At 68.0% G+C, this 46,553-nt stretch carries 45 protein-coding genes and 1 riboswitch; of the genes, 18 read left to right on the forward strand and 27 right to left on the reverse strand.

From position 1 onward, the window contains the following. Together F6Q13_RS05070 and F6Q13_RS05075 are read right to left on the reverse strand one after the other, a co-directional pair. The coding region (locus F6Q13_RS05070) for a hypothetical protein (RefSeq protein WP_293053345.1) at positions 1-79 on the reverse strand (79 nt) is incomplete at its 3' end. Beyond that, positions 79-660: an IS607 family transposase gene (locus F6Q13_RS05075; RefSeq protein ID WP_293053148.1), complete on the reverse strand. Its 582-nt coding sequence runs from the start codon at positions 658-660 to the stop codon at positions 79-81. The genes F6Q13_RS05070 and F6Q13_RS05075, both read right to left, overlap by 1 nt. Positions 661-885: 225 nt before the next feature. Here F6Q13_RS05075 and F6Q13_RS05080 point away from each other — a divergent pair, with 225 nt between their 5' ends. The 3 genes from F6Q13_RS05080 to F6Q13_RS05085 all read left to right on the forward strand — a co-directional run bounded on the left by F6Q13_RS05080 (position 886) and on the right by F6Q13_RS05085 (position 3,665). After that, positions 886-1,557: an SDR family oxidoreductase gene (locus F6Q13_RS05080; RefSeq protein WP_293053151.1), complete on the forward strand. Its 672-nt coding sequence runs from the start codon at positions 886-888 to the stop codon at positions 1,555-1,557. Positions 1,558-1,767: 210 nt separating this feature from the next. After that, complete coding sequence (locus F6Q13_RS20270; RefSeq protein WP_367141107.1) at positions 1,768-2,007, forward strand: hypothetical protein; 240 nt, start codon at positions 1,768-1,770, stop codon at positions 2,005-2,007. Positions 2,008-2,273: 266 nt separating this feature from the next. Next, on the forward strand, positions 2,274-3,665 hold the full coding sequence (locus F6Q13_RS05085; RefSeq protein WP_293053154.1) for an NAD(P)/FAD-dependent oxidoreductase: 1,392 nt from the start codon (positions 2,274-2,276) through the stop codon (positions 3,663-3,665). Here F6Q13_RS05085 and F6Q13_RS05090 read toward each other — a convergent pair. After that, positions 3,662-4,090, reverse strand: coding sequence for a PaaI family thioesterase (locus tag F6Q13_RS05090; RefSeq protein WP_293053157.1), 429 nt, complete (start codon positions 4,088-4,090; stop codon positions 3,662-3,664). The genes F6Q13_RS05085 and F6Q13_RS05090 overlap by 4 nt on opposite strands. 111 nt (positions 4,091-4,201) lie before the next feature. On the opposite strand from F6Q13_RS05090, the gene F6Q13_RS05095 reads away from it, so the two are divergent. The 9 genes from F6Q13_RS05095 to F6Q13_RS05135 all read left to right on the forward strand — a co-directional run bounded on the left by F6Q13_RS05095 (position 4,202) and on the right by F6Q13_RS05135 (position 16,035). Beyond that, positions 4,202-4,618 carry a BlaI/MecI/CopY family transcriptional regulator gene (locus tag F6Q13_RS05095; RefSeq protein WP_293053160.1) on the forward strand — a complete coding sequence of 139 codons (417 nt, stop codon included), beginning with the start codon at positions 4,202-4,204 and terminating at the stop codon, positions 4,616-4,618. 14 nt (positions 4,619-4,632) lie between these two features. Continuing rightward, positions 4,633-5,589: a M56 family metallopeptidase gene (locus F6Q13_RS05100; protein ID WP_293053162.1), complete on the forward strand. Its 957-nt coding sequence runs from the start codon at positions 4,633-4,635 to the stop codon at positions 5,587-5,589. A gap of 99 nt (positions 5,590-5,688) precedes the next feature. Beyond that, positions 5,689-7,149 carry an NADP-dependent phosphogluconate dehydrogenase gene (gene gndA, locus F6Q13_RS05105; RefSeq protein ID WP_293053165.1) on the forward strand — a complete coding sequence of 487 codons (1,461 nt, stop codon included), beginning with the start codon at positions 5,689-5,691 and terminating at the stop codon, positions 7,147-7,149. 30 nt (positions 7,150-7,179) lie between these two features. Continuing rightward, positions 7,180-8,616 (forward strand): GuaB1 family IMP dehydrogenase-related protein, encoded by a 1,437-nt coding sequence (locus tag F6Q13_RS05110; RefSeq protein WP_293053167.1) that lies wholly within the window; start codon positions 7,180-7,182, stop codon positions 8,614-8,616. Between the two features lie 20 nt (positions 8,617-8,636). Further along, complete coding sequence (locus F6Q13_RS05115; protein ID WP_293053170.1) at positions 8,637-9,992, forward strand: hemolysin family protein; 1,356 nt, start codon at positions 8,637-8,639, stop codon at positions 9,990-9,992. Continuing rightward, complete coding sequence (locus F6Q13_RS05120; protein ID WP_293053348.1) at positions 9,992-11,038, forward strand: hemolysin family protein; 1,047 nt, start codon at positions 9,992-9,994, stop codon at positions 11,036-11,038. The genes F6Q13_RS05115 and F6Q13_RS05120 overlap by 1 nt, the downstream gene beginning before the upstream one ends. Further along, positions 11,031-11,909: a 3-methyladenine DNA glycosylase gene (locus F6Q13_RS05125; RefSeq protein ID WP_293053173.1), complete on the forward strand. Its 879-nt coding sequence runs from the start codon at positions 11,031-11,033 to the stop codon at positions 11,907-11,909. Before F6Q13_RS05120 ends, F6Q13_RS05125 begins: the two co-directional genes overlap by 8 nt. A gap of 50 nt (positions 11,910-11,959) precedes the next feature. After that, entirely contained in the window at positions 11,960-14,173 is a 2,214-nt protein-coding gene (locus tag F6Q13_RS05130; RefSeq protein ID WP_293053176.1) for a malate synthase G, read from the forward strand. 62 nt (positions 14,174-14,235) lie between these two features. After that, a complete protein-coding gene (locus tag F6Q13_RS05135) occupies positions 14,236-16,035 on the forward strand; it encodes a hypothetical protein (RefSeq protein WP_293053179.1) in 1,800 nt (599 codons plus the stop codon). Positions 16,036-16,051: 16 nt separating this feature from the next. Here the strand turns inward: F6Q13_RS05135 and gcvP are convergent, their stop codons facing one another. From gcvP to F6Q13_RS05200, 13 genes are all read right to left on the reverse strand, one after another. Then, complete coding sequence (gene gcvP / locus F6Q13_RS05140; protein ID WP_293053182.1) at positions 16,052-18,898, reverse strand: aminomethyl-transferring glycine dehydrogenase; 2,847 nt, start codon at positions 18,896-18,898, stop codon at positions 16,052-16,054. Between the two features lie 163 nt (positions 18,899-19,061). After that, positions 19,062-19,159, reverse strand: a riboswitch (glycine riboswitch). 102 nt (positions 19,160-19,261) lie between these two features. Continuing rightward, entirely contained in the window at positions 19,262-19,906 is a 645-nt protein-coding gene (locus F6Q13_RS05145) for a MerR family transcriptional regulator (protein WP_293053185.1), read from the reverse strand. Between the two features lie 231 nt (positions 19,907-20,137). Further along, positions 20,138-20,632 carry a bifunctional nuclease family protein gene (locus F6Q13_RS05150; protein WP_293053188.1) on the reverse strand — a complete coding sequence of 165 codons (495 nt, stop codon included), beginning with the start codon at positions 20,630-20,632 and terminating at the stop codon, positions 20,138-20,140. Positions 20,633-20,739: 107 nt separating this feature from the next. Further along, entirely contained in the window at positions 20,740-21,483 is a 744-nt protein-coding gene (locus F6Q13_RS05155; protein ID WP_293053191.1) for a MerR family transcriptional regulator, read from the reverse strand. Beyond that, positions 21,483-21,950, reverse strand: a complete 468-nt coding sequence (garA, locus tag F6Q13_RS05160) for a glycogen accumulation regulator GarA (protein WP_293053194.1) — start codon at positions 21,948-21,950, stop codon at positions 21,483-21,485. The genes F6Q13_RS05155 and garA overlap by 1 nt, the downstream gene beginning before the upstream one ends. Before the next feature lie 201 nt (positions 21,951-22,151). Beyond that, a complete protein-coding gene (gene gcvH, locus F6Q13_RS05165; RefSeq protein WP_293053197.1) occupies positions 22,152-22,547 on the reverse strand; it encodes a glycine cleavage system protein GcvH in 396 nt (131 codons plus the stop codon). Positions 22,548-22,597: 50 nt separating this feature from the next. Further along, positions 22,598-23,356, reverse strand: coding sequence for a DUF881 domain-containing protein (locus tag F6Q13_RS05170; RefSeq protein WP_293053351.1), 759 nt, complete (start codon positions 23,354-23,356; stop codon positions 22,598-22,600). Positions 23,357-23,461: 105 nt separating this feature from the next. Beyond that, entirely contained in the window at positions 23,462-23,794 is a 333-nt protein-coding gene (locus F6Q13_RS05175; RefSeq protein ID WP_293053199.1) for a DUF1290 domain-containing protein, read from the reverse strand. A 31-nt stretch (positions 23,795-23,825) separates the two neighbouring features. Continuing rightward, positions 23,826-24,743 (reverse strand): DUF881 domain-containing protein, encoded by a 918-nt coding sequence (locus tag F6Q13_RS05180; RefSeq protein ID WP_293053201.1) that lies wholly within the window; start codon positions 24,741-24,743, stop codon positions 23,826-23,828. Next, a complete protein-coding gene (locus F6Q13_RS05185; RefSeq protein WP_293053203.1) occupies positions 24,736-25,371 on the reverse strand; it encodes a CDP-alcohol phosphatidyltransferase family protein in 636 nt (211 codons plus the stop codon). The genes F6Q13_RS05180 and F6Q13_RS05185 overlap by 8 nt, the downstream gene beginning before the upstream one ends. A gap of 38 nt (positions 25,372-25,409) precedes the next feature. Next, the gene (locus F6Q13_RS05190) at positions 25,410-25,556 is read right to left on the reverse strand and encodes a hypothetical protein (protein WP_293053205.1); all 147 of its coding nucleotides are present in this window, start codon (positions 25,554-25,556) and stop codon (positions 25,410-25,412) included. A gap of 30 nt (positions 25,557-25,586) precedes the next feature. After that, positions 25,587-27,908: an accessory Sec system translocase SecA2 gene (secA2, locus tag F6Q13_RS05195; protein WP_293053208.1), complete on the reverse strand. Its 2,322-nt coding sequence runs from the start codon at positions 27,906-27,908 to the stop codon at positions 25,587-25,589. A gap of 94 nt (positions 27,909-28,002) precedes the next feature. Further along, positions 28,003-29,640, reverse strand: a complete 1,638-nt coding sequence (locus F6Q13_RS05200) for an acetolactate synthase (RefSeq protein WP_293053211.1) — start codon at positions 29,638-29,640, stop codon at positions 28,003-28,005. A gap of 151 nt (positions 29,641-29,791) precedes the next feature. Between F6Q13_RS05200 and F6Q13_RS05205 the strand changes: the two genes are divergently transcribed. Beyond that, the gene (locus F6Q13_RS05205) at positions 29,792-31,714 is read left to right on the forward strand and encodes an ABC transporter ATP-binding protein/permease (protein ID WP_293053214.1); all 1,923 of its coding nucleotides are present in this window, start codon (positions 29,792-29,794) and stop codon (positions 31,712-31,714) included. A gap of 76 nt (positions 31,715-31,790) precedes the next feature. Here the strand turns inward: F6Q13_RS05205 and F6Q13_RS05210 are convergent, their stop codons facing one another. Beyond that, entirely contained in the window at positions 31,791-33,260 is a 1,470-nt protein-coding gene (locus tag F6Q13_RS05210) for an FAD-binding protein (RefSeq protein ID WP_293053354.1), read from the reverse strand. A gap of 163 nt (positions 33,261-33,423) precedes the next feature. Next, a complete protein-coding gene (locus F6Q13_RS05215) occupies positions 33,424-34,101 on the reverse strand; it encodes a TetR/AcrR family transcriptional regulator (protein ID WP_293053217.1) in 678 nt (225 codons plus the stop codon). A 120-nt stretch (positions 34,102-34,221) separates the two neighbouring features. Here F6Q13_RS05215 and F6Q13_RS05220 point away from each other — a divergent pair, with 120 nt between their 5' ends. Continuing rightward, on the forward strand, positions 34,222-34,710 hold the full coding sequence (locus F6Q13_RS05220) for a nitroreductase/quinone reductase family protein (RefSeq protein WP_293053220.1): 489 nt from the start codon (positions 34,222-34,224) through the stop codon (positions 34,708-34,710). On the opposite strand, the gene F6Q13_RS05225 is transcribed toward F6Q13_RS05220, so the two are convergent. From F6Q13_RS05225 to F6Q13_RS05265, 9 genes are all read right to left on the reverse strand, one after another. Next, positions 34,674-35,336, reverse strand: coding sequence for a hypothetical protein (locus F6Q13_RS05225; protein ID WP_293053357.1), 663 nt, complete (start codon positions 35,334-35,336; stop codon positions 34,674-34,676). The genes F6Q13_RS05220 and F6Q13_RS05225 overlap by 37 nt on opposite strands. A gap of 235 nt (positions 35,337-35,571) precedes the next feature. Beyond that, entirely contained in the window at positions 35,572-36,495 is a 924-nt protein-coding gene (locus F6Q13_RS05230) for a sterol desaturase family protein (protein WP_293053223.1), read from the reverse strand. 62 nt (positions 36,496-36,557) lie between these two features. Next, positions 36,558-37,286 carry an MgtC/SapB family protein gene (locus tag F6Q13_RS05235; protein WP_293053226.1) on the reverse strand — a complete coding sequence of 243 codons (729 nt, stop codon included), beginning with the start codon at positions 37,284-37,286 and terminating at the stop codon, positions 36,558-36,560. Between the two features lie 222 nt (positions 37,287-37,508). Next, positions 37,509-37,907 (reverse strand): DUF732 domain-containing protein, encoded by a 399-nt coding sequence (locus F6Q13_RS05240; RefSeq protein ID WP_367141098.1) that lies wholly within the window; start codon positions 37,905-37,907, stop codon positions 37,509-37,511. A 54-nt stretch (positions 37,908-37,961) separates the two neighbouring features. Beyond that, a complete protein-coding gene (locus F6Q13_RS05245; RefSeq protein WP_293053229.1) occupies positions 37,962-39,629 on the reverse strand; it encodes an NRAMP family divalent metal transporter in 1,668 nt (555 codons plus the stop codon). Beyond that, complete coding sequence (locus tag F6Q13_RS05250) at positions 39,626-40,903, reverse strand: CBS domain-containing protein (protein WP_293053232.1); 1,278 nt, start codon at positions 40,901-40,903, stop codon at positions 39,626-39,628. Before F6Q13_RS05250 ends, F6Q13_RS05245 begins: the two co-directional genes overlap by 4 nt. Before the next feature lie 49 nt (positions 40,904-40,952). Next, a complete protein-coding gene (locus F6Q13_RS05255) occupies positions 40,953-41,237 on the reverse strand; it encodes a WXG100 family type VII secretion target (RefSeq protein ID WP_293053238.1) in 285 nt (94 codons plus the stop codon). Between the two features lie 9 nt (positions 41,238-41,246). Beyond that, positions 41,247-41,543, reverse strand: coding sequence for a WXG100 family type VII secretion target (locus F6Q13_RS05260; RefSeq protein ID WP_293053241.1), 297 nt, complete (start codon positions 41,541-41,543; stop codon positions 41,247-41,249). Positions 41,544-41,692: 149 nt separating this feature from the next. Continuing rightward, positions 41,693-41,989: a PE family protein gene (locus tag F6Q13_RS05265; RefSeq protein ID WP_293053244.1), complete on the reverse strand. Its 297-nt coding sequence runs from the start codon at positions 41,987-41,989 to the stop codon at positions 41,693-41,695. A 601-nt stretch (positions 41,990-42,590) separates the two neighbouring features. Here F6Q13_RS05265 and fmt point away from each other — a divergent pair. From fmt to ribD, 4 genes are all read left to right on the forward strand, one after another. After that, a complete protein-coding gene (gene fmt, locus F6Q13_RS05270) occupies positions 42,591-43,523 on the forward strand; it encodes a methionyl-tRNA formyltransferase (protein WP_293053247.1) in 933 nt (310 codons plus the stop codon). Next, positions 43,520-44,893 (forward strand): RsmB/NOP family class I SAM-dependent RNA methyltransferase, encoded by a 1,374-nt coding sequence (locus F6Q13_RS05275; protein WP_293053250.1) that lies wholly within the window; start codon positions 43,520-43,522, stop codon positions 44,891-44,893. The genes fmt and F6Q13_RS05275 overlap by 4 nt, the downstream gene beginning before the upstream one ends. A 9-nt stretch (positions 44,894-44,902) precedes the next feature. After that, positions 44,903-45,592, forward strand: coding sequence for a ribulose-phosphate 3-epimerase (gene rpe / locus F6Q13_RS05280; protein WP_293053253.1), 690 nt, complete (start codon positions 44,903-44,905; stop codon positions 45,590-45,592). A gap of 13 nt (positions 45,593-45,605) precedes the next feature. Then, positions 45,606-46,553: bifunctional diaminohydroxyphosphoribosylaminopyrimidine deaminase/5-amino-6-(5-phosphoribosylamino)uracil reductase RibD (gene ribD / locus F6Q13_RS05285; protein WP_293053256.1), on the forward strand; the 948-nt coding region annotated here is incomplete at its 3' end.

Raw genomic sequence — 46,553 nt, forward strand, 5'->3', positions numbered from 1 at the left:
GGGCCTGGTCCTCTGTCGGGTCCAGCGTGAACCGAAACGCCTGCACACACCACCCGTCGGGCACCTCGAATCTGGCCATCAGGCCGCCTCCACGTCATCGGCTGCGGCAGCAGCCACGGCACGGCGAGCACGGTTGGCCGCCGCGCGTTTGCCATAGAGTCGGGCACACATCGAGGTCAGAATCTCTGTCATATCCCGCACCAGGTCATCGTCAACCTCGGCCGAGTCGACCACCAGCTCCCGGCCCTGGACGGCCAGTGCGGCTTCGCCGTACACCCAGCCGAACCGGCAGAACCGATCCCGATGCTCCATCACGATCCGCGTCACCGCCGGATCGCGTAACAGAGTAAGAAACTTGCGGCGATGCCCGTTAAGCGCAGAACCAACCCCGGTCACCACCTTGTCGACGGCGATCTGCTGGGTCGTGACCCACGCGGTCACCCGCGCCACCTGCCGATCCAGATCAGCTTTCTGATCTGCTGACGACACCCGCGCATACACCGCCGTCCGTCCACGCGGGGCCGTCTCGGCTACCGCATCGTTCACCAGGATTAGCCGACCCACTCGCTGCGCCGGGATAGGCAACAACCCGGCGCGAAACCAGCGATCCGCGCTCCCCCGCACCACACCGTTTCGCTCCGCCCACGTCGCCAGATTCATGCTTCTGTTCCTACAGCACACCACCGACAACTACCCACCACTCAACCCGCAACAGCTAGCAGCCCCAAGTGCCTCAACTGGCTACTGTCCAGTAACGTCGACTGGCGAGCGACGCAACCACGTGCTGAGATCCCAGGCGTCACGGGTGTGGCGTGCGACCATCGACGCAGTCGATGCCTGTTTCCAGTATCTGGTTCAGTGCCGAACAGGAGGGAGGTCACTGCGGTGGAGGTGCTAGTCACGGGGGGCGACACCGAGCTGGGCCGTGCCGTCGCTGCAGGATTTCGGGAGGACGGTCACATTGTGACTCTGGTGGGCGCACGCCGGGATGACCTCGAGGTGGCCGCCAAGGACCTCGACGTCGACGCGGTCGTCTGCGACAACACCGACCCGCAGAGCTTGGCCGACGTCACAGACCTGTTCCCGCATCACCTCGATGCGATCGTCAACGTGCCGGTGCTGCTCGAGGCCGCCGGCGACCCTCGCACCAGTACCCTCGCCGACCTGGCCGGCGCATGGCGTGCCACCCTGGACGCCACGGTGTTGTCGGCGGTGCTGACGGTGCAGGCCGTCGGGGACCACCTGCGGTCCGGCGGCTCGATCATCAGCGTGGTGCCGCAGTACCCGCGGCCGGGCAGCGTGGTCGCCGCGGCGAAAGCCGCGCTGGCGCAGTGGATCGCGGGCCAGGCGCGGGTGTTCGGCATCCGCGGTGTCACTATCAACGCGGTGGCCGTGGGACGTTCGGCGGAGCCGGGCTACGAGGGATTGACCAGCGTGCCGCCTCCGGTTTCGGCCGAAGTGGCCCGCATGTCGTTGTTCCTCACCACCGCTGCCGCTCGACACATCACCGGTCAGGTCTTGCACGTCAGCCACGGCGCGCCAACCCGGTTCGATTAAGAAGCCGGGCGGCGGTCGCCGGTAGAAGCGCTCTTCCCAACCGTCATCGCACCCGCTACTTCTGCCAGCCGCCGCTGCTGGGATCTCACCAGTGGGAACTCCCCTGCTGCCGCGAGCCCGGTGAATGCCTGTCTACCCCGCCAGGTCCACGGATGCACACGAGGCTATGACGCCGTCAAAAAGCTCAGCGGCCGCAGGCGGCACATCGTGGTGGACTCGATGGGGTTGCTGCTGGTCCTGGTCGTCACCGCAGCCTCGATGCAAGACCGAGACGGCGCGTTTCGGCTGCTGGCCGCGGTGCGGGAACGTTTCTCTGCTGGTCGATTGGGCCAAAACGGTCCTGACGCTTACCGTCCAAATCGACCAACGCCGCGACGACAACAGCGGCTTCACAGTGCTGCCACGCCGCTGGGTTGTGGTGCCCGCAGAACTGGTTTCACTGGGCGCTGAGGGTGCCGGCCGTCGGCGTGTCGCCGCCCGGAACGCACACTCGACGCTCGGTACGCACTCTCAAGACCCGGCCTACACTCCCGGTATCGTTCACGACCACGGCGGAGGTGCTGCGGCCGCTGCTTGCTACCTGGTCCGGCTGTGTGCTCTCGGCGTCGCTCCGAGTGATCGTGTGCGTGATCACAAGGATCGGCGTCGATGATGCCCGGTCGCGGCGACTACCGTGCGTGAGGAACGCAGTAGCCATCGAGGAGCAACCCAACCACATGAGTGCCCAACCCGAAGACACTGCAGCACCAGGACCGACGGGTCGCCATCGGGTCGTCGTGATCGGATCCGGATTCGGCGGCCTCAACGCGGTCAAGAAGCTCAAGCGGGCCGATGTCGACATCAAGCTGATCGCCCGCACCACCCATCACCTGTTCCAGCCGATGCTGTACCAGGTCGCGACCGGCATCGTCCCCGAGGGAGCCATCGCGCCCGCGACCCGCATCATCTTGCGCAAACAGCGCAACGTCCAGGTCTTGTTGGGTGACGTCACCTACATCGATCTGGCCGGGCGGTACGTCAAGTCGGAGCTGCTCGGTCACACCTACCAAACTCCCTACGACAGCTTGATCATCGCCGCAGGCGCCGGGCAGTCCTACTTCGGCAACGATCAATTCGCCGAGTTCGCGCCGGGGATGAAGTCCATCGACGACGCGCTGGAGCTGCGGGGCCGGATTCTGAGCGCCTTCGAGCAGGCCGAACGGTCCCGCGATCCCCATCGCCGGCAGAAGCTGCTGACCTTCACCGTTGTCGGTGCCGGTCCCACCGGTGTCGAGATGGCCGGGCAGATCGCCGAGCTGGCCGTGCACACGTTGAAGGGCGCGTTCCGGCAGATCGACCCGACTACGGCGCGCGTGCTCCTGCTCGACGCCGCCTCAGCGGTGCTGCCGTCGATGGGGGAAAAACTCGGCAAGAAAGCTCAGGCGCGACTGGAACAGCTGGGCGTAGAGATCCAACTCGGCGCGATGGTCACCGATGTCGACCGCGACGGCATCACGGTCAAAGACCGGGACGGCACCATCCGGCGTATCGAATCGGCGTGCAAGGTGTGGTCGGCGGGGGTGTCCGCGAGCCCGCTGGGCAGAGATCTGGCCCGCCAGTCGGGGGTCGAACTCGATCACGCGGGCCGGGTCAAGGTGCTTCCCGATCTGTCGATACCCGGCTATCCGAACGTGTTCGTGGTGGGCGACATGGCCGCCGTGGACGGCGTCCCGGGGGTGGCGCAGGGCGCGATCCAGGGCGGCAAGTATGCCGCCGGCACCATCAAGGCCGAAATCGAGGGCGCTGATCCGCGCGAGCGGGAGCCGTTCGAGTACTTCGACAAAGGGTCGATGGCCACGGTGTCGCGATTTTCCGCGGTGGCCAAGATCGGTCCGCTGGAGTTCAGTGGCGTGATCGCCTGGCTGGCGTGGTTGCTGCTGCACCTGGTGTATCTGATCGGTTTCAAGAACAAGATCACCACCGTGCTGTCCTGGACCGTGACGTTCCTGCGGGGTCAGCGCGGCCAGCTCACGATCACCGAGCAGCAGGCATTCGCCCGCACCCGGCTTGAGCAGTTGGCGGTGCTGGCGGCCGAGGCACGGCAGGACGGCGCCAAAGCGGCAAGTTAATCCCGCTTGGCCGGATCCTCCAGGTTCTGCAGCCGCACCTGACCGCGGGCCACCACCCGCTGGTCGTCGTCGGTGATGGTGACCAGCCACAGTTGCTGGCGCCGGCCGCGGTGCACCGGTTCGGCGACGCCGTAGACGGTGCCGCACCTGATCGCCCGCAAAAAGTCGGTGTTGTTGTTGACGCCGACGACGTTGCCGCCGCCATTGGCGGCCAGCCAGATATAGGCGGACGCGCTGGCCATGCTCTCGATCATTGAGCAATACACGCCGCCGTGCACGATCCCCTTGGGCTGCAACAGTTTCGGCTGAATGTCGAGCTGCGCGCGGGCCCCGTCGGGACCCAGCTCGGTGAACACCAGCCCGAGCTCGTTGTCGAACGGTGCTTCGAAATCCGATGGTAAGACCGAGCCTGGCGATGATTCCACGTCTTTGTGTCTACACCATCGGCGGGTTGATCCGGCGCACCGCCGGTCACCGTGGCCAGCTCCGGCACACGTCGGAGTAAGCTAGGGAAATTACGCAGGAGATGAGCGAAGATGGCTAAGCTGACGCGTCTGGGCGACCTCGAGCGCGCGGTGATGGATCATCTGTGGTCCGTGTCGCAACCGCAAACGGTTCGTCAGGTGCACGACGCCTTGGCGGCGCGGCGGGACCTGGCCTACACGACCGTGATGACCGTCCTGCAGAGGTTGGCCAAAAAGAACTTGGTGTCCCAGATCCGCGATGACCGGGCGCATCGTTATACCCCCGTGCACGGTCGCGACGAACTGGTCGCCAGGCTCATGGTCGATGCGCTTGACCAGGCAGCCGACACCGGCAGCCGCGAAGCGGCGCTGGTGCATTTCGTCGAACGCGTCGGCGCGGACGAGGCAGACGCACTGCGGCGGGCGCTGGCCGACTTGGAGTCCGGCGATCGCGGCCCGTCATCTGCTGGCGCGCGGGATCGGGTCTGAGGGACACTGTCGGCGTGTGTGCCCTGGCCTTCACCCTCGTAGCGATGTTGTTGGTCGGGCCGATACCGGCTCTGCTGGCGCGAGCAAGCTGGCCGCTGCGCGCGCCGCGCGCCGCCATGGTGCTCTGGCAAGCCGTCGCGCTGGCTGCGGTGCTGTCGGCCTTCAGCGCCGGGATCGCGATCGCCATCCGGCTGTTCGTGCCCGGCGCCGACGGCCGGCCCACCACCACGCTGGCCGCCGGCATCGAACGGTTCGGGTGGCCGCTGTGGGCGCTCGACGTCGGCGTACTGGCCCTTACCTTGCTGGTCGGCGCTCGGCTGGCGACGGCGGTGATCCGGGTCGCGGTCGCTACCCGCCGACGCCGGGCCCATCACCGCATGCTGGTGGACCTGCTCGGGGTCGCACCCGACTCGGTCCGGGCCGGGACCTGCGCCTGCACCCGGGAGCGCGATCTGCGCATCCTGGAGGTGGCGGAGCCACTGGCGTACTGCCTGCCCGGGGTCCGAAGCCGCGTCGTGGTCAGCGCGGGAGCGTTGGACTCGCTGAGCGAGACCGAGTTGGCCGCCATCCTCCGCCACGAGCGGGCGCACCTGCGCGCCCGGCACGACCTGGTGCTCGAGGCGTTCACTGCAGCGCATGCCGCCTTTCCCCGGTTTGTCCGCAGCGCAAACGCGCTGGACGCAGTCCAGCTGTTGGCCGAGCTGCTCGCCGACGATGCGGCGGTGCGCGCAGCCGGCCGCACTCCCCTGGCGCGGGCGTTGGTGACGTGCGCGTCGGGTCGAGCCCCGTCGGGCGCGCTGGCCGCCGGCGGCCCCAGCACCGTGTTGCGGGTGCGTCGGCTCGGCGGGCGGGGCAACAGCCGACTGGTGGCGGCCGCCGCCTATCTGGCCGCAGCCGCGGTGCTGGCGGTGCCCACCGTCGCACTGGCGGTGCCGTGGCTGACCGAACTGAACCGGCTGTTCAACAGCTGACCCGGTGCCGGTCAGCAGCGCAGCGTGTATGCCCGAAACGGGCTGTGTGACAGTGTTGGTGTCGACACGAGCGCGCAGAACCTGAGAGAGGCGAAATCTATGAACTCGTCGGAATCTAATGTTGCCGCCGGTGTGGCGCAGATCGGAGTCACCGGCCTGGCCGTGATGGGTTCCAACATTGCCCGCAACTTCGCCCGGCACGGCTATACCGTGGCGCTGCACAACCGAACGGTCGCCAAGACGGACGCTCTGCTGGCCCAACACGGCTCCGAGGGCAATTTCGTGCGCAGCGAAACCATCCCGGAGTTTCTGGCCGCGCTGGAGAAGCCGCGTCGCGTGCTGATCATGGTCCAGGCCGGCGATCCCACCGATGCCGTCATCAGCGAACTCGCCGACGCGATGGAACCCGGCGACATCATCATCGACGGCGGCAACGCCCTCTACACGGATACCATGCGCCGGGAGAAGGCTATGGCCCAACGCGGCCTGCACTTCGTCGGCACCGGCATCTCCGGCGGCGAAGAAGGGGCGCTTAACGGGCCGTCCATCATGCCGGGCGGACCGGCCGCGTCCTACCGGTGGGTGGGCCCGATGCTGGAAGAGATCTCCGCGCACGTCGACGGCGTGCCGTGTTGCACCCATATCGGCCCGGACGGATCCGGGCATTTCGTCAAGATGGTGCACAACGGTATCGAGTACTCGGATATGCAGCTCATCGGCGAGGCCTACCAGCTGTTGCGCGACGGATTGGGACTGGACGCGCCGCGGATCGCCGACGTCTTCGCCGAATGGAACACCGGCGACCTGGACAGCTACCTGATCGAGATCACCGCCGAGGTCCTGCGCCACGTGGACGCCGTGACGGGCAAACCGCTGGTCGACGTCATCCTCGATGAGGCCGAGCAGAAAGGCACCGGCCGCTGGACCGTCAAATCCGCGCTGGACCTCGGGGTGCCGGTTACCGGCATCGCCGAGGCGGTGTTCGCCCGCGCGTTATCCGGATCGGTGCGGCAGCGCAGAGCCGGCGCCGGGCTACCGCCGGGCCGGCTCGGTGAGCGCCCTGCCGATCCGGACACCTTCACCGAGGACATCCGCCGGGCGCTGTACGCCTCCAAGATCGTCGCGTATGCGCAGGGCTTCAACCAGATTCAGGCCGGCAGCGCCGAGTACGGCTGGAACATCAAGCCCGCAGACCTGGCGACGATCTGGCGGGGTGGCTGCATCATCCGGGCGAAGTTCCTCAACCGGATCAAGGAAGCATTTGACGCCGAACCGGGCCTGGCCAGCCTGCTGGCCGCACCGTATTTCCGTGCTGCCGTGGAATCCTCGATCGACAGCTGGCGACGGGTGGTGTCCGCCGCGGCCCGGCTGGGCATCCCCAGTCCCGGGTTCGCCTCCGCGCTCGCCTACTACGACGCGCTACGCACCCAACGGCTGCCCGCGGCGGCGCTGACCCAGGCCCAGCGGGACTTCTTCGGCGCGCACACCTACGGCCGGATCGACCGGCCGGGCAAGTTCCACACCCGGTGGGGTGGCGACCGCACCGAAGTTCCTGCCTAGGAGTCCCGGTTCGGGGATGTTGCGATACCGATGAGGTTTCTAGACGGGCACCGGCCCGGGTACGACCTGACCTACGACGACGTGTTCATCGTGCCGAACCGCTCGGACGTGGCCTCCCGCTTCGACGTCGACCTGTGCACCCGAGACGGCTCCGGCACCACCATTCCGGTGGTGGTGGCCAACATGACCGCGGTTGCCGGGCGCCGGATGGCCGAGACGGTGGCACGCCGGGGCGGGCTCGTGGTGCTGCCTCAGGACCTTCCGATCGCCGCAGTGCAACAAACGGTCGACTTCGTCAAAAGCCGCGACCTGGTCGCCGACACCCCGGTGATGTTGTCCCCCGACGATTCGGTATCGGATGCGTTGGCGCTGATCCACAAGCGGGCTCACGGCGCGGCGGTGCTGGTCGCCGAAGGCCGCCCGATCGGCCTGGTCACCGAAGCACGTTGCGCCGGAGTGGATCGGTTCACCCGGGTGCGCGATGTCGCGATCACCGACTTCGCCAGCGCACCGACGGGAACCGACCCCCGCACCGTGTTCGATTTGCTGGAAAACACCCCCGTCGACGTCGCTGTGCTCACCAATGCCGACGGCACCCTGGCCGGAGTGCTGACCCGTACCGGGGCGATCCGCGCCGGCATCTACACACCGGCGGTCGACTCAGCGGGGCGACTGCGGATCGGTGCTGCGATCGGGATCACCGGTGACGTAGCCGGCAAGGCGCAGGCGGTGGTCGGGGCCGGGGCCGACGTCCTGGTGATCGACACTGCGCACGGGCATCAGGTCAAAGCGCTGGAGGCTATCGAGGCGGTGTCGTCGCTGGGTCTGGGTGTACCGCTGGTGGCCGGCAATGTGGTGTCGGCCGCAGGTGCCAGGGACCTTCTGCGCGCAGGCGCGACCATCGTCAAGGTCGGGGTGGGTCCCGGCGCGATGTGCACCACCCGGATGATGACCGGTGTGGGGCGCCCGCAATTCTCTGCAGTGCTCGAATGTGCGCAGGCGGCCAGCGAACTCGGCGGACACGTGTGGGCGGACGGCGGGGTGCGCCATCCCCGCGATGTGGCACTGGCGCTGGCGGCCGGGGCATCCAATGTGATGATCGGTTCATGGTTCGCCGGCACCTACGAGTCGCCCGGTGACCTCATGCGTGACCGCGACGACCGGCCCTACAAGGAAAGCTACGGGATGGCGTCCAAGCGGGCGGTAGTCGCCCGCACCGCGAGCGACGGCGCTTATGAGCGCGCCCGCAAGGCGTTGTTCGAGGAGGGGATCTCCACCGCGCGCATGGGGCTGGACCCCGACCGCGGCGGGGTCGAGGACCTGATCGACCACATCACCTCCGGGGTGCGCAGCACCTGCACCTACGTCGGCGCCTCGACCCTGGCGGAGTTGCATGAGCGGGCGGTGGTCGGTGTGCAGTCCGCAGCGGGATTCGCCGAAGGCCATCCGCTGCCGTTCGGGTGGTGACTACGGTTACTGCAGCCCCGATGAATCTTGCGACCACACTGCTCAGCCTGCTGGCCATCGTGGTGCTCACCGCGGGCACCGCGGTGTTCGTCGCCGCCGAGTTCTCCTTGACCACCCTCGAGCGCAGCAGTGTGGAAGCCAACGCCCGCGCCGGCTTCCGCCGTGACCGCTACATCCGGCGCGCCCAACACACTCTGTCGTTTCAGCTGTCGGGTGCCCAACTGGGGATCTCGATCACCACGTTGGTTATCGGCTATCTCACTGAACCGTTGGTCGCCGAGCTGCCCTACCCGGGGATGGATGCGCTGGGCGTCCCCGGGCGTATCGCCGACGGTGTCGTCGCGTTCCTGGCCGTGGCGGTGGTCACCTCGCTGTCGATGGTGTTCGGCGAGCTGGTCCCCAAATATCTTGCGGTGGCCCGCCCGCTGGCCACCGCACGGGCCGTCGCCGGGGTGCAGTTGTTGTTCGCGCTGGTGATGACGCCGGTGATCAAGCTGACCAACGGCGCGGCGAACTGGATTTTGCGTCGACTGGGAATCGAGCCGGCCCAGGAGCTGCGGTCGGCGCGCTCGCCGGCCGAGCTCGTGTCGCTGGTGCGCACCTCGGCGCGCAGCGGTGCACTGGACCCGACCACTGCCGCTCTGGTGCACCGCTCCTTGCAATTCGGCACGCTGACGGCCGCAGAGCTGATGACTCCGCGATCGAAAATCGTTGCGCTGCAGAGCGACGACACCGTCGCCGACCTGGTCGCGACGGCCGGCGCCACCGGGTTTTCCCGGTTCCCGATCGTTGACGGCGACCTCGATCAGACGGTGGGCATCGTGCACGTCAAGCGGGTCTTCACGGTGCCGCCCGGCGAGCGGGAACGCACCCGGCTGCGCACGGTCGCGCAACCGGTCGCGGTGGTGCCGTCCACCTTGGACGGCGACGCCGTGATGGCCCGGATCCGCGCCAGCGAGCTGCAGACCGCGCTGGTCGTCGACGAATACGGCGGTACCGCCGGCATCGTCACTGTCGAGGACCTGATCGAAGAGCTCGTCGGCGACGTCCGCGACGAACACGACGACGCCACGCCGCACGTCGTGGCCGCCGGCACCGGGTGGCGGGTATCGGGACTGTTGCGGATCGACGAAGTGGCCGCCGCAACCGGTTATCGTGCCCCTCAGGGCCACTACGAGACGATCGGCGGGCTGGTGCTGCACGAGCTCGGCCACATTCCGGTGGCGGGCGAGGCCGTGGAACTGGCCGCGTTTGAGCCCGACGAACGGCCGGGCACCGCAGCGCGGTGGCGGGCCAAGGTGGTGCGGATGGACGGCCGGCGCATCGACCTGCTTGAGCTGACCAGGCTGCCGACCGGGCCCGGCGGGCCCCGATGATGGCCGACACGCTGGCGGTGCTGGCCACCCTGGTGCTGGTGGCCGCCAATGCGTTCTTCGTCAGTGCCGAGTTCGCGCTGATCTCGGTGCGCCGTGACCGGCTCGAGGCGCTGGCCCAGCAGGGCCGATCACGCGCGGTGGTCGTGATCCGGGCGGGTGAGCAGCTGCCGTTGATGTTCGCCGGCGCGCAGCTCGGCGTCACCGTGTCGTCGATCCTGCTCGGGCGGGTCGGCCAGCCCGCGGTCGCCGATCTGCTGCGGCCGCTGGCCGACCTGGCCGGTGTGCACCGTGCGCTGCTGCACACGGTGTCGTTCCTGGGCGCACTGGCGGTCGTGGTGACCCTGCACATGCTGCTCGGCGAGATGGTGCCGAAGAACATCGCGATCGCCGGCCCGGAGACGGCCGCGATGCTGCTGATACCGCCTTACCTGAGGTATGTGCGGGCCGCGCGCCCGTTTATCGTGTTGTACAACTGGTGTGCCACCGGGTTACTGCGGCTGTTCGGGGTGCCGCTGCGCGACGAGCTCGACGTCACCGTCTCGACCGTCGAGCTGTCCGAGATGATCGCCGAATCGCTGTCGGAAGGTCTGCTGGACCCCGAGGAACACACCCGGCTCACCCGGGCGCTGCAGATCCGCACCCGGGTGGTGGCCGACGTCGCCGTGCCGATCGGCCACATCCGCACGGTGCCGGTGACGGCGGCGGGCGCGGGCCCGACGGTCGCCGCGGTCGAGCAGGCGCTCGCCGACACCGGGTACTCCCGGTTTCCGGTCACCGACGCCGACGGGCGGTTCGTCGGTTACCTGCACATCAAGGATCTGCTGTCGCTGGGCCCGCAAGCCGTGATCGACCCGGCGGCCGTGCGCCCACTGCCGGAGGTTCCCGAGTCGATGCCGTCCGTGGAGGCGCTGTCTCGGCTGCGCCGCAGCAAGAGTCACCTGGCCCTGGTGACTTCCGAGAACGGCCGGGTGGTGGGAATGGTGGCGCTGGAGGATCTGCTGCAAGACCTCATCGGCACCGCCGGCGATCGGACACACCGTGGCTGAGCAGGCGACGCCGACGGTCCTCGACGAACCCGCCTGGTTGGGGCGCGCGCTGGCGCATCAGCGGCGCATCGAGACGTTTCTGCGTGATCACCGCGCCGACCGGCCGCATCCGGTGTGGGACTTCCTGTTCAGCTACTACAGCGCGCGCCCGGGACAGCTGCGCTGCTGGCATCCCGGGTTCGGTGTGGTGCTGACCGGCGGCGCCGCGGTCCGCCGGTATCGCGGTCGGCGTGGTTACACGGTCAGCGGCGACGGTGTCACCGTCAGCAGTGCCTACCTGCGCAGCCGGCGGGACACCGTGCTGTTCGTCGCCCGGCTGCTGCGCTCGACCGCCGCCCGGCCGGCCCGACTGAACTGCTTCGGATTGCACGAGTGGGCGATGGTCTACCGCAGCGGCGCCCTGCGCCACGACCGCGTGCCGCTGCGGCTGGGCGCGGCCGGTACCGACGCCGTCGTCGACGCCGAGACCCTGCGGTGCACCCACTTCGACGCGTTCCGCTTCTTCAGCGATCCCGCACGGCAGCGGAACTCCACGCAGCTCAGCCGTGCCACGCAGGTCGCCAGCGAGCAGCCAGGCTGCCTGCACGCCAACATGGACCTCTACAAGTGGTGCTACAAGCTGAGCCCGCTGATCGCCTCCGAGCTGCTGCTCGACTGTCTGGAATTGGCCGCAGCGGCCCGCGAAATCGACATGCGGGCCAGCCCGTATGATCTCAGCGACTACGGATACTCGCCCATCGCTGTGGAGAACAGCGCGGGACGTGCCGAGTATGTGCGTTGCCAGAGTGCGATCGGGCAGCGCGCAGCGCCGCTGAGGGCGGCGCTGCTGGACCGCTGTGACCTGCTGTTGCGGCTTGCCGATTGCGGGTAGTCGCCCTATCGGCCGGTAAGCTGAGTTCATTGCCCAACCAGGGAGGTAGGATGACGGACCGCGTGTCGGTGGGGAACCTGCGCGTCGCCGCTGTGCTGTATGACTTCATCAACAGCGAGGCGCTGCCCGGCACCGATATCGACCCGGACAGCTTCTGGGCCGGTTTCGACAAGATCGTCGCCGACCTGACTCCGCGGAACCAGGATTTGCTCGCCCGGCGCGACGAGCTGCAGGCCCAGATCGACAAATGGCATCGCCACCGCGTGATCGAACCCCACGATCCCGAGGCTTACCGTCGGTTCCTCACCGACATCGGTTACCTACTGCCCGAACCCGGCGACTTCACCATCACCACCTCAAATGTCGATCCGGAGATCACCACGACGGCCGGCCCGCAGCTGGTGGTCCCGGTCACCAACGCCAGGTTCGCGCTCAACGCCGCCAACGCCCGCTGGGGCTCGTTCTACGACGCGCTGTACGGCACCGACGTGATCCCCGAAAGCGACGGCGCCGAGAGAGGCGCCGGCTACAACCCGGTGCGCGGCGAGAAGGTGATCGCCTACGTCCGCAAATTCCTCGACGAGGCGGTGCCGCTGTCGTCGGGCTCCTACGCCGACGTCACCGGCTTCACCGTCGACGACGGCCAGTTGTTGGTCACCGTGCGGGGCGACGACCTGGCGCGCGGACTGGCCAACCCCGGCCAGTTCGCCGGCTACACCGGCGCGCCCGAGTCGCCGACGTCGGTGCTGTTGAGCAACCATGGACTGCACATCGAAATCCTGATCGACCCGGAGTCGCCGGTCGGCAAGACCGACCCGGCCGGCATCAAGGACGTGGTGCTCGAGTCGGCGGTGACCACGATCATCGACTTCGAGGACTCGGTGGCCGCCGTCGACGCCGAGGACAAAGTACTCGGCTACCGCAACTGGCTGGGTTTGAACAAGGGCGATCTGGCAGCCGAGGTGGACAAGGGCGGCGCCACGTTCACCCGAACCCTCAACCGCGACCGCCACTACACCGCGCCCGACGGGGGCGAGCTCGTCATGCCCGGTCGCAGCCTGATGTTCGTCCGCAATGTCGGTCATCTGATGACCAACGACGCGATCGTGCGGAGCGATGGCGACGCAGCAGAGGCGGTGTTCGAGGGCATCATGGATGCGCTGATCACCGGCTTGTGCGCGATTCACGGGCTGAAAACCGGGGACGCCAACGGGCCGCTGATAAACAGCCGCACCGGCTCCATCTACATCGTCAAGCCCAAGATGCACGGGCCGGAGGAGGTCGCGTTCACCTGCGAGCTGTTCAGCCGGGTCGAAGATGTGCTCGGACTGCCGCAGACCACCCTCAAGGTCGGCGTGATGGACGAGGAACGTCGCACCACCGTCAACCTGAAGGCCTGCATCAAGGCGGCCGCCGACCGGATCGTGTTCATCAACACCGGTTTTCTGGACCGGACCGGCGACGAGATCCACACCTCGATGGAGGCCGGCCCGATGGTCCGCAAGGGCGCCATGAAGACCCAGCCGTGGATCCTGGCTTACGAGGACCACAACGTCGACACCGGGCTGGCCGCCGGATTCGCCGGCCGCGCCCAGATCGGCAAGGGCATGTGGACGATGACCGATCTGATGGCTGAGATGGTTGAACAGAAAATCGCCCAGCCGCGTGCCGGCGCCAGCACCGCCTGGGTGCCCTCGCCCACAGCGGCAACCCTGCACGCCATGCACTACCACCAGGTCGACGTGATGGCGGTGCAGAAGAAGCTTGCGGGCAACCAGCGCACCACGATCGACCAGCTGTTGAGCATTCCGCTGGCCACCCGGGAACTGGCCTGGGCGCCCGAGGAGATCCGCGAGGAGATCGACAACAACTGCCAATCCATCCTCGGATATGTGGTGCGCTGGATCGATCAGGGCGTCGGCTGCTCGAAGGTGCCCGACATCCACAACGTCGCGTTGATGGAAGACCGGGCGACCCTGCGGATCAGCAGCCAGTTGCTGGCCAACTGGTTGCGGCACGGCGTGATCACCGCCGACGACGTGCGGGCCGGTCTGCAGCGCATGGCACCGATCGTCGACCAGCAAAACGCCGGGGATCCGGCGTACCGGCCGATGGCGCCCCACTTCGACGACAGCATCGCATTCCTGGCCGCGCAGGAGCTGATCCTGTCCGGTGGGCAACAGCCGAACGGCTACACGGAGCCGATCCTGCACCGGCGCCGCCGCGAGTTCAAAGCCCGGGAATCGGACGCGGCCGACGACTAGGCGAGGTGCGGTGGGCAGGAAACACCCGATGGCCCGGATAACCCGCTGGGGGACGCACCGGAATGGGTAAGCACAGCATTCCAGAGCCCGACAAGTTCGCCGGGGACGCGGGATACGGCGACGACGCTGCCCGGTGGCGCGGTGGTCACCGCGGCGACGGCGGACGGCGCGGCGTCAGCGTCGGCGTGATCGCGGCCCTGGTCGGGGTCGTCGTGGTGGTGTCCACAGTGATTCTGTGGCGGTTCTTCGGTGACGCGTTGTCCCACCGCTTCCGGACCGCTGCCGGGCGTTGCGTCGGTGACACCGAAACGGTCGCCGTTGTCGCCGACCCGTCCATCGCCGAGCCGGTGCGACGCTTCGCCGAACGCTACAACGCATCGGCGGCCCCGGTCGGCGACCGGTGCGTGGCGGTCAGCGTCACCGCAGCGGACTCCGACGCCGTCGTCAGCGGTCTCCTCGCAGAATGGCCGACCGACCTGGGTGCGCGACCGGCGCTGTGGATCCCGGCCAGTTCGGTGTCGGAGGCGCGGCTGTCAGCCGCGGCCGGGCGGGCGATGATCAGCGACAGCCGCTCGCTGGTCATCTCGCCGGTGGTGTTGGCGGTGCGTCCCGAGCTCCAGCACGCCCTGGCCGGCCAGACGTGGGCGACGCTGCCCGGGCTGCAAAGCACACCTGACGGGTTGGCCGGTGTGGGGCTGCCGGCCTGGGGTTCGCTGCGACTGGCCCTGCCGCTGCAACACAACAGCGACGCCGCGCTGTTGATGGCCGAGGCGGTGGCGGCCGCCTCGGCGCCGCCCGGCGCACCGCCGACAGCGGGGGTCGGCGCGGTACGCACCCTGGTCGATAACCGGCCACAGCTGGCCGGCGACTCGCTGGACGAGGCAATGCGGGTGCTGCTGCAACCCGGCGATGCGGCGGGAATCCCGGTACACGCCGTCGTCACCACCGAACAGCAGCTGTTCCGGCGCGGCCAGTCCCCCGATGTCGCCGCCGCGCTGCGTTCCTGGTTGCCGCCCGGGCCGGCCGCGGTCGCGGACTACCCGACGGTGCTGCTGGGCGGGTCGTGGTTGTCCCCGGAGCAGGTGACGGCGGCCAGCGCATTCTCCCGGTACATCCACCGGCGCGACCAACTCGCCGACCTGGCCAAGGAGGGTTTCCGGGCCCCGGGCGTCAACCCGCCGAGCAGCAAGGTCACCTCTTTCCCGGCGCTGCCGTCGACGCTGTCGGTCGGCGACGAGGCGATGCGCGCCACTCTGGCGGCCACCTTGACCACGCCGTCACACGGCCCGGCCGCCATCATCATGCTGGACCAGTCGCTGACCACCGACGAGGGCGGCAAAACCCGCTTGGCCAATGTGGTTGCCGCGCTTGAGGACCGCATCCGGGCGTTGCCGCCCAGTTCGGTGATCGGGCTGTGGACATTCGACGGCAAAGAGGGCCGCTCCGAGGTGCCGCCCGGACCGCTGGATGATTCGGTCGACGGCACGCCCCGGTCGGCGGCGCTGATCGCGGCGCTGGACCGGCAGTATTCCTCGGCGGGCGGCGCGGTGTCGTTCACCACGCTGCGGCTGGTGTACCAGGCGGCGCTGGCCGATTTCCGGCCCGACCGACCGAATTCGGTGCTGGTGATCACCGCCGGGCCGCATACCGATCACACCCTCGACGGCCCCGGACTGCAGGACTATATCCGGGGGGCCGTCGATCCCGCCAAGCCGGTGGCGGTCAACGTCCTCGATTTCGGTGCCGACCCCGACCGGGCAACCTGGGAAGCCGTCGCCCAACTGTCCGGCGGGCGCTACCAGAACCTGGCCACGTCAGCCTCGCCCGCGCTGGCGACCGCGGTGACCACGTTTTTGAGCTGATCGGACGTCGCCGGGATCACGCATAGGCCTGCACCGGCGGGCAGGAACAGACCAGATGACGGTCGCCGTAGGCGTTGTCGACGCGGCGCACCGGCGGCCAGACCTTGGGCCGGAAGTCGCGACCGAGTGGGTAGGCGGCCTGTTCGCGGGTGTAGGGATGTTCCCATTTGTCGACCAGCAGGGACGCCGCGGTGTGCGGGGCGCCGCGCAGCGGGTTGTCGTCAACGGGCCAACGCCCGGCGGCCACGTTGTCGATCTCGGCGCGGATCGCGATCATCGCTTGGCAGAAAGCCTCCAGTTCGGCCAGGCTTTCACTCTCGGTAGGCTCCACCATCAGCGTGCCCGCTACCGGAAAGCTCATCGTCGGCGCGTGAAAACCGTAGTCTGCCAGGCGTTTTGCGACATCTTCGACGGTCACTCCACTCGCCTTGGTCAGCGGCCGCAGATCCAGGATGCATTCGTGGGCGACCATGCCGTTGGCGCCGGTGTAGAGCACCGGGAAGTACTCGTCGAGCCGCCGGGCCAGGTAATTGGCCGCCGCGATCGCGGTCAGCGACGCCGACCGCAACCCGTGGGCGCCCATCATCCGGATGTAGGCCCAGCTGATCGGCAGGATCGACGCCGACCCGTAGGGCGCCGATGCCACCGGCGGGGCCGACGGCAGTTCCGGCGCGTACGGGTGCCCCGGCAGAAACGGGGCCAGATGCGCGCGAGCCACCACCGGCCCGACCCCCGGGCCGCCGCCACCGTGCGGGATGCAAAACGTCTTGTGCAGGTTCAGGTGAGAGATGTCACCGCCGAACTTGCCGGGCCGGGCCAGGCCGATCAGCGCGTTGAGATTGGCCCCGTCGACATACACCTGCCCGCCGGCATCGTGCACCGCCGCGCAGATCTCGGCGATATCGTGCTCGTACACCCCATGGGTGGACGGGTAGGTGACCATCAGGGTCGACAGCCGGTCGGCATGTGCGGCGAGCTTGCCGCGCAGGTCGTCGAGGTCGACATTGCCTTCTTGGCCGGGATCGTCCCGGCAGCTCACCACGACCACCCGCATCCCGGCCAGCGCCGCCGACGCGGCGTTGGTGCCGTGCGCGCTGGAAGGGATCAGGCAGACGTCGCGGTGCGGTTCGCCCCGACTGGCGTGATAGGCGCGAATCGCCGACAGGCCCGCGTATTCACCTTGCGAGCCCGCGTTGGGCTGCAGCGACACCGCGTCGTAGCCGCTGAGCTCAGCCAGCCAAGTGCCCAGCTGGTCCATCAGCAGGCGCAGCCCCGGGGTGTCGGCGGCCGGGGCGAACGGATGCAGACGGGCGAACTCCGGCCAGGTGATCGGTTCCATCTCGGTGGCGGCGTTGAGCTTCATGGTGCACGACCCGAGCGGAATCATGCTGCGGTCCAACGCCACGTCCTTGTCCGCCAACTCCCGGAGATACCGCATCATCGCGGTCTCGCTGCGGTACCGGGTGAACGCCGGATGGGTCAGAAAGCCCGAGGTGCGGGTCGCGATATCGGTGTAGCCGGGCTCGGCGGCGTGGACTCCGAAAGCGTCGAGCACCGCGGCCACGTGCTCGTCGGTGGTGGTCTCGTCGCACGACACCGACACGTGGTCAGCGTCCACCCGCCACAGGTTGATGCCGCGGGCCTTCGCCGCTGCAATGACGGAATCGGCGCGGCCCGGCACCCGCGCCAGCACGGTGTCGAAGAAGGTGTCGTGCACCAGCGCGTCGCCCAGGGCGGCGGCGATCCGCTCGGCGTGGCCGTGCACCCGGCGCGCGATGCCGACCAGTCCGGCGGCGCCGTGGTAGCTGGCGTACATCGCCGCCATCACCGCGAGCAGCACCTGCGCGGTGCAGATGTTGCTGGTTGCCTTGTCGCGGCGGATGTGCTGCTCGCGGGTCTGCAACGCCAACCGGTAGGCCGGAGTGCCGTCGCTGTCGACGGACACTCCGACCAGCCGGCCCGGCAGCTGCCGCGCGTACTGGGCGCGTGCCGCCAGATATCCTGCGTGCGGGCCGCCGAAACCCATCGGGACGCCGAAACGTTGGGTCGTGCCGAACCCGACGTCGGCACCGATCTCTCCGGGCGGTGTGATCAGGGTCAGCGCCAGCAGATCCGCACCGACGGCGACCAGCGCCCCGCGGTCATGGGCCTGGTCCACCAACCTGGTCCAATCGGTGATCCGGCCGCTGGCACCGGGCAGCTGGGTGATGACGCCGAAGAATTCGCCGTCGGGAAGCCCGTCGCGCAGGTCGGCGGTGACGATCTCGATGCCCAGCGGCGCGGCCCGGGCAGCCAGCACGGCGGACGTCTGGCCGAACAGATCGACGTCGACGGCCAGCCGGCTGGTGGTGCTGCTGCGCGCCGCGCGGTGCATCAGCGTCATCGCCTCGGCGGCCGCGGTGCCCTCGTCGAGCATCGAGGCGTTGGCGATGTCCAGCCCGGTGAGGTCGGTGATCATCGTCTGGAAGTTCAGCAGCGCTTCCAGGCGGCCCTGGCTGATCTCCGGCTGATACGGCGTGTAGGCGGTGTACCAGGCCGGATTCTGCATGATGTTGCGCCGCAGCACCGGCGGAGTGAAAGTGTCGTAGTAGCCCTGGCCGATCATCGACACCGCGACCGTGTTGGCGTCTGCCATCGCCCGCAGCTCGGCCAGCGCCTGGGCCTCGCTGACCGGCGGGGGCAGCCGGTCCAGGCCGGCAGCGGCACCGGAGTCGGTCAACGCGTCGAGGATGCCGGCGGGCAGCGCCTTGGCCGCGAGGTCGTCGAGCGAATCGACGCCGATGACGGCGAGCATGGTCGCGATCGCGTCGGCGTCGAACCCGATGTGGCGATCGGCGAAACGCGGTTGGGTGGGGTCGGACACGGCGGGCTCCTGATGCGGGCGCAGGACCAATAATGTAGGTCCTCTCCCTCTGTCACCACCCGCACCCGGGCGCCTGAGAGTTTCAGCGGCCCGTGCGCCGGGCGCCTTTCCCCGTCGGCGGACGACCGGCCGGTAGCGCCGACGCCACTTTCCAGAGGCATCGTTATCTGGTGCGGTCCGGGTGCCTGAGAGGTTGACGGAGAGGTGTTGCTCCTTCGGCGCCCGCGGCTGGCCGCCGCGGAACTCTCCCGCACGAGAGCGATGCAGTACCGAGTCTACCCAGCCGCCGCCAGTCTGCGCGTGGGCCACCGCCACGCCGCGGTATGCGGGCGACTACGCACGTGCGCAACCGTGGGCGGCGGGTCAGCCGATCTTGAGGTCGCGGTGTTTGCGTCGCGAGGCCAGCTCGTCCTCCGGGGCCGCGATCGATTCCCCGCCGTCGGCCCGCTCGCCGGGGAAATCAGCGATGACGCCGGTCAGCTCACGCATTGCTCCGGACACGGCGATGCCGAACACGCCTTGGCCTCCTTGTAGCAGGTCGACCACCTCTTCGGCGGAGGTGCACTCGTACACCGTGGTGCCGTCGGAGAACAACGTGATGTTGGCCAGATCCTGCACGCCGCGCCGACGCAGGTGCTCGACGGCGACCCGGATGTTGTGCAGCGAGATGCCGGTGTCCAAAAGCCGCTTGACGATCTTGAGGACCAAGATGTCCTTGAACGAGTACAGCCGCTGGCTGCCGGATCCGGCCGCACTGCGGATCGACGGCACCACCAGCGATGTGCGCGCCCAGTAGTCGAGCTGCCGGTAGGTGATGCCGGCGATCTGACACGCGCTCGGGCCGCGGTAGCCGACCAGCTCGTCGGGCACCGAGTCGTCCGGGAACAGGCCGCCCTGCACCGGCTCGCCCAAGGCCCCGGCGAGGGGATCAGGACTGGTGGCGGCACCATCTTCGATGGCGGGACCGGAGTCGAGCTCCAACTGGTCCTGACGCGGTGGATCGCCCACGGGTGCTTCCTCTCGCCGATCGCGCTCGTTGTGTGACTGCCTGGCAGCCGCGTTTGCTCAAGGCCGAGTGCTTGTGAGCATACGCTTTTCGACACGCTGTCGTGCTGGTAGAACTAATCGGGTCGCGATCAAAGTATGGCTGCCGCTGCGATCACTCCACGCTTTCCGGTGGGCGTGTCGAGGGGAAAGCAGCAGATGAGACGCATCCGTGATCTCCCCGTGGGCGGGGCGTCAGGTCGCCTTGAAGTCGTCGGGCGACACGCTGTCCAAGAACTCCTTGAACTTCTCCACCTCGTCTTCGCGGGCCGCGCCGGCGGATTCCTCGTCGTTTTCGTCGGGAATCAGCAGACCGGCCTCGGCCAGCACGGCCTCCTCCACGTAGATCGGCACACCGACTCGCAGCGCGATGGCCACCGAATCCGACGGGCGGGCCGACACCGTGATATTGCGGTCGAAGATCAGGTCGGCATAAAAGGTGCCTTCCTGAAGGTCGACGATCCGCACCTCTTTGAGCGAATGGCCAAGCGCGGCAATCAGATCCCTGATCAGGTCGTGCGTCAGGGGCCGCGGCGGCTCGACGCCCTGCTGCTCCAGGGCGATCGCGGCCGCCTCGGACTGGCCGATCCAGATCGGCAGATACCGATCACCGTTGGCCTCGCGCAGCAAAAGCACCGGTTGGTTCTGGGGCTGCTCGACGCGGATGCCGACGACGCGAACTTCACCCATCTGTTACTGCCCTCCGCACATGGTGCTGTGTGAACCTGCGGCTTGCCCCGGCGGATGGTGCAAACACCAATCCGCCGAACACAAGCTGTCGTTCGCAGTCTAGTCCTTTAGCGGTGCAAAGCGTCGTGCACTGCGGACTTGATCAACGAGGTGTGCAGTGTGATCGCCAACGCGGCGACCTCCCGCGCCAGGTCGTCGGCGCGGTCGCGCGCGCCGGCTTTACCGCCTTTGACGACGGGCCCGGCTATCTGCGCGATCAGGTCGCATTGCCGATCGGCTGCCGAGCGGAACGCCCGCAGGTGGCGCGGTTCGACACCGTAGCGGGACAGTGCCCGCGCGCATTGCAGGATGACCACTGCGTGTTCGTCGAAAAACCCACCTGGCCCGGGGGTGATCACCCCGGCCTTGAGCAGTCCCCTCAGCAGCTCCTCGTCGACCCCGGACCGCTCCAGCAGATCCTCTCGGCTCAACCGGGCGCGGTGGAGTCCCGCCGCTGTCGGATCCGAGCCGACGCCGGCCTGCGCACCGCCGGCCACGGAGACCAATCTCGGCACGGCCCAGGGCGATCCGGACAACGGCAGTTCACCGTCGGGCTGGGCATCCAGTTGCGCCTTGATCACTTTCAGCGGCAGGTAGTGATCGCGCTGCGCGGTCAGGATGAAGCGCAGCCGGGCGCAGTCGTAGGCGGTGAACCTCCGATACCCGGATGCGGCGCGTTGCGGCGTGACCAGGCCTTCGGCCTCCAGGAATCGAATTTTGGAGATGGTGACGTCCGGGAACTCGTCCCGGAGCTGCTCGAGGACTGCTCCGATCGACATCCCGGTCGGCCCGGGCGTCTCGGGTGCGGTCACTAGCTTTCCGGCCTCCCTCCGTCACCGGGCTTGGGGCCGGTCAAAAACACCAGGCGGAACTTGCCGATCTGGACTTCGTCGCCGTTGGCCAGCACCGCGGAATCGACCGGCTCGCGGTTGACGTACGTGCCGTTGAGGCTGCCCACGTCGACGACGTGGAATTCGTCGCCCTCCAATCGGAACTCGGCGTGCCGACGGCTCACCGTGACGTCGTCGAGGAAAATGTCGCTGTCGGGATGTCGGCCGGCCGAGGTGATGGGCTGATCGAGCAGGAAGCGGGAGCCGGCGTTGGGACCGCGCTTGACGACCAGTAAGGCCGATCCGGCCGGCAGTCCCTCGACACCGGAAACGGCGCTTTCACCGCCCGCTTGCGCGGGTGCTTCCAATTCGTTGAGGAAATCGGCGCGGAATACCGAGGTGGTCTCCACGGTGACTTCGTCGGAGGTCTGGTCGTCGTTTTCCGTCACCCGCTGCTCCTTACTGGCCGCTGTGGCGTTATCTGTTGAGGGATCTGTGTAGGGTCTGTCCAGGCCTGCTCGGTCGGCTCCTCGCCGGGTCCGTGCCGGCTCGATCGTCGACGTGTCGACCGTACCGCGCCCAGGTTCCCCATGGGTCCCCCACCGCCGGATCGGCGGCCGCCATCTGATTGCCCGGCTCGGCCACCGTGTTCATTCGGTCAGGGTGCCGCGGTAGGCCTGGGAATCGAGCAGTGCCGCCAAGCCTGCTGCCAGGGTGTCCGGGTCGGCCCGGATGTCCAGTAGCCAGCCGGCCCCGTAGGGGTCGGTGTTCACCAGTTGTGGACTGGCCTCCAGGTCGGTGTTGACCGCAGCCACCTCCCCCGAGATCGGGGCGTACAGGTCCGACACCGATTTGGTCGACTCCACCTCGCCGAAGGCATCGCCGGCGCTCAGCCGGGTACCCGGGTCGGGCAATTGCACAAAGACGACGTCGCCGAGCGCCGCCTGCGCGAAGTCGGTGATCCCCACCCGAACGGTGTCGTCGGCGCTACGGCGGACCCACTCGTGTTCAGCGGTGTAAAGCAGGTCGGAGGGGATTTCGCTCACGGTGTTCCTGTTCTTTCTCGGTATTCGCTTAAGGCACTCACCTGCGGCACTTACTTGACGGGGTGAGCGTATTGGCCCGGTTTCGGTTGTCGCAAGGCGGTGATGTCCACCCGATCGTGTTGCTGGATGGTGACGGTGCCGCCGACACGTTTGACACTGTCGACGGCGCCACCGGGAATGTTCATCGCGGCGGCTAGTGTGGGCGGATCACCGATCGCGATAACCGAATACGGCGGCGAAAGAGTTTTCCCGTCGATGGTCAGCGCACCCGGAGCGCCGAGCACCCAGGTGTCCACGCCGACCCGTACCGCTTGCCGGTCGTCGCGGATCTCGATGGCCTCGGCGCCCGCGGCCCGCAACTCGTTGATCACGTCGAGCAGTGCCTCGGGGCCCACGCCCGGACCCGAGTCGCCGATAGTGACGGTGACGCCGGGGCCGGTGGCACCGACAGTGCCGACCAGGATGGACAGCGCCGCGAGCCTGGCCTGCGCGTTCTGGATGGCGGCCTGGTCGTTGCTGCCGGAGACCTGCAACGACGTCAGGGTGCGCTGCAGTTCGGCCACCTCGGTGTTGAGGGCCGCCTCTCGTTGCCGCAGCGAATCCAGCAGGACCAGCAGGTCGGCGGGCCGGGCCGTGTCCAGCGCGTCGCCGGATTCGTTCTGGCGCACCTGGGTGACGATCGCCACACCCAGCAACACGCAGAGCAGGATCGCCAGCAGGCCGAACATCCTGCGGCCCCGTCGCAGCAGACCGGCCAGCCCACGCGGCTGCAGCTCGCCGATGTCGGGGGGGCGCAGATGCGGCGGCAGCTCATGCCGACCCTGCCGCGCGGTGTCGTGGGCGCGGTGCCCGATGTCGTCGTTCACGTCATTCCTTCACCGGTCCGGCTCCTCACCACCAATCAGGCTCACCGGTCAGGCTCCAAAAAGCCGCCGCCGCAGCGCCGCAGCATTGCCGAAGATACGAATACCCAGCACCACGATGATCGCCGTCGACAACTGCGTGCCGACACCGAGTTGATCACCGACATAGACGATCAGCGCGGCGACCAAGACGTTGAACACGAACGACACCACGAAGACCTTCGGGTCGAAGATCCGTTCCAGGTAGGCGCGCAACCCCCCGAACACCGAATCCAGCGCGGCGACCACAGCGATGGGCAGGTAGGGCTGGATAGCCTCGGGCACGCCGGGATGAAACACCAGTCCCAGAATTATGCCGACAACCAGGGCCGCAACGCCGATCATCGGCGCCGGTCTTTCGCTGCGTGGATTGTCGTCACGGGGATCTTATCTCCTTGGCGAATGTGACCTCTCGGATCGTTCCGGCGGGCAGCGTGAGCCCGTCGCGGCTCGTTACGCTGACGCCGATACCGTAGGACGTCTGCAGCAACCGCAGCCGGCGCAAGCCGGGGCTGCGATCGAACACATCCCCCATCGCGCCCGCCGGTCCGACCGCAAGGATCGTGTAGGGGCTGCTGACCGGAGTATTGTCCACCAGAATCGCCCCGCCCGCCTGCCGGATGGTGACGGTCGGGCCGATCCGGACCCCGCCCACCGATATCGCCTCGGCGCCGCCGGCCCACAACGAGTTCACGACGAGTTGCAGGTCACGGTCGAGAATGATCTGCCGGCTGCCCGCCACCCGTTGCTTGGACACGTCGGAGAGGTTGGGGCCCACCCCCGGGTCGGTCACCACCACAACCAGGCCCGGGCCGGCAACCGGGCTGCTGGCTGCGGCCAGACCGAGGGCGTCCAGGCCCGCGAGTAGCCGCCGGCCCGCGGCGTCGTCGGCGAGCACGCGCCGCTGAACCTGGTCGACTTGCCCCGCCAGCGTGTTACGACGTGACGCCAACTGCGCGGTGGACGCCTCGGCGGCGCGCACGCTGCGCAGCAGCGTCTGGCGGGCGGCGGTCACACCGGGCGCGACCAGACGGGCCTGGGCAACCGCGGCAGCGAACACCAGGGCCACCAGTCCCGCGGCCACCGCCTGCCACACCCAGTTGGCAACCCGGGTCCACCCGGTAGGCTGATCCCGGCCGCGATGACGCGCGGCGGCCGCCGCGTAGCCGGGGTCGAGATGCTCCGCGAGCAGGGAACGCAGCAGCGACGGCACCGCAATGACCTGGGGCCCGCCCGCCTCGTGCTGGTTGCGGCCGGCCTCCGGGTCGTAGCCGCCCAGCGCCTGGTCAGGCATTATCTGTTCCCCGGCCTGTTCGTCCCGGCGGGTCGGCGCTGCGGGTGCCGACCGGGGGCATGCGGCGTAACACCGCTGCCAGCTGAACCGCGTACAGCACGAACGCCCACAGGTACATATAGAGGCCCCAGAGCAAAAACGCCCAACCGCAGTCCAGCACCACCCGACTCCACAACGCGTGCCCCTGACCCAACAACATCAGCGGAAACGCCGCCATCAGAGCGAACGTCGCGGCCTTGCCGACATAAGTCACCGGCAGCGCCGCCAATCCGCGACTGCGCAGCACCGGCAGCATGGCGGCCAACAACACATCCCGGACCAACAGCGTAGCGACAATCCACCACGGCACGATGTCCCGCAGCCCGAAAGCGACGGGCACGGTGACCATGTAGAGACGATCGACCGCCGGATCGAGTAACGCGCCGAGCCTTGACGCCTGGTTCCACAGCCGCGCGATCTTGCCGTCCGCCCAATCGGACCCGCCGCTGAACAGCAGAATCGCCACCGCCCATGCATCGGCGCGGGCAACCAGCAGCAGATAGACGAACACCGGGATCAGCACCAGGCGGATCCCGCTCAACACGTTGGGCGCTGTCAACACCCGGTCGTGTGCCGGCGCCGGGTTCATCAGGGGCGACATTACCGCTGTACCTGTCGACGGCAGGATCAGCCCGGGAAACCCGACAACGTCAGGTCAACGAAAGTGAAACCGTTGCGAAAAATCTGGCCGAGTGTCGCAACGGTTTCACTTTCGGTTCGGCCAGGCGGTGCGACAAGCGCGGATCCCACCCGTGGGTTGTCGATGTCGTCCACCGCTACTCCACGACGCTCTCACCGGAGCTCTCACCGGAAGATCCCGGGCAGGCTCAGCACCGACATCGTGTCGTCGGCCAACGGATTGTCGTGCACCATGTAGGTCCACGTCGACGTCGGCCGCGCCAGTTTGGACAGGTCCACACCCGGCTCGTCTTCGACGGCCGGGGACGTTTCGAATGTCTGCTGGGCCGCTTCGATCGCGTCGGCGGCCAGTGAGGCGAACCCGTCGACGGCCATCCGATGGAACTCATCGAGCGGATTCTGCCGGCCCAGGGCCCGCAGATGGATGCTCTCGCGAATATCGGCCAGGTATGCCAGGTGATCAGCCCAACCGCGGTCGAGGTGGTAGAGCATGATCAACCGGCAGATCGTCGTCAGTTGCTCGTCGGACAGTTGGGCGGCGAGTTCCCGGTAGCGCTGCGGTGCGAGCTGGGCGAGCTCCTCGCGCGCCGTTGCGGAGCTCAACAGTGCGTTTCGCCGTTCGACGATGATCGCCCGCTGCTGGGCGATCAACTGGTTGTAGCGCCAGGTGTTGGCGTGCACGTCCAGCATGCGGCCTTCGGCCACCCGCTGAGCATGATCGAGCAACCCGGCCGCCTTGCCGCTGACGATCCGGCCGTCCGCGTCGGTGGCCGTCGGCAGCTTGGCCGATTCCAGGTTGGCCACGACAACGTCGTCTTCCCAACTGGCGAAAAACACCGTCGAGCCGGGATCGCCCTGGCGGCCGGCCCGCCCGCGCAACTGGTTGTCCAGCCGTGCGGTGTTGTGGCGGCCAGTGCCGATGACGTGCAACCCGCCCAGCTCCACGACTGCGTCCCGGTCCGCCTCGTCGGAGCCGCCGAGCCGGATATCGGTGCCGCGACCGGCCATTTGCGTCGATACCGTGACCGCGCCGAGCTTGCCGGCCTCGGCGATAACCCGCGCCTCCTCAGCGTCGTTTTTGGCGTTGAGCACCACGGCGGGCACTCCGCGTCGCCGCAGCCGTTCGTGCAAATACTCCGATTCGGCCACATCGCGGGTACCGATCAGCACCGGTTGTCCGGTCTCGTGCACCTCGATGATGTGCGCGACGATCGCGTCATTCTTGGCGGCGGCGGTTATGTAGACCCGGTCGGGCTCGTCCTCGCGGATATTCGGAGTGTTCGGCGGAATCGGCGAGACACCGAGCTTGTAGAACTGCCGCAGCTGCTCGCCGGCGGCCAGCGCGGTGCCGGTCATGCCGCACACCGTGGGATAGCGGTTGACCAAAGCCTGCACGGTGATGGTGTCGAGCACCTCACCGGTCTCGGTGGTGGCGATGCCCTCCTTGGCCTCGACGGCGGCCTGCAGACCGTCCGGCCAGCGCTGGAGCTGGGCGACGCGCCCGCGCGAGGCGTTGATCAGCTGCACCGCGTCATCGCGCACGATGTAATGCACGTCCCGGTGCAGCAGCACCTGGGCGTGCAAGGCGACATTGACCTCGGTGAGCGTGGTGCCGACGTGTTCCTCGGAGTACAGATCGATACCGCCGAGCGCCTTTTCCACCTTGGCCGCGCCGGCCTCGGTGAGATGGACGTTGCGGCCCTCGGCGTCGGTTTCGTAGTCGTGGCCGGCGGTCAGCTCGCCGACCAGCTCGACGATCTCGCGCCGCGGGGTCTCCCGGTGTGTGGTTCCGGCCAGCACCAGCGGCACCAGCGCCTCGTCGACCAGCACCGAGTCGGCCTCGTCGATCAGCGCCACGTCCGGGTTGGGCGACACCAGGTCGGCGACGTCGGTGACCAACTGGTCGCGTAGCACGTCGAAGCCGATCTCGTTGACCGAACCGTAGGTGACGTTGCACCGGTAGGCCGCGCGGCGTTGCTCGGCCGTCGATTCCGCGGTGACGAATCCGACCGTGAGACCCAGCGCCTCCAGCAACGGGCCCATCCATTCGGCGTCGCGGCGAGCCAGGTAGTCGTTGATCGTGATGACGTGCACACGACGGCCGGCAAGCGCGTATCCGGCGGCTGCGATGGCCCCGGACAGCGTCTTGCCCTCGCCGGTGGCCATCTCGACCACGTCACCGGCGAGCATGCGCAGCGCGCCGAGCAGCTGCACGTCGAACGGTCGCAGCCCGGTGGCGCGTTCGGCGGCTTCCCGGGCGATGGCCAGGAACTGCGGGATGTCGCCGGAATCGGCGAGGTCACGCAGGTTGAGCAGCCCTGCCGCCTTGGCCAGCTGCTCGTCGTCGAGACCCGCGGCTTTCTCGGCGTACTCCGCCGAGGCGGTGACGTCGGTGAGCGAACGGCGTTGGTTCTTCTCGGTGCTTGCCCCCAAAAGGCGCCAGAACCGGCTGCTCAGGCGCCCCGGCCGCGCGCTTTGGGTAGTCAAGCTCGTGGTCCTCGCGATAGTCCTTGCGGTATCTGACACAGCACAACCGTACGCGGATTCGGTGGCCCTGCCCGGCGGGAGTGCCCGTGTCGCGTCACCCCAGGTTGGACCGGCGTGGATAGGCCACCGCGGGGTCGGTGAGCACGTTGACCACGGCGGGCAGGCCGCTATCGAACGCACGCTCCAGCGCCGGCCGCAATTCGGCGGGTGTGCACACCAGCTCACCGTGCCCGCCGAGGACCCGCGCCACCTTGTCATAGCGGGTGCCCGGCCGCAGGTCGGCCACCACCGAGTAGCCGTAGAGCGCTTCCATCGGGTGCTTTTCCAAGGCCCAGATGCCGTTGTTGCCGACCACTGAGACCACCGGGACGCCGTGCCGCGCCAGGGTGTCCCACTCCATGCCGGAAAATCCGAATGCGCCGTCGCCCTGTAGCAGCACCACCTGGCGGGAGGGCCGGGCCAGCTTGGCGGCCAGCGCGTAGCCCGGGCCCGAGCCCAGGCAGCCGAACGGACCGGGATCAAGCCAGGCGCCGGGCACATAGCTGTCGATGACCCGTCCCGCGTAGGAGCCGAAATCGCCCGCGTCGACGACGATGATCGCGTCGCGGTCGAGCAGCGGCACCAGCTCCGCATACAGCCGCATCGGGTGCAGCGGGGCCCGGTCGTCGGCCAGTTCGTCGCGTTCGAGCGCACGCGCTGCGGTCTCGGCCGCCCGCAGCTCGGCGATCCACTCGCGGCGCCCCAAGTGCCCGCTCGCGCCGAGCGCCGCCAGGGTCGCCGAGAGGTCGCCGTAGAGTCCGGCAGCGATCGGCCTGGGGTGCTGGCGGTCCGGCGCGGTGCGGTCGGCCACGATCAGCCGGGTCTGTTCGCCGAACACCGCGCCGAAGCCCAGCCGGAAATCCATCGGCACCCCGACGACCAGCGCGACATCGGCGCCTGCCAGGGCTGTTGAGCGGGCCCGCGAAAACGCCAATTCGTGGTCGGCTGGAACCGTTCCGCGGGCCATCCCGTTCATCAGCACCGGAATCTGCTGCTGTTCGGCCAGTGCGAGCAGTGCCTTCTCGGCGTGCGCCCACCACACATTCGTGCCTGCCATGATCACCGGCCGCTGCGCTGCGGCCAGCAGGGCCACCGCCCGGTCCAGCTCGTCGCCGTCGGCCGGTTCCAGTGCCGGCGGGTCGGTCAATGCACCAGGGCGGGTGTCGTCGTCGGCGATCGAGAACACGTGATCGAGGGGGAAATCGACAAACGCGACCCCCGACGGTGCGGCAACCGTGGCGCGCAGCGCGTCGTCGACCAGCCCGCACACCGCGGCGGCGGATTGCGCGGTGGCGGCGAAGCGCGCCAGCGGTGCCACCACGGGCACGTGGTCGATCTCCTGCAGCGACCCCATCCCCCAACGCCCGGCCGGGGCCCGGCCCCCCAGCACCAGCAGCGGCGAGCCATTCTGCTGCGCGGCCGCCATGGCGCTGATCCCGTTGGTGACACCGGGACCGGCCGTCAACGCGGCCACGCCGGGCACGCGTGTCACCTTCGACCAGCCTTCGGCGGCGAAGGCCGCGGTCTGTTCGTGGCGGGTGTCGACCAGTCGCAGACCCTCGCTGCGGCAGCCGTCGTAGAGGGAAAACAGGTGACCGCCGGACAACGTGAAGACCGTGTCGACGCCACTGGCCTTCAGTCGGCGTGCGATCAACCGCCCCGCATGCAGAGTCGTCGCGGCGCCGATGCTCATTCCCGCGAGCTTAACGGCGGCCGCTGACGCGCCGTCGCCCGGTGCGGCGTGTCGCCGCCCCCGGGCCCGGCCACGATTCCGGTAACTTCGCGCGCAGGACTTCCGTTCGAGGTGCCCGCGGGGCAGCCTCACGGCACAAGGAGACGTCGACGTGGGCAGCGATTTGACACCGTTCAAACCATCGATCAACTGGGCCGATGCCCTGCCCGACTCGTTGTGGTGGTGCGCCAGAGCCTGGGTGATCAGTGTCGTGTGCGTTCTTGCGGTGCTGGTGCTGGTCCGCTACACCACCCGGTGGGGCCGCCAGTACTGGCGGATCACCCGTGGTTATTTCGTCGGCCCGCACTCGGTACCGGTCTGGCTCATGCTCGGTGTGCTGCTGTTCTCGGTAGTCGTCTCGGTGCGGCTCAGCGTGCTGTTCAGCTACCAGGGCAAAGACATGTACAACGGGCTGCAGAAGGCGTTCGAGGGAGTGGGCGCCCATGACGAAGCGGTCCGGCAATCGGGGATCCATGGCTTTTGGATGTCGCTGGGCATCTTCTGCATCATGGCCGTCATCTTCATCGCCCGGGTGATGGTCGACATTTACCTGACTCAGCGGTTCATCATCGCGTGGCGGGTCTGGCTCACCGAACACCTGACCGCCGACTGGCTCGCCGGCCAGGCCTACTACCGGTCCCGCTTCATCGACAACGCGATCGACAACCCCGATCAGCGGATCCAGCAAGACATCGACATCTTCACCACCGGTGCGGGCGGGACCACCAACGTGCCGTCTATCAGCACCTCGGACACGTTGCTGTTCGGCGCCGTCAATGCGGTGATTTCGGTGATCTCCTTCACGGCGATCCTGTGGAACCTCTCCGGGGACCTGAACGTGCTCGGCGTGGCAATCCCGCGCGCGATGTTCTGGATCGTCATCGTCTATGTGTTGGCGGCGACGATCATCACCTTCTGGATCGGGCACCCGCTGATCCGGCTCAGCTTCGAAAACGAGCGGCTCAACGCCGTTTTCCGGTACGCGCTGGTGCGGCTGCGCGACACCGCCGAGGCCGTGGGGTTCTACCGGGGTGAGCGCGCCGAGCAGACGCAGTTGTGGGCACGGTTCACGCCGATCATCGACAACTACCGCCGTTGGGTCCGACGCACCATCGGCTACCTGGGGTGGAACGCGTCGGTCAGCCAGACGATCGTCCCACTGCCGTGGCTGTTGCAGGCGCCCCGATTGTTCGCCGGCAAAATCGACCTGGGGGACGTCGGCCAGACGGCGACCTCGTTCGGCAACATCGAGTCGTCGCTGTCGTTCTTCCGCAACAACTACGACGCGTTCGCCGCGTTCCGCGCGGCGATCCTGCGCTTGCACGGGCTGGTTGACTCCAACGCCCGCGGCCGGGAACTGCCCGAGATCCTGGTGCGCCCCAGCGTCGACGACTCGGTCGAGCTCGCCGGCGTCGAGGTGCGCACCCCGACGGGCGAGCAGCTGATCGATCCGCTGGATCTGCGCCTGGACCGGGGCGAGTCGATGGTGATCGTCGGCCCGTCCGGCAGCGGCAAGACCACGCTGTTGCGCAGTCTCGCACAGTTGTGGCCCTTTGCTTCCGGTACGCTGACCCGGCCTGCCGGCGACACCGACACGATGTTCCTGTCGCAGCTGCCCTATGTCCCGCTGGGCGATCTGCGAACGGTGGTGGCCTACCCGAATTCCCCGCGCGACCTGTCTGACGAGGCGCTGCGCGACGCACTGACCAAAGTTGCGCTGGCTCCGCTCGCGGGGCGCCTCGACGAGGAACAAGACTGGGCCAAGGTGCTCTCCCCCGGAGAGCAGCAGCGCATCGCGTTCGCCCGGATCCTGCTGACCAAACCCAAGGCGGTCTTCCTCGACGAGTCGACATCGGCACTCGACGAGGGCCTGGAGTTCGCGCTCTACGAGCTGCTGCGCACCGAACTCCCGGATTGCGTGGTGGTCAGCGTGAGCCATCGCCACACCGTCGAACAGCACCACGAGCGCCTGCTGGAGCTGCTGGGGGCGGGCGCATGGCGGCTCGGCCCGGTCGAGGTGGGGCCTCGACTGTAGATCCGCAGCCCGGCGACCGTCATGCGCGCCGAGGGTGAAGCTATTGTGAACGCTCGGCTGATTTTTCGCGGTAGTTTCACGCCCGGCGGCTGCGCGCGGCCTTCGCCGCGTGCGTTCCGGCCCGCCGCCCGAAGAACGAACCTTCCCCCAGCTGAGTGCCGCTGGCGTATCCCTTGCCGTCCTGGGCGATGTTGGACGCACAGGCTCCCACCGCGTAGAGGCCCTCGATCGCGGTGCCGTCGTCACGCAGCACCTGGCCGTCTACCGAGGTGGCCAGCCCGCCGAGGGTAAATCCTGCGTACATCGCCTTGCCCAGCGACAAATCGAACGCCCCCCATGGCCCTTGATCCTGCGGTGCCAGGAATTCCGGCTGCTTGTGGAAATCGGGGTCTTCGCCCCGGGCGGCGAACTCGTTGTAGCGCTTGAGGGTCGCGGCCAAATTCCCCGCCGGTATGCGCAGCGCGGCTTCCATCTCCCCGACGGTTTCCCAGCCGTCGATCAAGGGCACCAGCGGCATCTGCGGCTGCTGCAGATGCGCCTCGTCGACAATCAGGAACGCGACGCTGTCCGGCTGGTCCATCACGAAGCCCGAGGTGCGCGAATGGTATGAATCCTCGGCGACGAACCGGTGCCCGAATTTGTTGACGATGATTCCGGTGAGCAGAATCGAGGGCGGGTACACCGGCGCGGTGATGAAGACCTGATCCATGTGCTGGGTGGCGCCACCGGCGGAGACCCCCAGCCGGATGCCCAGCCCGTCGTCGTAGGTGTTGCCCAGCACGAACGGCTTCTCCGCGAGTTTCGGTGTGTAGGTCGCGACCATCTCGGGATTCATCACGAAACCGCCCGCGGCGATGATCACCGAGCCGGCCCGGATCGCTCCGGCATCGGCGAAGTGCTTCCACCTCACCCCGGTCACGGCTCCCGACGCGTCGACGACCAACCCGGTCGCGCCGGTTTCGTAGCGGACCTGCACACCGAGGTCTTCAGCGCGTTTGACCAACAGGTCGATCACCAGCTTGGCGCCTTTGGTGTCGCCGGGCACCGGCACCTTGTGCCCGCGCGGGGCCGGCACCGCCTGTTCGGAAAACGGCCACACTTTCTCATTTCCGGTGTACATCAACCCTTCGGTGTTGGGTTGGATCACGGCCTTTTCCGGGTAGTAGCTGCGCTCGAACTGGAACCCGAGATCTTCCAGCCAGGTGAAGTGTTCCACGCTGCCGTCGCAGTAGGCGCGAATTTTGACGTGGTCGGGTTGACGGGCCACCGCGACGAGGTATTTGTACATCTCCTCGGCCGAATCGGGATGCCCGGTCGCCTTTTGAACCGCGGTGCCACCGCCGAGATAGAAGTGCCCGCCGGCCATCGCGCTGGTGCCACCGGCCGCCGCGGCGCGTTCGAGCACCAGCACCCGCGCACCGGCCGCCGCCGCGCTGACCGCAGCGCAGCCGCCGGCGATACCGAACCCGATCACGACGACGTCGACGTCGTCCGACCACGACCCGATGGTGTGCATCCCGACTGGTTCCGGCGTCCGGGTGTTCAGCGCTGCTCCTTCTGTGATGGTCCGGTAGGGCACGTCGGCCTGCGAGGCCGACACGGACGTGGCGTCCCGAGGTCCCATGGTGCACCGATATCGTCGGTCTCGACACCGACATGCGGCAATCCCGGCCCGAATCTTGCAGGAATTCGAGGTGATGGCGTCGGCGTCAGTGTTGTGTGAGCAGGCCGACCAGCAGGCGTATCTGGCTGTCGAACACGGTTTGGGGATCACTGAGCGTGTCGGGGCCGTAGTGGCCGAATACCTCGAGGCTGATCGCGCCGACCACTCCGGCCCAGATCGTGAAGCAGGCACTCATGACGTGGTCGTCACCGGGGAAACCGAATTCACGGCGAATCCGGTCGTAGTCTGTCGAGACCGGTGGCGCCGCGACGTCATGGGTCAACCTGATGTCGCCGGTCTCGATTCCGGCGGCGACGGCGTCGAACAGCGCGCCGATCACCCGCGTGCCGGGTCCGGTCGTTCGGTCCGCCGGGGCGTGGTAACCGGGCACGGGGCTGCCGTACAGCAGTGCCCAGCGGGCCGGATTCGCCAGAGCCCACGCCCGGGCAGCATGCGCGATCGCAACGACGTCGTCGCTCCAGACGACGGCCTGTGGGGCCCGGGTGACGGCATCGGCGAGGTCACAGTAACCGTCGACCAGCAGCAGGGTCAGCAACTCGTCGCGGCTGGACACGTACCGGTACACCGCCGACGACACCATGCCCAGGTCGCGGGCGATCGCGCGGAGCGACAGCCCGGCCGCCCCGCGGTCAACCAGGTGCTGCCGGCCGAGCTCGAGGATCTGCGCCTCGATGCGCGCACGCGTTGCGTGGCGTGTGCCCATCTGGCCAAGTCTGGCACCCAAGAGATCAGTGCTCTTGCTTTTTCGGCTGCACCGTGCCAGGGTCATGTCCAACGAGAGCGCCGCTCTCTTTGTGTCGGCCTTGGGCCGGAAGGATGTGCGATGTCGATGCGCTATGACCGGCCCGGCCGGGTTGCCCGCGTCGGTACTGCGGTCGGTCGCGGGCTCGCCGAAGCCGGGGTCAGCATCGCCGGGACCCGGGCACTTCGCGTCCGCGGCCGCACCAGCGGGAAACGTCGCGGTGTGGTGGTCAACGTGTTGACCGTCGAGGGCGTCGATTACCTGGTGTCACCGCGGGGCCGCACCCAGTGGGTGCGCAACGTCCGAGCCGCCGGTGTCGTCGAGGTCGGCCCGCGCTGGCGCAGCCGGCGCCGGCGCGCGACCGAGGTGGCCGACGCTGCCAAGCCCGATCTGCTGCGGCGCTACCTGGACCGGTGGTATTGGCAGGTCAAGGGGCACGTTGCGGGCCTTGCTCCGGATTGCGGCGAGCCAGAGTTGCGCGCCGCCGCGCCGGCTATCCCGATTTTCGCCCTCACGGATGCCGGCCGACCCGATCACGAGGCCGGGGCGGCGCCGGGGCTTGCCCCCTGAACGTCCTCGGCCACCTGCTGCGCGATCGCCTGCCACGACACCGCGGTACGGAAATCGCCCCAAATGCTGTTGAACAAGCCCACGATCGCGGCACGGCCAGGGCCGTTGACCACATACACCGGTCCGCCGGAATCGCCTTTTTCGCTCGTGAAACCGTGACCTATGGTGAACCAGCCGTTGTTGACACTCGCGATAGTTCCGCAGCTTTCGCCGGTGACGATGCCGAAATGACAGACCGGCTCGCCCGGTCGGGCGACCACACCCGGGATCGATTCCAGCACGCGCCCGCCGGGCAGCACGTTGTTGGGCGTGACGTCGTCGGCCAGCACGATCGACTCGTAATCGGCGACAAACTGATCGGCGGCCACCGGGGCGCCGTCGGCGGTATTGGCCCGAAACGTCGCGGAAGTGCCGATCACGTGGTCGTCCTCGTCGGTCACGGGCCCGTCACCGTGGCAATGACCGGCGGTGAACGCTACCCGTCGTACGGGGTCGACATACCCCAACGTGCACAGATGACCCGCTTGGTGAATTTCCATACCGGGAAACACCACCACCTGATCAGCCTTGGCCGTCGGGCCCATCCCAGCGGCCAGTACGGTGGCGCCGACCGTCGTGGCGAACATGCACAATGCTGGGCGGGCCACCGGTCACTCCGATCGGTCAGGGCCGGCGTGGCGCCGGCCGGCTGATGCAGTCAGCGGTTCAAGCTTCGCAGACGAAGACCGCGAGATGATCAGCGCCTGCCCCGGTCGGACCGGATCAGAGTTGCTGATGGCGCCGTCGTCGGCTCCGGCGTCCGGCTATCAGCGCCCAGGCCCCGTGTTGGAGTCCGGTTCGGCTCGCCCAACCAGTCCGTGCTCACTGCGCCGATGTCAGAGCTTCGCGGCGGCCGGTCGTGCGAGGTTCCCAGCCGGGTGGTCCGAAAACGTAGCCCAGTCGGTCGCGCAGCCGTGTCGCCGAGCGCAGATCGCGGACGATCGCCAGGTATTCGTGAGTTTGCAGCAGCCAGATGTTGAACGTGTCGACCTGCTTGGTCAGCCCGTAATGCGGGCGGAATATCTCGGGTTGGAAGGTGCCCAACAGCCGGTCCCAGACGATGAAAATCCCGCCGTAGTTCTTGTCCAGGTATTGCGGATCCATCCCATGATGCACCCGGTGATGTGATGGCGTATTCAAGACGAACTCGAATGGCCGCGGGAGCTTGTCGATCCGCTCGGTGTGCACCCAGAACTGGTAGATCAGGTTGATCGAGAAGCTCACGAACACCATCCACGGCGGAATTCCCAATAGGGGCAACGGAACCCACATCAGAATCTCGCCGCTGTTGTTCCACTTCTGGCGCAGCGCGGTGGCGAGATTGAAGTACTGGCTGGAGTGGTGTGCCTGATGGGTGGCCCAGATCAGCCGCACTCGATGGGCGATGCGGTGGTAGCCGTAGTACAACAGGTCGATACCGAGGATCGCGATGACCCACGTGTACCACTGGGTGGCGGGCAGATGCCATGGCGCCAGATAGGCGTAGATCGCGGCATAGCCGAGCAACGCCGGGAACTTCCAGCCGGCGGTGGTGACCACCGAGACCAGCCCCATCGAGATACTCGCCCATGCGTCGCGGGTGAGGTAGGCACCCGATGCCGGCCGCCCCGATCCCTGGATGCGGTCGAGCTTACGTGCCGCTGTCCATTCGATGGCGAGCAGCAGCAGGAAGAACGGGATAGCGAACAACACCGGGTCACGCATCTGCGCCGGTAGCATGGAGAGGAAATCCGCGACGGCATTCACACCGAAACTTTATGACGGGCCGGCTGTAGCACCCAAGCACGGCGGCCGTGTCGGCGGGACCACTAGCCCGGCCGCGCCACCGGTGGCATCGGTTCGTCCTGATCGCCGGCATACCAGTGCACCGTCTGAACGCCTTCCTGCAGGGACAGTTCCGCGACCAGCTGTTCAAGCCGGGTTGGCGCGTGTCCGTCGCTCAGGAGGTACGCGGTCAACGCGAGGCTGTCCTCGCCCGCCCGCTCGGTGTGGATTCCGCGCAGCACGAAGTCGTTGCTCCGGGTGCGCTGCACGATCTGGGCGCGGGCATACTTTTCCGATTTGGGGCGGCACACCAGCTGCAGCTGGTACGGCTGGTCGTCCTCGTCCTCTTCCACCACGTTGTCGCGGTCGATCAAGCGGCCGATCGGCCGGCCCAGCAAATGGATCATGATGACCGCAGCGGTGCCGATCAGCGCGAACATCAAGTCCCCGCCGGCGGCCAGCACGCCGACCGCCGCCGAGCACCACAGCGACGCCGCGGTGTTGAGCCCTCGGACGTTGAATCCCTCCCGCAGGATGACTCCTCCGCCGAGAAATCCGACTCCGGACACCACATAGGACGCAACCCGGGTAGGGCTGGTGTCGTTGGCGGCGACCGAGTAGAGAACGAACAACGTCGCTCCGGTCGCCACCAGCGCATTAGTACGCAGACCGGCTCGCCGCGCCTGCCACTGTCGCTCGATCCCGATGAGCGCACCACACCCGAGCCCGACGCCCAGGCGCAGGACGAAATCAGCGATGCTCAGCGTCTGCATAGCCTGCTCCCGGTCTCGTCACGATGTCGGTTCCAGTGTGGCCGAGTCCGACGACGACGGAGAAACCAGGGATGTCCGCGTCGGTGCAGGTTGTGGCGGAGGCTTTCGCGCACCAACCAGGTGGCGTGACGTTGCGGCACCCCGCGACGATCGGATCGAGAAATCAGCCCAATCGCCCGCCATCTCTACGCGGTTCGCATCGAACCCGCGGCGCGCATCCCCTCAGTGTCCTGCGCCGCCGGCCACCGCGGCCTGCAGCGACCCGGCGCCGCCGAAAGCGCTGTCGTCATCACCACCGTCGAGATGTTCGGGGCAATAGTTGTCCGCCGCGATCACGGCGAACTTGGCGGCGCCGACGAGGGTGAATCCCGGGTTGGATTTCTCCACTTGCCGGACAGCGGCGACGCCGGGAGTACCGGCATCCATCAACCCGCACACCGCCCGCCCGACCGCAACGGCTTCGGGTGCGGTGTGGTAGGTGATGCCGGCTTGCCGGAGAGCGGCGAGGAAGTCGTCGTCGCTGCCGGCGGCGGGATCCGCAGCCGCGGCTGCGGCGAGCGCGATCGCCGCGGCCAGCGCGGCTCCCGCGACGGGTGTCGAGGCCAGTGCTGTGATCTTCACGATTGATTCCTCCGCATGATTTGACGCCGAATACCGGGGGACGGCCAGCCGCCGTCAGGCATTGCCGAGTTGAATGGCTTTAACCGCCAGCAGGATCGCTCCGACGACGAGGTAGCCGCGCAGCACCACCATGCCCAACCGAGTTCCGACCGACCAGGTGGCCGGCTCCAGCAGAGCCAGGGGCGGCATCCGCCAGCTGCCCCGCTCCCCCTTTCTGAACTGGCGGAACAGCTGCTCGGGCATCGTTGCTTTGGGCTGCCGGCGGGCGAACCACCACAACGTGATTCCGATGATCGCGGCGCAGCCGGCGCACCCGGCGGCGAAGTCGTCGGCGACGGAGACGATGTCGAGATGGGGGAACACGGTGGTCGCCATCAGGATTCCCGACAGCAGCAGCAACGCGCCGACGATGATGCCGGCCACGACGTTGAGCCATGGCCGATTCGCCCAGGGACCCAGGACTTCCCGGTCGTTGCACAGCAGGAGCAAAAAGACGGTGGCACTGGGCAGCAACAGCCCCGCCAGGGCCTGGACGCCGGTGGTGATCAACCCCAGCGGCGCACCGGGGAAAAGCACCACTGCAGCAGCGATCACCACCATCGCCGTGTAGGACAGGTAGAACGGTTTGACCTCGGCGAAGCCGCGGTTGAGCGAATGTTTGAGGCCGAAAACGTCGCCGAACGCGTAGCTGGTGGCCAGGGTCACCGTCGCGGCGCCGATGATGGAGGCGTCGAGCAACACGATTGCGAACACCGAACCGAGGACCGGGTTGTGTTGACCCAGTAGATGTGCGAGCACGCCCGCGTCGATGAAGCGCCCCCGGCTGTGGGTGACTCGAGCGGCCCAGTCGCCGGTCATCATCAAGGCCGCCGCCCCGATCACCACGACGAACGCTCCCAACGTGGTGTCCAACCGTTCGTAGCCGATGAAGCGCGGCGTGATGCGCTTGTCGACGATGTTGGACTGCTGAAAGAACAGCTGCCAGGGCGCCACCGTGGTCCCGACCATGGCGATGACCAACAGCAACGCATCCGAGGTGACGCCGCCGGCTACACCGGGGGTGACGAAAGCCTTGCTCGCCTGCGCCCAATCCGGATGCGACATCAACACCATGGGAATTTGCAGCAGCGTGATCGCCACGAACATCAGCATCGCGCGTTCCCAGCGGCGGAAGCTGCCGGTGGTCATGATGGCGATCAACGCGATGGCGGCGAATGGGACGACGACGTAGCGGGAGATGCCCAGGTAGTCGGCTGCCAGCGTGATCCCGATGAATTCGGTGATCAGTGTCAAAAAGTTCAGCAGGAACAAGTCGCCGACGGAGAAGGCGCCCCAGCCGCGACCGAAGCGTTCGTTGATCAGCCGGGCGTGTCCGACTCCGGTGACCGTGCCGAGCCGAACCACCATCTCCTGGTTGACGATCAGCACCGGGATCAACAGCAACAACACCCACAGCAGCGAATAGCCGTAGTTTTGGCCGGCCTGCACGTAGGTGGCCACCCCGCCGGCGTCGTTATCGCCGACCATGACGATCAAACCAGGGCCCGCAATCGCCATCAGAGCACCGATTCGGACCTTCAGTGTTCGGGGAAAATCATTGTGGCCAATGCTGATTCGACCGAAAGCTCCTTCGATGTGACCAGTGTCGGCATGGTCCAGCAGCGCGGTGTGCAGCGATGCCGGCGCTGTAGTGCCGACAGTCGTGGGGTCGACCGCGGTCATCGCAGGTCATCTCCTTGATCGACGCCAGACATCGGCTGGCCGATCAGCGAAACCGGTTCGGGCACGGCGCCTGGTCCGGCTGCCCGTCGGCGCCAGTCGTCGGGGATGACAGCTTTGAGAACGTCGTCGATGGTGACGACGCCCAACAGGCGGTCCTCGTCGTCGACGACCGGGACGGTGCGTAGACCGTTGTCGGCTATCAGCACCGCGACGTCGGCCAGATCGGCATCCGGACTTACCCGGATTGGATCCGAATCCATCAGTGCTGCAACCATGTCTGTGGGGCGTGACTGCAACAACGTCACCACCGGCGCCACACCGGCGAGCCGCCCGGTGTGGTCGAGGACATGAATCTGTGCCAGTGCGGCCGGCTGCACCGTCACCGCCGTGCCGACGACGGTGAGCGCCTCGCGCACAGTAGCACCGGGACCGCACGACACGACGTCGACGGTCATCGTCTCCCCGGCACTGCCGGGATTGAAACCGAGCAGGTTCAGCATTGAGAGACAGGCTTGCCCGGGCATCAGGTCGATAACCCGCCGGCGGCGGAACGGGCGCAGGTCGATGAGCGTGTCGGCGGCGTCGTCGGCGCGCATTCGGCCGAGCAGCGCAGCGACCTCGTCGTCGGACATGTCGTCGAGAAGGCCGAGGCTTTGCCGCGCTTCTGCGCTGTCGGTTCCGGCGAGCAGATCGGCGATGTGCCCGGGATCAAGCGCGGCGACCCGCCCGGACACGCGCCGCAAAGCCAACGACTGACCGTGTCCGGTCAATGGTTCGAAGGCCTTCCAGTCGCGAGCGGCCTGGCCGCAGGGCGTCTTCAGCAACGCGAACAACCGGGGCGGACGCCGGCTGTCCAACCGCGCCAACACCCACTCGCCTGCGCGTTTTTCAAGTTCGATGTCGTAGACGCGCACCAATTCCCCTGCGGCCACGTCGATCAGCCGGTCTCCGAGGACATCGGACTGCAGCAGCACTTCACCGGGACGACGTTCGAATCGGGGCAAGTCGAATTGACTGCGCCTCAGCGTTACCCAGTCCGGGCCAAGCCGATTGATGGATCTGCTCCCGGCGAACACCCGGTGGCCACCGACCGCGGTCACCACACCGGTCACCAGCGGGTAGGTATGTGCGCCGCGCAGCCGAACGACGATGTCCTCGACACGGCCTACCGCCTCACCGGACGGGGTCAGAACGGGGCGACGCAACACCTGCGACACGTGGATCAACGCTGTGCTGGTGCCGGTGAATTCCGGCGTGGCAACGGGCTTGCTCATGATGAGTCCCTTCTTGGCGGACCAGGTGCGCCGGATATTCGGGGCCGGCCTAGGCCCAGCTGGAGCCGACGGCGGAGTCGGTGGACGCCATGTTGTTGCCGGCGGTCTGCACCTTCTGGCCGTGGGCGTTGGCCTGTTCGTAGATCACCTGGAAATTGCGACCCAACGCGGTGATGAACTCCTGGCAGGCGGCCGAGCCCGCACCGCCCCAGAAGTCACCGGCGGCCAGCACGTCACGGATGATTGCCTGGTGCTCGGCCTCCAACGCCGCAGCCTGGGCGCGGATCGTCGCACCGTGCGCGTCGACGTCGGCGAACTGGTAGTTGATCGACATGATCTTCTCCTAGCTGCTCAGGATCTGCTGGGAGGCTTGTTCTTGGGCTTCGTAGTTGGCCGCGTCGCGGATCAGCCCGTCGCGCACCCCGTGCAGCATGTTGACGATGTTGCGGAACGCCTGGTTCATCTGGCCCATCGTGTCGTAGGAGGTCGACTGCGCGGTGCCGCTCCAGCCGGCCCCGGCGATGTTGACCGAGGACGCCCACATCTTGCGGGCTTCGTCCTCGACGGTCTGGGCGTGCATGTCGAACCGGCCCGCCATGTCGCGCATGGCGTTCGGGTCGGTCATAAAACGAGTGGCCATCAAACACTCCTTTGATCGGTAAGACTTCGTCTCGCCAGGACATGGTCAAAGACGTTGGACTGGTGGAGAAAAGCTATTGGTCGGACTGTCTAAATCCACCTGATGTGCCCAGAACCTCGGCCGACCCCCTTTCCTTTTTCTGAGCCTTCTTAGCCGGTCGCGACCGCGTTGGCGGCCTCGGTCGCTGCATATGAACCCGCGCTGGTACCCAATGTGTTGACGAACATTTCGTGAATCGCAGCAGCGTGGGCGCTTATTGATTGATACAGGTGAGCGTGAGCGACGAACTGTGCGGTAATCAGCGCCGAAACCTCGTCGGCTGCAGGGGGCAGGATCGCCGTCGTTGGAGTCGCCGCTGCCGCGTTTTGTGAGTTGACCCCAGAGCCGATGGCACTCAACGCACCAGCCGCCATCGATAAAGCTTCCGGGTGAGTCGTGACAAACATGCTTGCACTCCATTCTCCAAGGGGATGGTTCTGACTGCTGCATGCGGAGCAACGGTAGAGTAGCTAGCGCCAGATGTGATCCGGGTCTCAAAATGAGAAACGCGGATTTCGGGGACGCGGGCACGGCTAGGAAGCTGGGCAAATTTCTTCTGACAGCGAGGTGCCTAGCGAAATCTGGCTATCAGTGGCGCCGGTGGTGAGATACGGCACGACGCCCGGCATCAGGAGCCCGATGCGGGGTTGAGCAGGTGGTTATGTCAATTATCAAGTGGGGCAACCAATTATCAAGTGGGGCAACGTCGACCGGCGGCCAGTCGGTGACCGGCGTCGAGATCCGACGTGAGGTCCGGCGATACCGGAAAGCGCCCGTCAACGCCGCGGGCGGCCCCGCCTGGGCCGTCCCTGTCGTGCAGGGTGATCGGAGTGCAGCACCGGCAGTTCTGCCCGGGGTTTGCCGTGGCCGCCGGTGAAGGCAATTGGGTTCATTTCCAAACAGTTTCGTGATCCTGATCGATGCCACCGCATGGCTTGGCGGCCGGATGGTGCGCAGGCCCGGTGGCTGTCAAGCCCACCTGGCGAAACTCTTCCCTAGACTGTGCCGGTGCGCCTCGTGTTCGCCGGCACTCCCGAGCCGGCACTGCCCGCGCTGCGGAGGCTCGTCGATTCGCCCCGTCACGAGGTGGTCGCGGTGCTCACCCGGCCCGACGCCGTCTCGGGGCGCCGCGGCCGGCCGCAACCGTCGCCGGTGGCCCGGTTCGCCCTGGAGCACGGGATTCCGGTGCTGCGGCCGCCGCGGCCCAACAGCCCCGAGTTCGTCGCCGAGCTCACCCGGTGGGCGCCCGACTGCTGCCCGGTAGTGGCCTACGGCGCGCTGCTCGGCGAGGAGTTGCTGGCGGTGCCCAGGTACGGGTGGGTGAACTTGCACTTCTCGCTGCTGCCGGCCTGGCGTGGCGCCGCCCCGGTGCAGGCCGCTATCGCCGCCGGCGACACGGTCACCGGGGCGAGCACCTTCCAGATCGAACCGGGCCTGGACTGCGGCCCGGTCTACGGCGTGGTCACCGAGGAGATCCGGCCGACCGACACCGCCGGCGATTTGCTCGACCGGCTGGCGGAGTCGGGTGCGGCGTTGCTGGCCACCACCCTGGACGGCATCGCCGACGGCGTGCTCACCCCGGTGCCGCAGCCGGCCGACGGGGTCAGTCTCGCCCCCAAGCTCACCGTGGACGCGGCCCGGGTGCGCTGGGACCTACCGGCGCAGGTGGTCGAGCGGCGCATCCGCGCGGTCACCCCGAACCCGGGGGCCTGGACGCTGATCGGTGACCGGCGGGTCAAACTCGGTCCGGTGTCGATCGACGTCGAGGGTCCGGATACGTTGTCACCCGGCCAGATTCGCGTGGATCGTCAGCACGTGTGGATCGGCACCGGCTCGCAGCCGGTGCGACTGGGCCAAATCCAGGCGCCGGGAAAGAGATCGATGGACGCGGTCGACTGGGCCCGCGGCGCCCGGCTGGATCCGGCGTCGCGCGCCTCATGACCCAGCGTCGGGAAAAACGGCGGCGCAGGCCGCTGGACCCGGCGCGGCGAGTAGCGTTCGACGTGCTGCGCGCGGTCAGCGAGCGGGACGCCTACGCCAACCTGACGCTGCCGGCACTGCTGCGCGAACGCGGGATCACGGGCCGTGACGCCGCTTTCGCCACCGAGCTCACCTACGGCACCTGCCGCACCCGCGGCCTGCTCGACGTGGTGATCGGCGCGGCGGCCGAACGCCCGCCGGACGCGATCGACCCGGTGCTGCTCGACCTGCTGCGGCTGGGCAGCTACCAACTGCTGCGCACCCGGGTCGACGCGCACGCCGCCGTGTCCACCGCCGTCGAACAGGCGGCGATCGAATTCGATTCGGCGCGTGCGGGTTTCGTCAACGGCGTGCTGAGGACGATCAGCGCCCGCGACGAGCACTCCTGGGTCGAGGAGCTGGCCCCGGACCCGGCAGTCGACGCGATAGGCCACGCCGCGTTCGTGCATGCCCACCCGCGTTGGATCGCACAGGCATTCGCCGACGCGCTGGGCGCGGCCGCCGGGGAGCTGGAGGCGGTGCTGGCCAGCGACGACGAACGCCCGCGGGTGCATCTGGCCGCCCGTCCCGACCGGATGACCGCCGCAGCGCTGGCCGAGGCGGTGCACGGCAGCCCAGGCCGGTATTCGCCGTACGCGGTGTACTTGCCGGCCGGCGATCCGGGCAGGCTGCCGGCGCTGCGCGACGGCCTGGCGCTGGTCTGCGACGAGGGCAGCCAACTGGTGGCCCGCGCGCTGACGTTGGCGCCGTTGGCTCACGACGCCGGGCGCTGGCTGGACCTGTGCGCGGGGCCGGGCGGCAAGACGGCGTTGCTGGCCGCGCTGGGCGCCGACCGCGGAGCGCGAGTCACCGCGGTGGAGCCGTCGGCACACCGGGCCCAGCTGGTGGCGGCCAACACCGGCGGGCTGCCGGTGGACGTGTTGACGCTCGACGGGCGACGGACCGGGCTGCAGCCGGGCTTCGACCGTGTGCTGGTCGACGTGCCGTGCAGCGGCCTGGGCGCGCTGCGCCGTCGGCCCGAGGCGCGCTGGCGGCGCCGGCCCGCCGACCTGCCGGCGCTGACCGCCCTGCAACGCGAATTGCTCAGCGCGGCCATCGCGTTGACCCGGCCCGGCGGCGTGGTGCTGTATGCGACCTGCTCGCCGCATCTGGCCGAGACGGTCGGCATCGTCGCCGATGCGCTGCGCCGTCATCCGGTTGCCGCGCTGGACGCCCGGCCATGGTTCGAGCCGGCCGGGGAGCTGGGCGAGGGCCCCTACGTCCAGCTGTGGCCGCACCGGCACGGCACCGACGCCATGTTCGCCGCGGCGCTCGAAGTCCGGTCACAGTAGGCTCGTTTCATGTCCGCGACCACCGAGCGGCCGATGATAGCTCCGTCGATCCTGGCCGCCGATTTCTCCCGGCTGGCCGAGGAAGCCGCGGCGGTCGAGGGCGCCGACTGGCTGCACGTCGACGTGATGGACGGTCATTTCGTGCCGAACCTGACCATCGGCCTGCCGGTCGTGCAAAGCTTGCTGGCCGCCAGCGACCTGCCGATGGATTGCCATCTGATGATCGAGGACCCAGACCGCTGGGCGCCGCCGTACGCCGAGGCTGGTGCCTACAACGTCAGCTTCCATGCCGAGGCGACCGACAACCCGGTCGCGGTCGCCCGCGACATCCGCGCCGCCGGCGCCAAGGCTGGCCTGGGCATCAAACCCGGCACTCCGTTGGAGCCCTATCTGGACATCCTCAAACACTTCGACACGTTACTGGTCATGTCGGTCGAGCCCGGGTTCGGCGGCCAGGAATTCATCCCGGAGGTACTGGGCAAGGTCCGCGCCATCCGCACCAAGATCGACTCCGGCGACTTGACGATCCTGGTCGAGATCGACGGCGGTATCAACGCCGACACCATCGAGGCGGCCGCCGAGGCCGGCGTCGACTGCTTCGTGGCCGGCTCGGCCGTCTACGGCGCCCGCGACCCGGCCGGCGCGGTCGAGGAGCTGCGGCGCCGGGCGGCCGCCGCGTCCACCCGCCTGCGCCTATGAGCCCGCTGAGCCCATGAGCATTCCCGCCGCGGTGGACTACGACGCCGCCATGCGGCTGGCTGTCGAGCACGCCGAACTGGTCAAGGGCACGACCTACCCCAATCCGCCGGTGGGTGCGGTGATCCTGGACCGGGAGGGGCGCGTCGTCGGCGTGGGCGGCACCGGACCGGCCGGCAGCGGGCACGCCGAGGTGGTGGCGCTGCGGCGGGCGGGCACCCTGGCCGCGGGCGGCACCGCGGTGGTGACCCTCGAGCCGTGCAACCACCACGGCAAAACCCCGCCGTGCGTCGACGCTCTGCTCGATGCCGGCGTCGCGGCGGTGGTCTACGCCGTCGCCGACCCGAACCCGATCGCGGCCGGCGGCGCGTCACGCCTGACGGCCGCCGGCGTGCAGGTCATCACGGGGGTGCAGGCCGATCTGGTGGCCGCCGGGCCGCTGCGCGAATGGCTGCACAAGCAACGCACCGGGGTCCCGCATGTGACGTGGAAATACGCCGCCAGCATGGACGGGCGCAGCGCGGCCGCCGACGGCTCGAGCCGCTGGATCACCGGCGAAGCCGCCCGCGCCGACGTGCACCGCCGCCGCGCGACCGTCGACGCGATCGTCGTGGGCACCGGCACCGTGCTCCGCGACGATCCCGCGCTGACCGCCCGGCGAGCCGACGGCAGCCTGGCGGATCGCCAGCCGCTGCGCGTGGTGGTGGGAAAACGCGAAATCCCGGCCGAGGCCAAGGTGCTCAACGACGACGCGCCCACGATGCTGATCCGCACCCACGACCCGGCCGAGGTGCTCAAGGCGCTGTCGGATCGCACCGACGTGCTGCTGGAGGGCGGGCCGAGGCTGGCCGGGGCGTTCCTGCGGGCCGGCGCGGTCGACCGCATCCTGGCCTACATCGCGCCGATGCTGCTGGGCGGGCCGGTCACCGCGGTCGACGACGTCGCGGTGCCCAGCATCGCGCAG

Source organism: Mycobacterium sp., from assembly GCF_008709575.1.
In the GTDB taxonomy this organism is placed as follows: domain Bacteria; phylum Actinomycetota; class Actinomycetes; order Mycobacteriales; family Mycobacteriaceae; genus Mycobacterium.

What these genes read in the sequence shown, in the direction of transcription:
- F6Q13_RS05085 (WP_293053154.1), top strand. Translation starts at nt 2,274, where the DNA reads ATGAGTGCCCAACCCGAAGACACTGCAGCACCAGGACCGACGGGTCGC.
- F6Q13_RS05095 (WP_293053160.1), top strand. Translation starts at nt 4,202, where the DNA reads ATGGCTAAGCTGACGCGTCTGGGCGACCTCGAGCGCGCGGTGATGGAT.
- F6Q13_RS05245 (WP_293053229.1), bottom strand. Translation starts at nt 39,629, where the DNA reads ATGACCGCGGTCGACCCCACGACTGTCGGCACTACAGCGCCGGCATCG.
- rpe (WP_293053253.1), top strand. Translation starts at nt 44,903, where the DNA reads ATGTCCGCGACCACCGAGCGGCCGATGATAGCTCCGTCGATCCTGGCC.
- F6Q13_RS05225 (WP_293053357.1), bottom strand. Translation starts at nt 35,336, where the DNA reads ATGTTCGCCACGACGGTCGGCGCCACCGTACTGGCCGCTGGGATGGGC.
- F6Q13_RS05275 (WP_293053250.1), top strand. Translation starts at nt 43,520, where the DNA reads ATGACCCAGCGTCGGGAAAAACGGCGGCGCAGGCCGCTGGACCCGGCG.
- F6Q13_RS05075 (WP_293053148.1), bottom strand. Translation starts at nt 660, where the DNA reads ATGAATCTGGCGACGTGGGCGGAGCGAAACGGTGTGGTGCGGGGGAGC.
- F6Q13_RS05180 (WP_293053201.1), bottom strand. Translation starts at nt 24,743, where the DNA reads ATGCCTGACCAGGCGCTGGGCGGCTACGACCCGGAGGCCGGCCGCAAC.
- F6Q13_RS05260 (WP_293053241.1), bottom strand. Translation starts at nt 41,543, where the DNA reads ATGGCCACTCGTTTTATGACCGACCCGAACGCCATGCGCGACATGGCG.
- F6Q13_RS05185 (WP_293053203.1), bottom strand. Translation starts at nt 25,371, where the DNA reads ATGAACCCGGCGCCGGCACACGACCGGGTGTTGACAGCGCCCAACGTG.
- F6Q13_RS05120 (WP_293053348.1), top strand. Translation starts at nt 9,992, where the DNA reads ATGGCCGACACGCTGGCGGTGCTGGCCACCCTGGTGCTGGTGGCCGCC.
- F6Q13_RS05135 (WP_293053179.1), top strand. Translation starts at nt 14,236, where the DNA reads ATGGGTAAGCACAGCATTCCAGAGCCCGACAAGTTCGCCGGGGACGCG.
- F6Q13_RS05150 (WP_293053188.1), bottom strand. Translation starts at nt 20,632, where the DNA reads ATGGGTGAAGTTCGCGTCGTCGGCATCCGCGTCGAGCAGCCCCAGAAC.
- gndA (WP_293053165.1), top strand. Translation starts at nt 5,689, where the DNA reads ATGAACTCGTCGGAATCTAATGTTGCCGCCGGTGTGGCGCAGATCGGA.
- F6Q13_RS05175 (WP_293053199.1), bottom strand. Translation starts at nt 23,794, where the DNA reads ATGATCGGCGTTGCGGCCCTGGTTGTCGGCATAATTCTGGGACTGGTG.
- F6Q13_RS05115 (WP_293053170.1), top strand. Translation starts at nt 8,637, where the DNA reads ATGAATCTTGCGACCACACTGCTCAGCCTGCTGGCCATCGTGGTGCTC.
- F6Q13_RS05255 (WP_293053238.1), bottom strand. Translation starts at nt 41,237, where the DNA reads ATGTCGATCAACTACCAGTTCGCCGACGTCGACGCGCACGGTGCGACG.
- F6Q13_RS05235 (WP_293053226.1), bottom strand. Translation starts at nt 37,286, where the DNA reads ATGCAGACGCTGAGCATCGCTGATTTCGTCCTGCGCCTGGGCGTCGGG.
- F6Q13_RS05200 (WP_293053211.1), bottom strand. Translation starts at nt 29,640, where the DNA reads ATGAGCATCGGCGCCGCGACGACTCTGCATGCGGGGCGGTTGATCGCA.
- F6Q13_RS05250 (WP_293053232.1), bottom strand. Translation starts at nt 40,903, where the DNA reads ATGAGCAAGCCCGTTGCCACGCCGGAATTCACCGGCACCAGCACAGCG.
- F6Q13_RS05265 (WP_293053244.1), bottom strand. Translation starts at nt 41,989, where the DNA reads ATGTTTGTCACGACTCACCCGGAAGCTTTATCGATGGCGGCTGGTGCG.
- F6Q13_RS05110 (WP_293053167.1), top strand. Translation starts at nt 7,180, where the DNA reads ATGAGGTTTCTAGACGGGCACCGGCCCGGGTACGACCTGACCTACGAC.
- F6Q13_RS05130 (WP_293053176.1), top strand. Translation starts at nt 11,960, where the DNA reads ATGACGGACCGCGTGTCGGTGGGGAACCTGCGCGTCGCCGCTGTGCTG.
- F6Q13_RS05220 (WP_293053220.1), top strand. Translation starts at nt 34,222, where the DNA reads ATGTCGATGCGCTATGACCGGCCCGGCCGGGTTGCCCGCGTCGGTACT.
- F6Q13_RS05215 (WP_293053217.1), bottom strand. Translation starts at nt 34,101, where the DNA reads ATGGGCACACGCCACGCAACGCGTGCGCGCATCGAGGCGCAGATCCTC.